This is a genomic window from Elizabethkingia bruuniana, assembly GCF_002024805.1.
In the GTDB taxonomy this organism is placed as follows: Bacteria; Bacteroidota; Bacteroidia; order Flavobacteriales; family Weeksellaceae; genus Elizabethkingia; species Elizabethkingia bruuniana.
The window spans coordinates 2,941,245-2,998,915 of the sequence record NZ_CP014337.1 but is presented as its reverse complement, the minus strand read 5'-3'; the positions used below and the strand labels follow the sequence as shown (position 1 = coordinate 2,998,915).

Annotated in this window: 54 protein-coding genes and 3 tRNA genes (1 of these 57 only partly in view); 34 read left to right on the top strand and 23 right to left on the bottom strand. The window is 35.9% G+C overall.

Annotation, left to right across the window (positions count from 1 at the left end; genetic code table 11):
* Together AYC65_RS13895 and AYC65_RS13890 are read left to right on the top strand one after the other, a co-directional pair.
* A protein-coding gene (locus AYC65_RS13895; RefSeq protein WP_034868643.1) for a SusC/RagA family TonB-linked outer membrane protein crosses the window boundary here: on the top strand, positions 1 to 735 show its 3' end. The gene continues 2,253 nt to the left of window position 1, outside the view; 735 of the gene's 2,988 nt are visible here — the last part of the coding sequence; its start codon lies beyond the left edge, outside the window; it ends in the stop codon at positions 733 to 735.
* Between the two features lie 10 nt (positions 736 to 745).
* Positions 746 to 2,467: a RagB/SusD family nutrient uptake outer membrane protein gene (locus AYC65_RS13890; protein ID WP_034868645.1), complete on the top strand. Its 1,722-nt coding sequence runs from the start codon at positions 746 to 748 to the stop codon at positions 2,465 to 2,467.
* A 47-nt stretch (positions 2,468 to 2,514) separates the two neighbouring features.
* Here the strand turns inward: AYC65_RS13890 and AYC65_RS13885 are convergent, their stop codons facing one another.
* Together AYC65_RS13885 and AYC65_RS13880 are read right to left on the bottom strand one after the other, a co-directional pair.
* Complete coding sequence (locus tag AYC65_RS13885; protein ID WP_034868648.1) at positions 2,515 to 4,032, bottom strand: sulfatase family protein; 1,518 nt, start codon at positions 4,030 to 4,032, stop codon at positions 2,515 to 2,517.
* Positions 4,033 to 4,052: 20 nt separating this feature from the next.
* A complete protein-coding gene (locus AYC65_RS13880) occupies positions 4,053 to 5,204 on the bottom strand; it encodes a formylglycine-generating enzyme family protein (RefSeq protein ID WP_034868651.1) in 1,152 nt (383 codons plus the stop codon).
* Between the two features lie 119 nt (positions 5,205 to 5,323).
* On the opposite strand from AYC65_RS13880, the gene AYC65_RS13875 reads away from it, so the two are divergent.
* The 12 genes from AYC65_RS13875 (at position 5,324) to AYC65_RS13820 (ending at position 19,607) form a co-directional block, all read left to right on the top strand.
* Positions 5,324 to 6,304 carry a hypothetical protein gene (locus AYC65_RS13875; protein WP_034868654.1) on the top strand — a complete coding sequence of 327 codons (981 nt, stop codon included), beginning with the start codon at positions 5,324 to 5,326 and terminating at the stop codon, positions 6,302 to 6,304.
* Between the two features lie 49 nt (positions 6,305 to 6,353).
* On the top strand, positions 6,354 to 6,692 hold the full coding sequence (locus tag AYC65_RS13870) for a hypothetical protein (RefSeq protein WP_024568565.1): 339 nt from the start codon (positions 6,354 to 6,356) through the stop codon (positions 6,690 to 6,692).
* Between the two features lie 225 nt (positions 6,693 to 6,917).
* Positions 6,918 to 9,302: a TonB-dependent receptor gene (locus AYC65_RS13865; RefSeq protein ID WP_034868656.1), complete on the top strand. Its 2,385-nt coding sequence runs from the start codon at positions 6,918 to 6,920 to the stop codon at positions 9,300 to 9,302.
* A gap of 89 nt (positions 9,303 to 9,391) precedes the next feature.
* A complete protein-coding gene (locus AYC65_RS13860; RefSeq protein ID WP_034868659.1) occupies positions 9,392 to 9,955 on the top strand; it encodes a hypothetical protein in 564 nt (187 codons plus the stop codon).
* Positions 9,956 to 10,004: 49 nt separating this feature from the next.
* The gene (locus AYC65_RS13855) at positions 10,005 to 11,192 is read left to right on the top strand and encodes an ETX/MTX2 family pore-forming toxin (RefSeq protein ID WP_034868662.1); all 1,188 of its coding nucleotides are present in this window, start codon (positions 10,005 to 10,007) and stop codon (positions 11,190 to 11,192) included.
* Positions 11,193 to 11,305: 113 nt separating this feature from the next.
* The gene (rimO, locus tag AYC65_RS13850; RefSeq protein WP_034868665.1) at positions 11,306 to 12,610 is read left to right on the top strand and encodes a 30S ribosomal protein S12 methylthiotransferase RimO; all 1,305 of its coding nucleotides are present in this window, start codon (positions 11,306 to 11,308) and stop codon (positions 12,608 to 12,610) included.
* A 211-nt stretch (positions 12,611 to 12,821) separates the two neighbouring features.
* Positions 12,822 to 13,187, top strand: a complete 366-nt coding sequence (locus AYC65_RS13845) for a septal ring lytic transglycosylase RlpA family protein (protein WP_052114650.1) — start codon at positions 12,822 to 12,824, stop codon at positions 13,185 to 13,187.
* Positions 13,188 to 13,279: 92 nt separating this feature from the next.
* A complete protein-coding gene (locus tag AYC65_RS13840; RefSeq protein ID WP_034868668.1) occupies positions 13,280 to 14,530 on the top strand; it encodes a dicarboxylate/amino acid:cation symporter in 1,251 nt (416 codons plus the stop codon).
* A 16-nt stretch (positions 14,531 to 14,546) separates the two neighbouring features.
* Complete coding sequence (pafA, locus tag AYC65_RS13835; protein WP_034868689.1) at positions 14,547 to 16,187, top strand: alkaline phosphatase PafA; 1,641 nt, start codon at positions 14,547 to 14,549, stop codon at positions 16,185 to 16,187.
* 82 nt (positions 16,188 to 16,269) lie between these two features.
* Positions 16,270 to 16,722, top strand: a complete 453-nt coding sequence (locus AYC65_RS13830; RefSeq protein WP_234300347.1) for a hypothetical protein — start codon at positions 16,270 to 16,272, stop codon at positions 16,720 to 16,722.
* Between the two features lie 55 nt (positions 16,723 to 16,777).
* On the top strand, positions 16,778 to 18,862 hold the full coding sequence (locus tag AYC65_RS13825) for a WG repeat-containing protein (protein WP_034868690.1): 2,085 nt from the start codon (positions 16,778 to 16,780) through the stop codon (positions 18,860 to 18,862).
* 13 nt (positions 18,863 to 18,875) lie between these two features.
* Positions 18,876 to 19,607, top strand: a complete 732-nt coding sequence (locus AYC65_RS13820) for a hypothetical protein (RefSeq protein WP_034868691.1) — start codon at positions 18,876 to 18,878, stop codon at positions 19,605 to 19,607.
* 47 nt (positions 19,608 to 19,654) lie between these two features.
* Here AYC65_RS13820 and AYC65_RS13815 read toward each other — a convergent pair whose 3' ends face one another.
* Positions 19,655 to 20,203: a DUF4136 domain-containing protein gene (locus AYC65_RS13815; RefSeq protein WP_021348875.1), complete on the bottom strand. Its 549-nt coding sequence runs from the start codon at positions 20,201 to 20,203 to the stop codon at positions 19,655 to 19,657.
* Positions 20,204 to 20,214: 11 nt separating this feature from the next.
* Entirely contained in the window at positions 20,215 to 20,388 is a 174-nt protein-coding gene (locus AYC65_RS20790) for a DUF5522 domain-containing protein (RefSeq protein ID WP_021348876.1), read from the bottom strand.
* A 35-nt stretch (positions 20,389 to 20,423) separates the two neighbouring features.
* On the opposite strand from AYC65_RS20790, the gene AYC65_RS13810 reads away from it, so the two are divergent.
* The 4 genes from AYC65_RS13810 to hemL are packed head-to-tail and all read left to right on the top strand — an operon-like array spanning position 20,424 to position 23,974.
* The gene (locus AYC65_RS13810; RefSeq protein WP_034868692.1) at positions 20,424 to 20,750 is read left to right on the top strand and encodes a hypothetical protein; all 327 of its coding nucleotides are present in this window, start codon (positions 20,424 to 20,426) and stop codon (positions 20,748 to 20,750) included.
* 1 nt (position 20,751) lies between these two features.
* Positions 20,752 to 21,663, top strand: a complete 912-nt coding sequence (locus tag AYC65_RS13805; protein ID WP_034868693.1) for a 1-aminocyclopropane-1-carboxylate deaminase/D-cysteine desulfhydrase — start codon at positions 20,752 to 20,754, stop codon at positions 21,661 to 21,663.
* Positions 21,660 to 22,700, top strand: a complete 1,041-nt coding sequence (locus tag AYC65_RS13800; protein ID WP_034868694.1) for a glucosaminidase domain-containing protein — start codon at positions 21,660 to 21,662, stop codon at positions 22,698 to 22,700. The genes AYC65_RS13805 and AYC65_RS13800 overlap by 4 nt, the downstream gene beginning before the upstream one ends.
* Complete coding sequence (hemL, locus tag AYC65_RS13795; RefSeq protein ID WP_034868695.1) at positions 22,700 to 23,974, top strand: glutamate-1-semialdehyde 2,1-aminomutase; 1,275 nt, start codon at positions 22,700 to 22,702, stop codon at positions 23,972 to 23,974. Before AYC65_RS13800 ends, hemL begins: the two co-directional genes overlap by 1 nt.
* Positions 23,975 to 24,031: 57 nt before the next feature.
* Here the strand turns inward: hemL and AYC65_RS13790 are convergent, their stop codons facing one another.
* Positions 24,032 to 24,712, bottom strand: a complete 681-nt coding sequence (locus AYC65_RS13790; protein WP_034868935.1) for an aspartate/glutamate racemase family protein — start codon at positions 24,710 to 24,712, stop codon at positions 24,032 to 24,034.
* 89 nt (positions 24,713 to 24,801) lie between these two features.
* On the opposite strand from AYC65_RS13790, the gene recG reads away from it, so the two are divergent.
* Positions 24,802 to 26,892 (top strand): ATP-dependent DNA helicase RecG, encoded by a 2,091-nt coding sequence (recG, locus tag AYC65_RS13785; protein WP_034868696.1) that lies wholly within the window; start codon positions 24,802 to 24,804, stop codon positions 26,890 to 26,892.
* Between the two features lie 21 nt (positions 26,893 to 26,913).
* Here the strand turns inward: recG and AYC65_RS13780 are convergent, their stop codons facing one another.
* The 3 genes from AYC65_RS13780 to dapA all read right to left on the bottom strand — a co-directional run bounded on the left by AYC65_RS13780 (position 26,914) and on the right by dapA (position 29,706).
* Positions 26,914 to 28,056, bottom strand: coding sequence for an NAD(P)H:quinone oxidoreductase (locus tag AYC65_RS13780; RefSeq protein WP_034868697.1), 1,143 nt, complete (start codon positions 28,054 to 28,056; stop codon positions 26,914 to 26,916).
* Positions 28,057 to 28,216: 160 nt separating this feature from the next.
* Positions 28,217 to 28,711 (bottom strand): GNAT family N-acetyltransferase, encoded by a 495-nt coding sequence (locus AYC65_RS13775; protein WP_034868698.1) that lies wholly within the window; start codon positions 28,709 to 28,711, stop codon positions 28,217 to 28,219.
* Positions 28,712 to 28,833: 122 nt separating this feature from the next.
* Positions 28,834 to 29,706: a 4-hydroxy-tetrahydrodipicolinate synthase gene (gene dapA / locus AYC65_RS13770; RefSeq protein ID WP_034868699.1), complete on the bottom strand. Its 873-nt coding sequence runs from the start codon at positions 29,704 to 29,706 to the stop codon at positions 28,834 to 28,836.
* A 125-nt stretch (positions 29,707 to 29,831) separates the two neighbouring features.
* Here dapA and recO point away from each other — a divergent pair, with 125 nt between their 5' ends.
* On the top strand, positions 29,832 to 30,506 hold the full coding sequence (gene recO, locus AYC65_RS13765; protein ID WP_034868700.1) for a DNA repair protein RecO: 675 nt from the start codon (positions 29,832 to 29,834) through the stop codon (positions 30,504 to 30,506).
* 47 nt (positions 30,507 to 30,553) lie between these two features.
* On the opposite strand, the gene AYC65_RS13760 is transcribed toward recO, so the two are convergent.
* Positions 30,554 to 31,321: a hypothetical protein gene (locus AYC65_RS13760; protein ID WP_034868702.1), complete on the bottom strand. Its 768-nt coding sequence runs from the start codon at positions 31,319 to 31,321 to the stop codon at positions 30,554 to 30,556.
* 64 nt (positions 31,322 to 31,385) lie between these two features.
* On the opposite strand from AYC65_RS13760, the gene AYC65_RS13755 reads away from it, so the two are divergent.
* Entirely contained in the window at positions 31,386 to 31,832 is a 447-nt protein-coding gene (locus AYC65_RS13755; RefSeq protein WP_034868704.1) for an RNA-binding S4 domain-containing protein, read from the top strand.
* On the opposite strand, the gene AYC65_RS13750 is transcribed toward AYC65_RS13755, so the two are convergent.
* On the bottom strand, positions 31,804 to 32,325 hold the full coding sequence (locus AYC65_RS13750; RefSeq protein ID WP_034868706.1) for a shikimate kinase: 522 nt from the start codon (positions 32,323 to 32,325) through the stop codon (positions 31,804 to 31,806). The two genes, AYC65_RS13755 and AYC65_RS13750, sit on opposite strands and share 29 nt — an antisense overlap.
* Before the next feature lie 105 nt (positions 32,326 to 32,430).
* On the opposite strand from AYC65_RS13750, the gene AYC65_RS13745 reads away from it, so the two are divergent.
* The 4 genes from AYC65_RS13745 to AYC65_RS13730 all read left to right on the top strand — a co-directional run bounded on the left by AYC65_RS13745 (position 32,431) and on the right by AYC65_RS13730 (position 33,270).
* Positions 32,431 to 32,503, top strand: a tRNA-Lys gene (locus AYC65_RS13745).
* Between the two features lie 36 nt (positions 32,504 to 32,539).
* A tRNA-Leu gene (locus AYC65_RS13740) sits at positions 32,540 to 32,623 on the top strand.
* 49 nt (positions 32,624 to 32,672) lie between these two features.
* Positions 32,673 to 32,745 (top strand) — tRNA-Lys (locus tag AYC65_RS13735).
* A gap of 135 nt (positions 32,746 to 32,880) precedes the next feature.
* Positions 32,881 to 33,270, top strand: coding sequence for a hypothetical protein (locus AYC65_RS13730; RefSeq protein WP_034868707.1), 390 nt, complete (start codon positions 32,881 to 32,883; stop codon positions 33,268 to 33,270).
* Between the two features lie 61 nt (positions 33,271 to 33,331).
* Here AYC65_RS13730 and AYC65_RS13725 read toward each other — a convergent pair whose 3' ends face one another.
* Together AYC65_RS13725 and dusB are read right to left on the bottom strand one after the other, a co-directional pair.
* Entirely contained in the window at positions 33,332 to 34,096 is a 765-nt protein-coding gene (locus tag AYC65_RS13725) for an exodeoxyribonuclease III (RefSeq protein WP_034868937.1), read from the bottom strand.
* Between the two features lie 103 nt (positions 34,097 to 34,199).
* Positions 34,200 to 35,189: a tRNA dihydrouridine synthase DusB gene (gene dusB, locus AYC65_RS13720; RefSeq protein WP_034868709.1), complete on the bottom strand. Its 990-nt coding sequence runs from the start codon at positions 35,187 to 35,189 to the stop codon at positions 34,200 to 34,202.
* Positions 35,190 to 35,316: 127 nt separating this feature from the next.
* Here dusB and AYC65_RS13715 point away from each other — a divergent pair, with 127 nt between their 5' ends.
* Both AYC65_RS13715 and AYC65_RS13710 read left to right on the top strand, forming a co-directional pair.
* Positions 35,317 to 36,111 (top strand): thymidylate synthase, encoded by a 795-nt coding sequence (locus tag AYC65_RS13715; protein WP_034868710.1) that lies wholly within the window; start codon positions 35,317 to 35,319, stop codon positions 36,109 to 36,111.
* A gap of 102 nt (positions 36,112 to 36,213) precedes the next feature.
* On the top strand, positions 36,214 to 38,727 hold the full coding sequence (locus tag AYC65_RS13710; protein WP_034868712.1) for a M1 family aminopeptidase: 2,514 nt from the start codon (positions 36,214 to 36,216) through the stop codon (positions 38,725 to 38,727).
* A gap of 113 nt (positions 38,728 to 38,840) precedes the next feature.
* Here the strand turns inward: AYC65_RS13710 and AYC65_RS13705 are convergent, their stop codons facing one another.
* On the bottom strand, positions 38,841 to 39,722 hold the full coding sequence (locus tag AYC65_RS13705; RefSeq protein WP_034868714.1) for a chitinase: 882 nt from the start codon (positions 39,720 to 39,722) through the stop codon (positions 38,841 to 38,843).
* A gap of 1 nt (position 39,723) precedes the next feature.
* Positions 39,724 to 40,389: a DUF2461 domain-containing protein gene (locus tag AYC65_RS13700; RefSeq protein WP_034868716.1), complete on the bottom strand. Its 666-nt coding sequence runs from the start codon at positions 40,387 to 40,389 to the stop codon at positions 39,724 to 39,726.
* A 182-nt stretch (positions 40,390 to 40,571) separates the two neighbouring features.
* Here AYC65_RS13700 and AYC65_RS13695 point away from each other — a divergent pair, with 182 nt between their 5' ends.
* From AYC65_RS13695 to AYC65_RS13685, 3 genes are all read left to right on the top strand, one after another.
* The gene (locus AYC65_RS13695; protein WP_034868717.1) at positions 40,572 to 41,675 is read left to right on the top strand and encodes an Mrp/NBP35 family ATP-binding protein; all 1,104 of its coding nucleotides are present in this window, start codon (positions 40,572 to 40,574) and stop codon (positions 41,673 to 41,675) included.
* A gap of 8 nt (positions 41,676 to 41,683) precedes the next feature.
* Entirely contained in the window at positions 41,684 to 41,929 is a 246-nt protein-coding gene (locus AYC65_RS13690) for a NifU family protein (protein WP_009087823.1), read from the top strand.
* A 115-nt stretch (positions 41,930 to 42,044) separates the two neighbouring features.
* Entirely contained in the window at positions 42,045 to 44,279 is a 2,235-nt protein-coding gene (locus AYC65_RS13685) for a TonB-dependent siderophore receptor (protein ID WP_034868719.1), read from the top strand.
* Positions 44,280 to 44,327: 48 nt separating this feature from the next.
* On the opposite strand, the gene AYC65_RS13680 is transcribed toward AYC65_RS13685, so the two are convergent.
* Together AYC65_RS13680 and ppk1 are read right to left on the bottom strand one after the other, a co-directional pair.
* Positions 44,328 to 45,215, bottom strand: a complete 888-nt coding sequence (locus tag AYC65_RS13680; RefSeq protein ID WP_034868721.1) for a Ppx/GppA phosphatase family protein — start codon at positions 45,213 to 45,215, stop codon at positions 44,328 to 44,330.
* Entirely contained in the window at positions 45,196 to 47,274 is a 2,079-nt protein-coding gene (gene ppk1 / locus AYC65_RS13675; RefSeq protein WP_034868723.1) for a polyphosphate kinase 1, read from the bottom strand. Before ppk1 ends, AYC65_RS13680 begins: the two co-directional genes overlap by 20 nt.
* A 203-nt stretch (positions 47,275 to 47,477) precedes the next feature.
* Between ppk1 and dnaK the strand changes: the two genes are divergently transcribed.
* A complete protein-coding gene (gene dnaK / locus AYC65_RS13670; protein ID WP_034868725.1) occupies positions 47,478 to 49,364 on the top strand; it encodes a molecular chaperone DnaK in 1,887 nt (628 codons plus the stop codon).
* A gap of 276 nt (positions 49,365 to 49,640) precedes the next feature.
* Here dnaK and AYC65_RS13665 read toward each other — a convergent pair whose 3' ends face one another.
* Complete coding sequence (locus AYC65_RS13665) at positions 49,641 to 50,804, bottom strand: serine hydrolase domain-containing protein (RefSeq protein ID WP_131828189.1); 1,164 nt, start codon at positions 50,802 to 50,804, stop codon at positions 49,641 to 49,643.
* A gap of 475 nt (positions 50,805 to 51,279) precedes the next feature.
* Between AYC65_RS13665 and AYC65_RS13660 the strand changes: the two genes are divergently transcribed.
* Positions 51,280 to 51,846, top strand: coding sequence for a dihydrofolate reductase family protein (locus AYC65_RS13660; RefSeq protein WP_034868727.1), 567 nt, complete (start codon positions 51,280 to 51,282; stop codon positions 51,844 to 51,846).
* A 54-nt stretch (positions 51,847 to 51,900) separates the two neighbouring features.
* Here AYC65_RS13660 and AYC65_RS13655 read toward each other — a convergent pair whose 3' ends face one another.
* The 3 genes from AYC65_RS13655 to AYC65_RS13650 form a co-directional block, all read right to left on the bottom strand.
* On the bottom strand, positions 51,901 to 52,299 hold the full coding sequence (locus tag AYC65_RS13655) for a DUF7674 family protein (protein ID WP_034868729.1): 399 nt from the start codon (positions 52,297 to 52,299) through the stop codon (positions 51,901 to 51,903).
* A gap of 51 nt (positions 52,300 to 52,350) precedes the next feature.
* Positions 52,351 to 52,482 (bottom strand): hypothetical protein, encoded by a 132-nt coding sequence (locus AYC65_RS21195; protein ID WP_255024718.1) that lies wholly within the window; start codon positions 52,480 to 52,482, stop codon positions 52,351 to 52,353.
* Positions 52,483 to 52,548: 66 nt separating this feature from the next.
* Positions 52,549 to 52,896, bottom strand: coding sequence for a DUF7674 family protein (locus AYC65_RS13650; protein WP_034868940.1), 348 nt, complete (start codon positions 52,894 to 52,896; stop codon positions 52,549 to 52,551).
* Positions 52,897 to 53,145: 249 nt separating this feature from the next.
* On the opposite strand from AYC65_RS13650, the gene AYC65_RS13645 reads away from it, so the two are divergent.
* Together AYC65_RS13645 and AYC65_RS13640 are read left to right on the top strand one after the other, a co-directional pair.
* Positions 53,146 to 54,183 carry a nucleoid-associated protein gene (locus AYC65_RS13645; protein ID WP_034868730.1) on the top strand — a complete coding sequence of 346 codons (1,038 nt, stop codon included), beginning with the start codon at positions 53,146 to 53,148 and terminating at the stop codon, positions 54,181 to 54,183.
* Positions 54,184 to 54,392: 209 nt separating this feature from the next.
* A complete protein-coding gene (locus AYC65_RS13640) occupies positions 54,393 to 55,319 on the top strand; it encodes a malate dehydrogenase (protein ID WP_034868732.1) in 927 nt (308 codons plus the stop codon).
* 90 nt (positions 55,320 to 55,409) lie between these two features.
* Here the strand turns inward: AYC65_RS13640 and AYC65_RS13635 are convergent, their stop codons facing one another.
* From AYC65_RS13635 to AYC65_RS13625, 3 genes are read right to left on the bottom strand one after another with little or no spacing between them, the layout of a single operon-like run.
* Positions 55,410 to 56,459: an outer membrane beta-barrel protein gene (locus AYC65_RS13635; RefSeq protein WP_034868734.1), complete on the bottom strand. Its 1,050-nt coding sequence runs from the start codon at positions 56,457 to 56,459 to the stop codon at positions 55,410 to 55,412.
* Between the two features lie 27 nt (positions 56,460 to 56,486).
* Positions 56,487 to 57,095: a hypothetical protein gene (locus AYC65_RS13630; RefSeq protein ID WP_034868736.1), complete on the bottom strand. Its 609-nt coding sequence runs from the start codon at positions 57,093 to 57,095 to the stop codon at positions 56,487 to 56,489.
* Positions 57,082 to 57,639 carry an RNA polymerase sigma factor gene (locus AYC65_RS13625; protein ID WP_034868941.1) on the bottom strand — a complete coding sequence of 186 codons (558 nt, stop codon included), beginning with the start codon at positions 57,637 to 57,639 and terminating at the stop codon, positions 57,082 to 57,084. Before AYC65_RS13625 ends, AYC65_RS13630 begins: the two co-directional genes overlap by 14 nt.
* Positions 57,640 to 57,671: the final 32 nt, after the last annotated feature.

Sequence of the window (57,671 nt, the reverse complement as noted above, 5' to 3'; positions counted from 1 at the left end):
ATTAATGCAGGTGTAAATTCTTTGGTAGAAGGATATGCACTGAATTCTGTTTGGGGATATAAAACAGATGGATACTTTCAAAACCAAGGAGATGTAGATAAGGCTCCTAGTTATAAGAAGCTATTGAACAAAGCTGGTGTACCAGGAATTGGAGATGTTCGTTATGTGGATATTGATGGAAATGGTGAGATTAGTCCAGGAAAAGGAACTGTATCTGATCATGGAGATTTAGTATACTTAGGAGATACTAACCCAAGATATCAGTTTGGGTTTAATGTTGCCCTGAATTATAAGAATGTAGACTTTAGTTTCTTTATCCAGGGAATCGCTAAACGTAGATTTAAGCCAGGTAATGAGTTAATGCAGCCTGCGATTCAACCTTGGAATTTACCAATGACATTCCAAATGGACTACTGGACACCTGATAATCCTAATGCCGCTTTCCCTAGACCTTATTTATCCGGAGATCATAATTATGTGAATTCTGATAAATGGTTTATCAATGGTGCTTATGCAAGACTAAAAAATGTTCAATTAGGTTATTCTTTATCTAAAGAGGCTTTAAAGAATATGCCAATCTCTCGTATGCGAATTTATATTTCCGGTGAAGATTTATTAACATTTTCCAAACTGGGAGTCTTTAAAGGAACTATAGATCCAGAACAACCACAAGGAGTTGTTGGAGGTTACCCTTTTGCTCAAACAGTTTCTCTAGGTGTAAATATTGACTTTTAATTAGAAAAAAATGAAAAAAAATATTATATATATAAGTTTATTGACATTACCATTATTGACTTCGGTGGTTTCATGTAATACAGATAGATTTCCTGAAACATCAGTTTCAGATGGTAATTTTTGGAATTCAGCATCTGATGTACGACTTGCCGCAAATTATTTTTATACAACTTTACCAGGGCTTGCGGAGACTAATGATAACTGGTCTGCGGATGCATATCCTAATAATAATGCTAATAACATAAGTGATGGGTCAAGAGTTGCTCCCACGAGCAGTAGTGATTATAGCTATTATGGTATTTTTCAGGCAAATAATTTAATAGAAAAAGCTCCTAAAGTAATTGCCAAAGGTGCTGATGCTACAGTGGTTAATCAATATGTTGGAGAAGCTCGTTTTTTCAGAGCATGGTATTATTTTGAAATGTTTAAAAGATTTGGAGGAGTTCCTCTTATTACTAAGACCATGCAGATTGATGATCCCGATGTATTTAAACCCCGTGCAACAAGAGATGAAGTTTTAGATCTCATTTATAGCGACCTGGACTATGCAATAAGCGTTCTTAGAACACCAGATCAGCTAAATACGGCGGGCGAATATGGTAGGATTTCGAATACCGCTGCTTTAGCATTCAAGGCAAGAATTGCATTATTTGAAGGTACAAGAAGTAAATATCATGGCTATGGAACACCCGCAAAACACTTGAATATAGCGAAGGAATGTGCTGAAAAGGTTATGAACTCCGGACAGCATGCCTTGTTTAGTACTCCAACGGTTGGTACTAATGGACAGCAGCTAAATGACGCATATTATAATCTTTTTCAGGAAAAAGGAGATGGAAGAGCTAATAAAGAAAATATTATAGTACGTATTTATGGAGTAGATGCAAATAATAATGTAGTTTCTCATCTTACACAACGTATTTATGAAGGGAGTTATATTGTTCCAACGAATAATTTTGTAAGTAGATATTTGATGGCAGACGGACTGCCAATTACTAAATCTCCTTTATATAAAACACCAGATGCAACTATGACACATGCAGATTTCTTTAAGAAAAGAGATCCTAGGATGTCATTTACTCTTTTCAAAAGAGGTGATGAATTTATTGCGACATCTGATTATACAACTCCAAACCCAACATATCAAAGAAGTGGTTATGGCATTAGAAAATATGCTAATAAAAATGATTGGACATATCAACGATCATTCATAGACCGTCCAATATTGCGTTATGCAGAAGTACTGTTGACTTATGCAGAAGCATTATATGAGATTAATGGTACTATTTCAGATTCCGATTTAGATAAGACAGTGAACCTGCTTCGCGCAAGGTTGCCACAAATTAATATCGGTACAGATGCTGCTCCTAACTATGTTTCTATGGCGAAATTAAATAATGCTTTTGTAACGGCTAATGGATTAGATATGAGAGAAGAAATCAGAAGAGAGAGAAGGATAGAATTAGCTTATGAAGGGTTTAGTTATTGGGACTTAATCAGATGGAAAACAGCAGAAACAGAATTACCTCAAACATTATATGGTAGTTATTTGTTTACTGAATATATTACGACAGGAGGGTGGGATACATCTACTATAGTAGATTCGAGCAAGTATATTATACTGCAGCCTGCTACTTCAAGAAAATTTGATCCTAAGAAAGATTATTTGTGGCCTTTGCCAACGGTTGAAATTGCTAAGAATCCTAAAATTGAACAAAACCCAGGTTGGTAACTATAACAAAACCGCTTCAAAAGAAGCGGTTTTTATTTTTGATGTATTTATTGAGTTATAGGTTTCTTCATAACTTCATCTAAAAGAGCAGCAAGTTCTTTTACCTTTTCGGGGTGCTTTGCTGCAATATTTATTTTTTCTTCCTCATCTGTTCGGAGATCATAAAGCTGAGGCTGGGGATTGTTACCTAATTCGGTTTCCGTTTCTTTTAGATACGAACTTCTGTTATTAGGTTTAATATACTTCCAGGAGTCTTTAATAATGGCAATTCCATATGCATCTTCTATCAGATATGGTCTGTTTTCTTTGCTTTTTCCTAATAACTGATTTAGCATATTGAAACTATCAAAAGCCTGTCCTTGTTTTAAGTTTTGTTTATTCAGAGATGCAAAAGATGCAAACAAATCAATTTGACTGATTAGTGTATTGGTTTCTCCTTTTTTTATTTTTTTAGGATAATTTACAATAAAAGGAATTCGGGTTCCACCTTCGAATATGCTATACTTACCACCTCTAAGGTTTCCTGCCGGACGATGGTTGCCTAAGAGTTGCTTTGCCTGATCATTATATCCATCATCTATTACAGGGCCGTTGTCACTACTGAAAACAATAAGTGTATTATCTCTGATGCCTAAACTATCTAATGTTTTAATGACCTGGCCTACGCAATAATCCAATTCCAGAATAACATCACCACGTGGTCCCATTCCGCTTTTTCCTGCAAACTTTTTATTTGGGGTTCTGGGCACATGGATATTCGGAGTAGCATAGTACAGAAAGAAGGGTTCATCTTTGTGCTCGGTAATAAATTTACTGGCCTTGTCTGCGAAATGCTCATTCATACTGTAGTCATCCCATATTGCAGATTTTCCTCCGGACATGTAACCAATACGTCCGATTCCGTTTATAACGGAATTGTTGTGCCCGTTAGAAGAAGTCATCTCCAATAATTCCGGATGTTCTTTATATGTCGGTATGTTAGCATTTGGAATTGGGCCTTTGTAATTAACCGTAATAGGATCGGCAGGATCCAGATTCTCTACCTGATGTCCATCTATATACACACATGGTACACGATCCTGAGTAGCAGCCATAATATAAGAATAATTAAAGCCCAGTTCTAAAGGTCCCGGTTTTAATGTTCCGTTCCAGTTCGGTCCTTCTTTGCCGCCTATCCCAAGATGCCATTTGCCAATAACTCCTGTAGCATATCCGGAATCTCTGAAAAGATCGGCTAATGTATAAGTATCCTCGTTAATAATAAGGGAAGCATCACCATTGGCCACTCCAGTATCATTCCTGCGCCAGGAATATGTTCCTGTAAGAAGTGAATAGCGCGATGGTGTGCAGGTAGCATTTGTTGCATAAGCATTGGTAAACTTTAACCCATTACTTGCAAGAGCATCAATATTGGGAGTGTTAATAGATTTTGCTCCGTATGAACGGAGATCTCCATAACCCAGGTCGTCCGTATAAATAATAAGGACATTTGGTTTTTTGCTTTTCTGGGCATTAATATTGGCTATTGCCAATAAACCCAAAAGCACAGTTAAGATTTTATTCATGGTTAATTAGTTTTAGTTTTTTATTTGGTTTCAAGATCTTTTACCAATCTGAAACCTGTGTGTACCATGCCTGTGTCTTCTGAATAAGGCATTCTTGCAGAAACCCGATAGCTGGCGCAGTACGAATCATTACAAAGGAAGCTCCCGCCACGTACCACTCTTTTGTTAGCAAAAGGTTCGGAGGGGTAATAAGGTTTCGATGGTCCTGCAGGGTTTTTGGTTATTTGATTTCCTTGCAAAGACTGATAGTAATTTTCACTAAACCAATCTGAGCATATTTCCCAAACATTCCCGGCCATATCGTAAAGACCATAAGCATTTGGAGCATATGATCCAACCGGTGCAGTATAGTAATAACCATCTTTTTCGGTGTTCTTTATAGGGAATGTTCCTGTCCAGTAATTGGCTTTTTGAGAACTACTGCTTATATGTTCATCTCCCCACGGATAAATTTTGTTATCTAAACCACCACGTGCAGCCCATTCCCATTCAGCCTCAGTAGGGAGGCGCTTTCCGATCCATTTTGCATAGGCAACAGCATCATAGTAAGAAACATGTACAACCGGATGATTCTCTTTACCTTTTATATTGCTTCCCGGACCAAGTGGATGCTGCCAGTCAGCTCCTTTTACCCAACGCCACCATTGCGAGTAATCTTCTAATCCGTTTACCGTCTCAGGAGAAGCAAAAACCATAGATCCAGGCATTAAATCCTCATCTGAAGGTTTAGGAGTATCAGGTGGTAGTTCTTTTTTCAATGCTTCCCAGTCGACAGGTTTTTCGGCTGTAGTCATGTAGCCTGTGGCAATTATAAATTTTTCGAATTCAGCATTGGTTACTTCATGTGTATCCATATAAAAGGACTTTACCGAAACTTTATGCTGAGGTGCCTCCCAGTTACGAGACCATTCATCACCATTAGAACCCATTATAAAAATACCGGCAGGAATTAAAGCCATTTTGTTCGTTACGTCTGCAGAACTTTTCTCTTTTAATGAAATTGTTGTAGCAGGTGAGTTTGCTTTTTTTTGTGAAGTAATTTGCCGGGCTTTGCTACCGGAAACTTCGCAGCAGGAAAGCTTTGTAGTCTTTGTTTGTCCGTTTGCAATACCGGGATATGTAACTCCTGTCAAGCTTATGCAGATACAGATTAGCCGTTGAATAGAGGTCATGGTTTTTTTTCAAAAATAGCAAATATTCTATTAAATCTTGTTTTCCTACTTATCCACATTTTCCGGTTGTACATACTAAACTACAGTTAAAAGTGTTATTTTAGTAAAGAAATTTAAGTATGAAGAAAGGAATGCTCATCTTTTGGGGACTGTATCTTTTATTTTTTTGTATACCATTTCCCATTATTATCTACATGGCAACTGATGAATCATCAGATACTTATATGCCGGAAAGTTCACTGTTTTGGTCATGGTTCTGGTTAGGATTATCAGTTCTTATTTGGGGATATATTCTCTGGTTTTTTATTAATCAATCTTTAATACAGCCTGTAAAAGATAAGAAAGTGATACAGGATATTGCTAAAAACGGCATTGAAAGAAAAGCTAATATTACAAGTCAGGTTATACTGAAAAATGAAACATTAAAAAACCAGCAATTATTGCAGCTAAATCTTCGATTTAATAATCTCAATAATTATCCTATTGAAGACAGTCACTTTTTTGTGGATATTAAGCCGGAAGAAAACAGATTTGCAAAAGGTAAAGAAATAGATATTCTGCTGAACAGAAATGTAGAGCATACACCTTATTTTATTCTGAAAGGACAACAAACAAAATATAACAACAGCGGTATGCTGTATAGGCTGTTGGGATTTGTCTTATTGTTGGCTTATGTTGTGGGATTGTATATTTATTTTTACGATCGGGATTCGAAAGGGCATGAATGGCAATTTCTTACTTTCATGCATCCGATTATTTTTACCGGTTTTATGATTTTACTTTTCGTTGCTGTCTATCAGTTTTTGCTCAAGCCTCTGATGTTTGGGAAAAAATGGGAACAAAAATTATTGTATGCCGGCAAAATGGTTTCTGCAGAAATAAGAAATGTAAGACAAACCGGACTTCTGGTGAACGATCAGCCGGAAGTAAGATTCGATGTTTCTTATGCAAATGAGAAAGGGGTTGTTTATCAGGCTTTTTATAAAAAGGTTGTACAACTGATTGATATACCGGCACTGCGTAGGGAAGGCTATATTGATATTATGTATAGTGATGAAAAACCTGAAAAAATTGTAATTCCAAATATATTTAATCATTAGATTGTTCCACAGATTGATATAACTCACATAAAGTTATTATATTTGTGCAATGCAAAAAGATTCCGGGCAATATAAAAAGCTTGTAGCAGGGATTATCGTTGGCATATACGCCTTCGTAGTTTTCTTTGCGGGATTTTTGCATACCCACAAAGCAGATGTTACGTTTGGTACAGGAACTAAAGTGAAAATGGAAAAATCTTTCCAGCCAAATGTTAATGACTGTCTTTCCTGTCATCTTATGGGAAGCCATCAGATTTATGAATCTTTTGACTTTTCATTAGAGTTATTCAGCTCTCAGATTTTTGCGGAACAAATTTATTTCTATCAGCAAAAATTCTTCTTAGAAGCAAAAACCTATTTTTCTTTACGGGGACCTCCGTTTGTTTAGCGTATACAGCGGTTTGTATTCTTACAGTCGCATAAAGTAGAAACGTTGAATTGTGTATTGGTAAGATGTATTCATGTCGTAGCGTATGAATATGTAGTTTGCTCATTATTTCTTGAGTATAACAATATGGCCGTATACTATAATCTAATAAGCTATCAGCAATGCTGGCGAATTTGATGTACATCATTACAACAGACACGTTCTAAAACAAATTAAGGTAAAATTATGTCAAAATATATGACGACATTCCTGCTGCTATGTGGTATGGTAATGTCTTATGCGCAAAGCAGCTTTACCGTACAGGGGACGGTAAAAGATTCAGATAATCACTCTCCAATAGCCCAGGCGCAGATTAATATTGGAGGTGTTAAAGCAATATCTGATGCTAAAGGCGTTTTTTCTCTGAAAATAAATAGCGGAGAATATGCAGTGGTGGTTACACATCCAAAGTTTGATGCATTCAAAGAAAATCTGAAAGTAGATAAGCATCTCAAACTTGAAATTAATCTGGAGCATAGAGCTGAAGATATAGAAACTGTAGTGCTGAATGTAAAACATCGTACTCCAGGTGCTATGATTGTTAGCTCTCTGGATAAAAATATGATTTCCAGAAATGTGGCCAGTAATCTGGGGAATCTGTTAACAAATATATCCGGAGTTGAAGGATTAAAAACTGGTAATAATATTGTAAAACCTATTATCCATGGTATGTACGGGAGCCGTGTTGCAATCCTTAATAACGGGGTAAAGATGGCTGAACAGGAATGGGGTGTAGAGCATGCTCCTAATGTGGATATTAATAATTACCAGCATATAGATGTGGTAAAAGGAGCTTCGGCGCTAAAGTTTGGTGGTGATGCTATTGGTGGGGTTGTATTGCTTGAACCAGCAATTTATCCTAAAAAAGATACACTGGAAGGTAGTGTAACGCTAAATGGACAGTCTAATGGCCGAGGCGGTGGAGTTAATGTAAACCTTCTGAAGCTATGGAAAAATGGCTGGGCAATTAATACTAATGGAGCTTATAATAAATTAGGAGATCTTAAGGCACCTGACTACGGATTAATGAATACCGGATTAGAATCGAGTTCTTTTAATTTTGGAATCCAGAAGAAAAATGCACATAGAGGATTTTCTATAGATTACTATCTAACTAATCAAAATCTTGGTATTTTCAGAGGTTCACATATTGGAAGTTTAAAAGATTTTTATGAAGCTGTAAATGCTCCTCGTCCAATTTATGAAAGAAATTTCAGCTATGATATAGATAATCCTAAACAGGTTGTAGAACATCATTTGGTGAAATTTAATGCTTATAATGATTTTAAAAATTTTGGAAAACTGTCTTTAACCTATAGTTTCCAGTACAATCACCGACAGGAATATGATGTCCGCGTTGGGGATCTTAATAAGCTACCAGCTTTGGATATGGCTTTGATTACAAATCAGGTTAATATTAATCATTTGCTGAATAAAGATAACTGGAGTCTGGAATCCGGAATTGACGGAACCTATCAGAACAATTATTCAGATCCGGCTACTAAAGCCAGAAGACTGATTCCTAATTATGATAAATATGCAGGCGGTGTTTATTCCATATTTAAATATAAATTCAATTCAAAATGGAATGCTGAAGCATCTGCCAGATACGATTTTAACAGATATGATGTACAAAAATGGTATGATACTTCGGATTGGAATAATCGTTATGCGGCTCTATACCCGGAATTTAAAGTAAAAGAAAAAGCGAACCGTACACTTACAAATCCGGTTCTGAATTATCATAATTTTTCTTTCAGTGCCGGGGTAGAATATAAACCCTCTTCAGCACTTAATTTGAAATTTAATTATTCCAGAGTAAGCAGAACGCCAAATATTGCAGAACTATTCTCCGATGGATTACACCATTCAGCATCGGTGATAGAAGTTGGTGATATGAGTTTGAAAAATGAAACTGGTAATCAGTTTAATTTGTTAATCGAAAGCAAAATTAATGCTCTGCAAGGATTACAAATCTCATTGAATCCATATTTCTTCTATACCAAAAACTATATCAACGAAGTTCCTACAGGAATACAGAATACAATTCGTGGTGTTTTCCCGGTATGGAGTTATCAACAGATTGATGCCAAAATGTTTGGTGCAGACTTAGATATTAACTGGAAGCTTACTTCTAATTTAACATACAAAGGCCGTGCAGCTTATTTATACGGACAGGATATGACGAATAATGTCCCGTTAATCCTGATGGCACCAACTAATGTTTACAATGCTATAGAGTTTAATAAGCCGGAGTGGAATAATTTCTACTTCAATGTGAATAACAGACAGGTATTCCGTCAGAGCAGATTTCCATATAATCCAATAGACATCACTTTGTATGATGATAAAGGGGAAGCTTATATAGCAACATTGGATCTTTCAACTCCTCCAAAAGCATACAATCTTTGGGGGCTGCAGGCAGGAGTCGATATTTATAAAAACTTTTCTGTAGGACTTACTGTGAATAATCTTTTAAATACTAACTATAAAGATTATCTCAACAGACTGCGTTTCTTTAGTTATGAAGCTGGGCGCAATTTTATCTTAAATCTTAAATACAATTTTTAATCATCAGTTAAAGATTAAATATACATGGAGGTTATGTTAATTGTAACCATTTATATTTCTTTCAATAACAAAAATAAATTTATAACAAAATGAAAAATATATTCAAAATATTTAATATCAGTGTTTTATTAATAGTTTTAAGCTTAGTGTCTTTATCATGTAACAGAGGTTCTGTGGAAGAAGACGATCTAGATCAAGAGACGATTTCTAATGTTGTTTTAAATGTAACTGACATGGCGGATAAAACAACCGCTGTTTACAGTTACCAACAAAATAGTACTGCTTTTCCTAAAATTAAATTACAGGATGGTCATAGCTATGATGTGTCAGTTTCATTCTTAAATGGAAATGAAGATGCAACTGAAGCAATTAAGAAGGCTATAAATGAACATTTTATAGTTTTTAATTTCACTAAGTCGGATATTGAGTTAACAAGAACAGATGATGCTTCTTCAACACGTAAGGATGGTGCAAAAGTAGGACTAAAGACACGTTGGAAAGTTAATAGAGCAGAAGCAGGGGATGGGACTCAAGTTATCGTTACTCTATATCATGAACCGGTAACAGTATCGGAAGCTAAAAATGGTGTTGAGTGGGGTACTCATACAGGTGGTGAAACAGATGCTGAAGGAAAATACAGTATAACAAAATAACCTTTTACAATATAACATAATCACAATAAATATTATAAATTAAATTAAAATGAAAAAAATAATTAGCTTACTATTTTCATCCATTATATTAATCCTTTTATCTTCTTGTTCAAGAGAAGATGAAATTAAAAATGAAAAAAATGCTCTACAGGCTTCTGCAAGTATACTAAAGAATGCCGGGAATTTTATAGAAGACAGAAGTAGCTCTTTTTTAGAACTAAAAGATTATCCTGTTAATATTATATCTAAAGAAAATGTTAATGGCAATTTTTATCTTACGACACAAGGAACGAATCGTAATGCAACTTTTGAAAAACAAAATAACTCAGATAATCAAAAATTCTATTTGGAGTTTCCGTCTGAATCAAATGGAGGGATTTCAATATATACTTTTATCAATGGACAAAAGTACGTTTTAACTACCGGTATCAATCCTGCTACGAATTCTTTGATTCCTAAGATAAGAGACAACTCTTTTAGAGGAACTTTCTGGCAGTTTTTAGGAGGAAGTACTGTTCATCCTGATGCTTATATCTTACAAAATACAGGGATAAGATATAGAGACAATGGTATTACAACCTATGGAGTTATAGGGAATTCTGATGCAAGTAAGATTTTTGTAGATAAATATCTTAGTCAGGGAAAACAGGAATTTGAAATAAGACCTATTGATGATTTTGAAATTATTAGCTTAGAATATGATAATCCGGATACAGGGACAATGATTCAGCAGCCAGACTTCATTACAACATGGTTTTATTCGAATAATACCTCTGTACAACAAAGTATGACAACTGGGTTTTCTAAAAGAGCATCATTTTCTTCTAACTGGTCCAAAACGACAGGAGGATCATTAAATGTTAATGGAACAATTAAAGTTGGGATTCCTATCATTGCTGAAAAAAAAATCACAACTACAGTGAATACTAATTATTCTGCAACTTATGGAAAAAGTGAAAGTATGGAGGATACACAAACTTATAATTTTCCAATTGTCATTGCTCCAAGAACTAGTGTTACTGCAACTGCTACAGTTGGTAGATATTTAATTAACCTAAATTATACTGCTAAACTACGAGGTAAAAATACTGGTAAATTAATTACTTTAAAAGGAACATGGAATGGAGTGTCGTGTACAGATATTAAAGTTACGTTGGAGCAGCGTAATTTAGATACAAACTCGATCGTTGCTAAAAAAGTGTTGAGTGAAGTTCCTAAAACACTATACAAACTGTAAATATTTTTTTGTGTAATTTAACAAGCTATGGGGGGTGAAGCATTTAGGTTTCACGCCCCATACTTTTTACTTCATATTTCAAATTCGTATCTTTGCAAATTGAAAATTGACAAATGCGGACAAAATCTTCTAACAAAAAGAAAATTAATATTGTAACACTCGGGTGTTCCAAGAATGTATATGACTCCGAAGTATTGATGGGGCAGCTTAAAGCCAATGGCAAAGAGGTGGTTCATGAAGACAAGGGAGATATTGTTGTAATTAATACCTGTGGATTTATTGATAATGCTAAAGAAGAGAGTATTAATACAATTCTGGAATATGTAGATCTTAAAAATCAGGGTGCTGTAGAAAAAGTTTTCGTTACAGGCTGTCTTTCCGAAAGATATAAACCGGATTTGATAAGAGAAATTCCGGATGTGGATCAGTATTTCGGAACCCGCGATCTGCCAATTTTGCTAAAACATTTAGGCGCAGATTACCGTCACGAATTGGTAGGAGAGCGTCTTACTACAACACCAAGACATTATGCTTATCTTAAAATTTCTGAAGGCTGCGACAGACCGTGTACTTTCTGTGCAATACCTTTAATGAGAGGTAATCACATTTCTACTCCGATAGAAAATCTGGTAAAAGAAGCTGAGAATTTGGCTAAGAATGGTGTAAAAGAATTAATTCTTATTGCTCAGGATCTTACATTCTACGGATTAGATATTTATAAAAAACGTGCATTAGGTGATCTTTTGAAAGAGCTTGTAAAAGTGGAAGGAATTGAGTGGATTCGTCTGCACTATGCTTTCCCTACAGGTTTCCCGGAAGATGTACTGGAAATTATAAAAGAAGAACCTAAAATCTGTAACTATATAGATATTCCGCTTCAGCATATTAATAATGATGTTCTAAAGCGTATGAAACGTGGAACTACTTTCGAGAAGACCAATGCTTTATTGGATAAGTTCCGTGAGAAAGTTCCGGGAATGGCTATCAGAACAACTCTTATCGTAGGTTTCCCGGGTGAAACTGAAGAGCATTTTGAAGAATTGAAAAACTGGGTAAGAGATCAGCGTTTTGACAGATTAGGCTGTTTTACCTATTCTCACGAAGAAAATACAGGTGCATTTATTTATGAAGATGATGTTCCTGCAGAAGTTAAAGAACGTCGTGTAGAAGAAATTATGGAAGTTCAGCAGCAAATTTCATATGAGATAAATCAGGAAAAAGTTGGTAAGACCTTCAAATGTCTGTTCGATAGAAAAGAAGGAAGCTACTTTATCGGAAGAACAGAATTCGATTCTCCGGATGTTGATAACACTGTTTTAGTACCTGCTGAAAATACGTATATCAGTGTAGGAGAGTTTGTTAATGTGAAAATTACTTCTGCCGACGATTTCGATTTATACGGAGAAGTTGTAGACTAATATATTATTCTACACTTAAATAATAGAATCAAGGGATAACCCTTTACCATAGCCGGAAGATTAGTCTTCCGGCTTTTTGTTTGCTGTAAATTGGATATTTATTTTTGTTAAAATACTGATTATTAGTTTGTTTATATGTGAAAAAAGAGTGTGAAAACGTGTCAAAATAAAAATGCTTATTTTTGGCTCCTGTATGAAATTGATAAAACGAATGAGTAGAGTTATATTTCTGTTAACCCTACTGCCGGCAATTGCTTGTGGTACGGTTAGTAATATGAAGTCAGGCGAAGAAAAGTCAACAACAGTTTCTTATTACAGCGACACGTTTAACGGGCGCAAGACTTCCAGTGGTGAAGTTTTCGATAATGGTAAACTAACCGCTGCACACGCAAATCTTCCTTTCGGTACCAAAGTATTGCTTACCAATGTTGCCACAGGAGATACAGTAACCGTAAAAGTAAATGACAGAGGATATCTTCATAAAGGAAGAGCCTTCGATATTACGAAGTCAGCTTTTAAGAAATTAGGAGATGTACGAAAGGGTGTACTGAAAGTCACTTATAGGGTATTAGAATAAAGAAAAGCCTCATATACAGAGGTTTTTTATTTAATACATACTAAATCAGAACTACAAGAAAATTAAATTATATTTGCAGGAGAGACAATTTTATGAAAGGACAAAATAAACTTTTTATTTCTATTATCGCCGCCCTTATCTTGGGTGTAATTATAGGAGCCATTGTTCACTTTAACTATCCAAAGGAAACTATCGATACTTTTTCCAAAAACATTAAACTTTTAGGCAGCTTATTTATTCGTCTGGTACAGATGATTATTGCGCCATTAGTATTCTCTACATTGGTAGTAGGTATCGCTAAAATGGGGGACATGAAAATGGTTGGACGTGTTGGTGCTAAAGCAATGACATGGTTCATTACGGCATCTTTAACATCATTATTAATAGGTCTGGTACTGGTTAACATTATGAAACCAGGAGAAGGGACTGATATTGTAATGAATGTAAGTGATGCAGGAGACTTATTAAAAACACAAAGCGACTTTACGTTGGAACACTTTGTCAACCATATGGTGCCAAAGAGTATTTTCGAAGCTTTTTCCACAAACGAGATTCTTCAGATTGTAGTTTTCTCTGTAATTTTTGGGATTGCATTAGGTGCCTATGGTGAAAAAGGACAAATGGTAACAGACTTCCTGGACAAAATAGCTCACGTTGTATTAATCATGGTAAACTATGTTATGTGGTTTGCGCCTTTAGGAGTATTGGGAGCCGTTGCAGCAGCTGTTGCAAAATACGGTTTCGAAATATTTACCCTATATGCCCATTATTTACTGGCATTCGTTCTGGGTATTGCAACGCTATGGGCCGTACTACTTGGGGTTGGTTATCTGGTATTAGGAAAGAGACTAAAAGACTTATTAAGACATATAAAAACACCTTTATTAATTGCATTTACAACAACTAGTTCTGAAGCAGTTTTCCCAAAACTTGTAGAAGAATTAGAAAAATTCGGAGCACAGAATAAGATTATTTCATTTACACTTCCTTTGGGTTATTCTTTTAATCTGGATGGTAGTATGATGTATATGACTTTTGCATCTTTATTTATTGCTCAGGTATATGATATTCATATGCCTATTGAAAAGCAGTTACTAATGTTATTGGTACTAATGCTTACCAGTAAAGGTGTTGCGGGTGTACCAAGAGCATCGCTGATTGTAGTAGTGGCTACATGTTCTATGTTTGGTATTCCGCCAGAAGGTATTGCCTTAATTCTGCCAATCGACCACTTTTGTGATATGGCTCGTAGTATGACCAATGTATTAGGAAATGCTTTGGCTACAACAGCTGTAGATAAATGGGAAGGGCATATTGCAGTAGAGCAGGAAAGTATACAATAATAAATTAAAAATAATCATGTTAACACCGAAGAAGTGGTTGCTGGGAGTTCTTGTAGTATCAGGAATGCTGGGAGCCCAAAAAACTAATGCTGTACCAAGACCTAAACTTGTTGTAGGACTGGTAGTTGATCAGATGAGATGGGATTATCTTTACCGTTATTATAGCAAGTATGGTGAAGGAGGTTTTAAGAGAATGCTGAATACCGGTTATTCGTTAAATAATGTTCATATAGACTATGTACCTACAGTAACAGCAATCGGGCATACCTCAATCTTTACAGGTTCAGTTCCTTCCATTCACGGGATTGCAGGAAACGACTGGTATGATAAAGAATTAGGGAAAAGTGTTTACTGTACATCCGATGAAACGGTACAACCGGTAGGAACTACTTCTAATGCTATGGGACAGCATTCACCAAGAAATCTTTGGTCTACAACTGTAACGGATCAGCTGGGATTAGCAACAAACTTTACTTCTAAGGTTGTAGGTGTTTCTTTGAAAGACAGAGCATCGATTCTGCCTGCAGGGCACAACCCGACAGGAGCTTTCTGGTTCGATGATACAACAGGTAAGTTTATTACCAGTACATACTATACTAAAGAATTACCTAAATGGGTAAACGACTTTAATAATAAAAATGTTCCGGCTCAGTTAATTGCTAACGGTTGGAATACACTATTGCCAATTAATCAGTATACTGAAAGTTCAGAAGATAATGTAGAGTGGGAAGGTCTATTAGGAAGTAAGAAAACACCTACATTCCCTTATACAGATCTTGCTAAAGATTATGAAGCTAAAAAAGGATTAATCCGTACTACACCATTTGGAAATACTTTAACTCTTCAGATGGCAGATGCTGCAATTGATGGTAACCAAATGGGAGCTGATGATATTACCGATTTCCTTACAGTAAATCTGGCTTCAACGGATTATGTAGGACACAACTTCGGTCCAAACTCTATAGAAGTTGAGGATACTTATTTGAGATTAGACAGAGATTTAGCTGACTTCTTCAATAACCTTGATAAAAAGGTTGGAAAAGGAAACTACCTTGTATTCCTTTCTGCGGATCATGGTGCAGCACATTCTGTAGGCTTTATGCAGGCACATAAAATGCCGACAGGCTTCTTTGTGGAAGACATGAAAAAAGAAATGAACGTTAAGCTGAAACAAAAATTCGGTGCTGATAATATAATTGCAGCCGCGATGAACTATCAGGTTTATTTCGACAGAAAAGTTTTAGCAGATAGCAAATTGAAGCTGGACGATGTAAGAGATTATGTAATGGAAGAGCTTAAAAATGAACCTTCTGTTCTGTATGTTCTTAGTACAGAAGAAATAACAGAAGCTTCAATCCCGGAACCGATAAAGTCCAGAGTAATCAATGGTTATAACTGGAAAAGAAGCGGAGATATTCAGATCATTTCTAAAGACGGATATCTTTCAGCATATTCCAAAAAAGGAACAACGCACAGTGTGTGGAACTCTTATGATTCACATATTCCTTTACTCTTTATGGGATGGGGCATCAAGCAGGGAGAATCCAATCAGCCATACCATATGACGGATATTGCACCAACTGTTTCGTCTTTACTTAAAATTCAGTTCCCTAGTGGTGCTGTTGGTAAACCAATTACCGAAGTTATAGGAAGATAAACGATCAAAAATATTACCTAAAATCCTGATGAGATATTTCTTGTCAGGATTTTTTTATATTTAAATAACCAAATAACAAATAATGATGAAATATTGGTATGTTACTACAATACTATTATTGGTTTCTTGGGCACCGCAAAGAGAAATAAGTAATAATGAAGAGAAAGAGCAGCTGGGGTGCTCCTGCTCAGAATATGATAATCGCTCATTAATCGGAACTAATATACGTTTCGGAAAAAATGTAGTTTCATTTCAATGTGCTACTGTTATCCGGGCTTATGTGGCAGATGAAAACGGAAAAAATGAACATGAAGAATCTCACATTAGCTGTATTGCTAAAAAAAGCAAAACCTATAAATTGGCGGACAGTATAACTTATTTTGGGAAGAACGATTGGGTAAAAGTACCCAAAGCAGTATTTCTGAACAGGAAACAAACGATTATTAATAAACCATATGGCAGTTTTTATCAGTTTGAATTGAATGAAAAACATCAAATAATTTCTGTAAATGAGTTTTATATCAATAAACGTTGATATATTTGGTTCTTAATTATTTCCACTTATTATCTAAAACTACACAAAACATCATATGAAAATAAAAAGTTTATTAGCTTTTCTTATCATCAGTATTATACTGGGATCGTGCTCCAGTAAAGGAATTGAAGATATCGAAACGAAAGCTGATTATATCCAATCACGCTCCGGGATGTCTCAGAGCCAGTTGAAAGAGCAGTTAGATAGAGACGCAAAGTTTATAAAAAGCGTGATAGATACAGCTAACAGTGTCGAGTTTTCCGGTAGTTTCTCCATGAGTGCTAAAGTCTCCGGATCAGGAACTGGCACTGTCAGAGATACTGCAAGAGCTTTTGGTTTGAGTTCCCCCGATTCTATCCGAAAAGATTTTAATGATATTAAAGAAATCAATGCTATTCAGTCTTTCAGATTACCCGCTTCAGGGTTTTCTTTTAACCCTATGAAGGCAATGCAGAAAATAGATGCTTATGATATCAAATACAAGGTCAACAAAATCTTTGAAGGAAATAAAGAGATTACACCTGAAAGCCTGAAATTAAAACAACCAGATAGTATAGCGGTAACGGCCAGCTATTCTTTTCCTATAGCTTATGATACTTTGGTTATTAGCAAATCTAACCTCAAAGAGACTACCTATAAAGGGACAAAAATTGAAATTGATAAGTTTGATGGACAGTCAGCTGAAATTAGTATTCCAATCGAAATAGGCGCTAAGATTATTGGACAGCAAGGTGTAACATCAGATGGTGTTTTGGTTGCAACCAGTAATTATTCGAGTTTCCCTTCCACAGGAATAAGCAGTCAGGTGCTGGGAGAAATGCAAAAAATGCTGAATACCCTAAAAAGAGCAGGAGGAGAAGCTGGTAAAGAAGCTATGGTTAAAGACTTACAGGAGCTTTCCGAAAAAGCCTTTACTTATAAGAACAAACTTCAGCAGCTTACAAAAGATATTGATGAATTTGCTAAAGCAGACGACAAGAAGCTTTCTTTCGGAAAAATAATGCGTATCATAGAAGAATTTACAAAAAAATATCAGGATCTGATCGCTCCAAAAACTTCGAAAATAGAATTAGGGTTTCCAGCTGAAGTGGACAAAATCTATTTTTATGTAGCTACGAAAGAAGAGATACTAAGTAAAGATTTAATAGCTTCTGCTTTGATAAAGCCTGAAGGAAATGAAGTATTCTTTGATGAAAAATCAGACCGATACGGAATCATAGATAAAAATTCCAATATTATCATTCCGGCAACATACGAACAGTTAGAGCGGAAAGATAATCTGTATTTTACGAATCGTGTAGATACAATAGAAACCTCTTATTTCCTGGATCTGAAAAATAAGAAACTGGAAAAATTGCCAGATGATAAAAGTTATAAAAGAACACTGAATAATGATTTTTCTTTATTTAACAATAAAGAGGATTATACAGGAGTTCTGAAAAATAATAAGGATGAGATTATTCCTTTTAAATATGATGATATTACAATGGCCGGAAATGTTTTTATAGCGAAAGCTACAAAAAGAGGGCGACCATACTACGATTTCTATTCTATAAAAGGAAAGAAACTGGAAACGCCATTTACCAAGGAAGTATCCACAACAGAAGGAAGTCCTAATATCGTAATTAAAGGGAAAGACAATAAGTATGGTGTAATAGATGAGAACGGAAAGCTGACAGTAGAAATGAAACCTAATGAATTGCGGAGTATAGGGCAAAATATGATTGCCTACAGAGAGCTTCCTACCAAAGAGATGGAGTATATGGATCTTGAAAAATTAGGGATTATGACAGGTGACGGAAAAATAATTTCACAACCACAGTACTCCTATGTTGGTAACTTTTCTAGCGGGCTGGCTCCGGTAGCAATTTATGACTCAGGTAATTCTCCTTATTTTTATATCAATACCAAAGGGCAGCCTGTTTTTAATTATAAATTCGATGAGGCTTATCCTTTTTATAAAGGTTATGCACTTATTTTATCCAGCGGCGAATATTATTTAATCGATACCAAAGGAAATAAAGTCTTAACCTTCCCGGGAGGAGCAGATTACAAAGCAGATATTATAAGTCATCCTACTGCACATTATAATATTAATGGTCAATACTACGATTACAAAGGCAACCCGGTTAAATTATAAAACATACTGAAAAATGAAAAAGATATTTATTATAACAACGGTTTTATTTCTGCTTAGTTCATGTAGTAAAGCACCAGAGTATGGGAAGAATGTTTTGGATCTCAATAATTTTGACTTTAAACTAAACCTTGATAAATTTTTCAAAGATGAAAACGTATTTCGAGGTAAAACCGATTACTCAATTTCATCGGAAGAACAAAGTATTAAAAACAGCACTGTACAACAAAACTATATTCAATATAGTACAGTATCCATGAGTAAAAAGCGCCCGCTAGCTTCATTTGCAGATGTAAAGTTTGAATCTTTAGGCCTATGTTCAGACGAAAATGATGAAAAGGTATTGTTAGTAAGTGCCCAAACCGATTATGCAACGTCAGCTGATATTATTAAAATTATTGACCAGTTGAACAAGGATTTTGGAGAAGCAGAGATTAAAGATATTGGTGGAAATGGTGATGAACTGATCCTGAGATGGGCAAAAGGAGACAAGGTAAGTATTTTCTCCGTGCGCATTCCGTTTACTCTGGAAAGTGCTTCTAATGAAAATAGTGCTCATGATTATTACAGTCAGAGCGATGAAGATAAAAAGAAAGAAAAGTTCAATAATTCTTTATATCAGCAGCTAAAAGATAAAATAAAAGAAGAAAAAGAGATAAAATGTACACTTTTCTTTTCCAAGGTGGATTTTGATAAAGCTTTAGATCAGGCTTCAAGTTACTCAGGAGATTTAACTTCATACAGATAAAAAACGCCCCGGTTTTCCGGGGCGTTTTTATACTCAAAAATTATGAATTATCTTTTGTTCTGCATTTGCTGCGGAGGATAATTTTTCAATACCTCAGCTACCATATTAGGGATTTGTTTAGCTTTGGTTTTAGGACTGTCTACATTCAATCCACTACCGATTCCCTGCCATACTAATTTGTTGGTACGGGAGTCTACAAAATCCATTACCAATGTACCTCTGTTGTAGTAGTCTGTGTAGGTTCTGTTGTATCCCCAACCCATTCCCCAGTAAGGACCTCCCCAGCCCATTCCCCAGCCGTAGCCCCAAGGTGAAGTGGTTTGGATATCCTGGATTTCTTTATGTGTAGCTTTTAGATTAATTACAAGGTCTGCAGGAGAAGCTTCTGTCATTCCTTTAGCATTCATCTGTTGTCTGATGGAGCCAATAACACGCTCCCTGTCAATATCATTCAGTTTAAGATCGTTCTGACGGATTTCATAAGTCCGGTATTGGTTGAAACTGGCACTCTGATCATAATCAGATCTTACATTGAAAGGACTACATGATCCTAAAGTAAGTATTGCTGCCAGAGCTATGATTACGTAATTTTTCATAATAGAGTCAATTATTTTTTCTTTTTGTTGAACGTATCTGTTTTTTTATCATACCCATACGGGCAGTGTTTACAACCATTCTTACAGCAATAACCACGCCTTAAATGGAATTTTTCAGTAAAAACTTTATAACCTTGTTCGTTATAATAAAAGTCTTCATTTTCTTTGATTGTATTCTCCTGCATAAGTTAAAATCTTAAATGATTTTTATCTTTGTCAAATGATTCTGGTATGTAAATCTTTACTCAAAAATACAAAAATTACAGCGATAACGTTGTTCCCTTTTATTCTGTTGAAAAAAAAAGAATTAAAAGCAGATTTTATATTGCTCAATCATGAGAAAATTCATCTGCGACAACAGTTGGAATTGCTGATATTGCCTTTTTATATCTTGTATATGATCGAATACGGAATCAAGTATTTAAAACTGAAAAATGCACACAAAGCTTATCTCGCAATCTCCTTCGAGAGGGAGGCTTATGCAAAAGAAGATGATTTTGATTATCTGAAAAAAAGAAAATTCTGGAATTTTATAAAATATTGGTAGCATGCTGACACTTCCAAAAACTGAAATACCTATTCAGAAAATTAAATCCGGAGATGTGGAAATTTTTCTGAAAAGAGAAGATCTTATTCATCCTGATATTTCCGGAAATAAGTACTGGAAACTATTTTATAATGTCAATCATTATTTAAATCAAAAAGTTGAAAAGCCCTTTATCATTACATTCGGAGGTGCTTTCTCAAATCATATTGCTACAGTTGCAGCTTTTGGCAAGATTTTTAGTATTCCTACTATGGGTATTATCCGGGGGGAAGAGCTGGAAGCCAGATTTTTAGAAAATATTACACTGAGAAAAGCACATGAAAATGGGATGAGCTTCAGATTTGTAAGCCGAACGGACTATCGGGATAAAGGTGCAATAACAGAAAAACTCCGGAAAGAGTTTCCGGAAGCACTAATTGTACCGGAAGGAGGAAGCAATCCGCAAGCTGTTGAGGGTGTGAAGTTTATGCTGACAGAACATACAAAAGATTTTGATTACCTTTGCACGGCTGTTGGGACAGGCGGAAGTATTGCAGGGATTTCTAAGTATGCAGAAGGAAACCAGAAAGTTATCGGATTTACGGTTGTCAGAGATGTTAGCCTCGAGCAAAGAATCAGAGAGCTGAGTACTAAGAATAACTTTAGTCTGATTGAAGCAGATTACGGAGGCTATGGTAAAATATCCGACGAAATTGTACGTTTCATAAACGATTTTTGGAAGCAATACAATATCCCTCTGGATCCTGTATATACAGGTAAGATGATGATGAGACTCTTTCAGTTAGTGGAAGAAGGATTTTTTCCTGCCGGCAGCAGAATATTGGCCTTCCATACAGGAGGTTTGCAGGGAATTGAAGGAGCCAACCAGTTATTAAGAAATAAAAACAGAAATACGATAGAGATTAGGTTATGAAGAAACTTTTAAGTATATGTCTTGTTGTTTCGGCATTTGCAGTAAAAGCCCAAACGTGGAATACAGAAGAGCAATATATCCAGAGATTTGCTCCTTATGCTGTAGAAGAAATGGAATTGTATAAAGTACCTGCAAGTATTACTCTTGCTCAGGGGCTTATTGAAACAGCTGGAGGGCAAAGCCGCCTGGCTCAGGAAGGGAAAAACCATTTTGGTATCAAATGTAAAGAAACCTGGACAGGTAAAACAATGTCCCATACAGATGATGCTCCAAACGAATGCTTTAGAGTTTATGAATCTCCAAGAGATTCTTACAGAGACCACTCTCTGTTTTTAACGACCAGAAAACATTACAGTCCACTTTTCCTTTTAGATGTTAAAGATTATAAAGCATGGGCTTACGGACTTAAAAGATCCGGATATGCAACCAACCCTAGCTACGCTCCGGCGCTAATCAGAAAAATTGAACAATACAGACTTTATGAGTTCGATAATATCTCGAGTGATAAAGTTTATGCAACTTTACTAAACAGATATCCTGACCTTAAAAACGATGCTGTATTTATGGCTCAGGTATCTCAGAATAAGAAAAATAAAGATATTCCTGTTCAGACAGTCGTTTATCAGGAACCTAAAAAGAAAGCTGAAGAAACAAGACTTGTTACACCTCAGGCTATCTTAGATAATATTTTGGTGAAAAATCACCCTAACGGAGATCTTAAGTTCATTGTAATTCCTGAGAAAATAGATCTTTCTTATATTTCCCAGAAATATGGAGTTTCTGTATCCAGACTAATGAAGTACAACGAATTGGACGGAACTCAGCTACAGAAAAACCAGATCGTATTTTTAGAATCTAAAAACTCTTCCGGAAATCAGAAAACTTACAATGCAAAAACAGGAGAAACGATGTATGATATCTCCCAGAAATTTGCAATAAAACTGGCAAAACTTTATAAAAAGAACAGAATGTCTTTTGGAGAGCAGCCAGTAGCCGGTCAGTTAGTATATTTAGATTCTAAAAAACCAAGAAATTAATGTTATACCAAAGAAGTAGTGCTCTTTTCGATGAAGCACAACGTTATATCCCGGGAGGAGTTAACTCTCCCGTTAGAGCTTTCAGATCAGTAGGAGGAGTTCCGGTATTTATGAAGTCAGCAAAAGGAGCTTATCTTACCGATGCAGATGACAGACAATATGTAGATTATATCAACTCATGGGGACCTGCAATTGTAGGGCACACTCATCCGGTGGTATTAGAAGCAATTCAGAAACAGGCAGAAAGTGGTTTTTCTTTTGGAGCGCCAACTGAGTTGGAAACCGAAATTGCAAAACTTATTACAAGTGTTGTTCCTAATATAGATAAAATCAGAATGGTATCTTCCGGTACAGAAGCATGTATGAGTGCTATTCGTTTAGCACGTGGCTATACCGGAAAAGATAAATTTATAAAATTTGAAGGATGCTACCATGGTCACTCAGATTCATTCCTGATTAAAGCAGGAAGTGGAGCTGCAACCTTTGGAGATCCAAACAGTCCCGGAGTTACAAAAGGAACAGCTCAGGATACTTTACTGGCAAGATATAATGATATCGAGCAGGTAAAAGAATTATTTAGCCAGAACGAAGGCCAGATTGCTGCAGTTATTGTAGAACCTGTTGCCGGAAATATGGGTTGTGTACTTCCTGAAAATGATTTCCTGCAAAAGCTAAGACAGGTTTGTGATGAGCATAAGGCCCTGCTTATTTTTGATGAAGTAATGACAGGATTCCGCCTAAGTATGGGGGGAGCACAAGAGGCTTTAGGTGTAAATGCTGATATCGTAACTTTTGGTAAAGTTATCGGAGGCGGCATGCCGGTAGGCGCATTTGCAGCCCGTAATGAAATTATGGATAATCTTTCTCCTTTAGGAAGTGTATATCAGGCAGGAACTTTAAGTGGTAATCCGCTGGCAATGCGTGCAGGTTTAACAACATTGCAATTGATTAAAGAAGATAAAGACTTCTTTAACAGGATTAACAAAACAACAGAAACTCTGGATCAGGAGATTACTAAAATTCTTACTGAAAAAGGAATAGCACATCATATTAACCGTTTTGGCAGTATGATGTCAGTATTCTTCAATACCAATAAAGTTTCTGATTTTGATGAAGCTGCACAGGCAGATCATACGACATTCAACAAGTTTTTCCACCATCTATTGGCAGAAGGTATTTACCTGCCGCCAAGTGGATACGAAACATGGTTTATCTCCGATGCAATTAAAGAAACAGAAGTAGATAAGACTCTTGAGGCAATCAGAAAGTTTTAAGATTAATACTTTATAGATAATAAAAACGAGCCTCAGAGGGCTCGTTTTATTTTTTTGTTAGAATATACTCATGGCTTTTTCACATTGGATTTGCAAGGTGTCTATAAGATTCACCGGGCTATCCATTTGCTTATACAAAAGTGGGATTTCTGTACAGCCTAATATAAAGGCATCCAGATGGCTGTATTTTTCATTAAGTTTTTCAAAATAAGCTATAGATTCTGGTGTTACTGGTTTTCCGGAAGAAAGCTGAATTTGTATTTTCTGGATTTCTGTTCTCTCTTCTTCGTCCGGAATTACAACATTGATACCAGCCTGAATAAGAGGCTCCTTAAAGAAGTCGCTTTCCATTGTATACTTGGTACCGAGCAGTAAAACATTTTTATAGTTATTATTCAGAATATATTCTTTGGTAAGTTCTATAATATGGAATACCGGAACATTGATTTCTAATTCATGTTTTATAAGATCAAAAGCTTTATGCAAAGTATTGTTAGCAATCATTACACAAGATGGATTGCTGTCCAATAATACCTGAAGTTCTTTTTTTAATAATTGTGGAATCACATCCCAACCGTCATTATAATTGCTTTTGATTTCGTTATAGTCTATGCTGTAAAGCAAAATCGGACACGAATGAAAAGCGCCAAACTTTTGGTTGTAAAGCTTATTGAGGGTTTCATAGTATAATATTGTAGAAGGATAACTTGTGCCTCCTAATATTCCTATTTTTTTCATTACTGAAGGGTATTTTAATTTTATGGTTAAGGTATAAAAACTTTTATAATCCGTTACTTTTCCCGAAATTCGGGCAGCAAATATAAGACTTGGAATTATCAACTCCTATAGAATACCTAAAAGGCATCGGGCCTGAGCGAGCAAAGCTCATTAAAAACGTTTTGGATCTCCATAAGGTAGAGGACTTTCTGACCTTTTATCCCATTCGTTATATCGATAAAAGTAAACTTTACAAAGTTGGTGAATTAAGGGAAATAAACAATGAAATTCCGCTGAAAGGCAGGATTACCGATATTCAGGAAGTGGCATATGCCAAAGGAAGGCGTATGGTAGCGAAATTTCGGGATGAAACCGGAACAATGGAATTAGTGTGGTTCAAATATTCTAAATGGCTGAAAGAACAGATTCCACTTAATACTGAAGTTATAATTTTCGGAAGAGTACAGATTTTTAACAATGTATTCTCTATGCCGCATCCTGAAATAGAGAAAAATGAAAATAAAGAAAATTCTCCAACACTTTTACCTGTTTATTCCAGTAGTGAAAAATTAACGAAACGTGGGATAAATAATCGATTTTTTCAACAGATTTTATTAGACATTGTCCTGAATATTCCTACGTTTATTGATGAGAATCTTCCTTCTGGTTTAATGAAAAGTCTCAAGTTGATTTCCAGAATAGATGCCTATCAGAATATTCATTTTCCTAAAAATAGCCAGTGGCAGAAAGCTGCTGACAGAAGGTTGAAATTTGAGGAAGCATTCTTTTTTCAGTTAGGTTATGGCTTGAAAAAGAAACATAATAAAACTTCATCTTTAGGGAATCCTTTTCCATTAGTGGGGGATTATTTTACCGGATTTTATGAAAATAATCTTCCGTTCGAACTTACAAATGCGCAGAAAAGAGTACTGAAAGAAATAAGGAACGATATGAAGCTTCCTGTTCAGATGAACAGATTATTGCAGGGAGACGTAGGATCGGGAAAAACGATGGTGGCTTTATTATCTATGCTTATCGCATTGGATAATGGTTTTCAGAGCTGTTTGATGGCTCCGACTGAGATTTTGGCTCAACAGCATTTCAATGGTATCTCTGATCTTCTATACGGAACAGGTATCGAGGTCAAATTATTAACGGGATCTACCAAGGCATCGGAGAGAAAAGTTATCCACGAAATGCTGGAAAACGGAACCTTGCCTATTATTGTAGGGACACATGCTTTATTGGAGGATAAGGTGAAATTCAAAAAACTTGGACTGGCTATTATCGACGAACAACACCGTTTTGGAGTAGCGCAACGAGCGAAGCTATGGGCTAAAAATGCAATACCACCACATATTCTGGTGATGACAGCAACTCCTATTCCGAGAACCCTGGCGATGAGTTTCTATTCGGATCTGGATGTTTCGGTGATCGATGAAATGCCGGTTGGAAGGAAGCCTATTGTTACAGCACATCGCAAAGAAAAAGACCGCTTGTTTGTTTTCAATTTTGCGAAGGAAGAAATTGCTAAGGGTCGCCAAATCTATTTTGTATACCCGCTAATTGAAGAAAGTGAAACACTTGATTATAAAAACCTGAACGAAGGGTTCGATACTGTAAAAGAATTTTTCCCTGTACCCGATTACGATGTAGTAATGCTTCATGGAAAAATGAAGCCCGATGAAAAAGATGCGGCCATGCAGTATTTTGCCAGTGGAAAAGCACAGATAATGGTGGCTACTACTGTAATAGAAGTAGGAGTGAACGTTCCCAATGCATCGGTAATGATTATAGAGAGTGCTGAAAGATTTGGCTTGTCTCAGCTGCATCAGTTACGAGGTCGTGTTGGTCGTGGGGCAGAGCAGAGTTATTGTATTTTGATGACTTCCGACAAAATGACGCAGGAAAGCCGGAAGAGGATTAAAACGATGGTAGAAACTAATGACGGATTCAAAATTTCGGAGGTCGATATGGAACTTCGCGGTCCGGGAGATATTCTGGGAACACAGCAAAGTGGAGTCATAGACTTTAAAAAACTGGATCTGATGCAGGATTCCAATATTATTAAAGCAGCAAAAGAATGTGTGGAAAAGTTATTAGAAACAGATCCGCTATTGGCTTTTCAGGAGCATCAGGGAATGAAAAGTTATTATGTCCGCCAGTATAAGGGAAAAAATAAATGGGCTAAAATAAGTTAATATTCTAGCCCTGTATTAATATTATTCAACTTCAAAAACAGCCTGTATTTCTACGGAAGAGTTGACTGGCAAGGAAGATGCCCCAAGGGTGCCTCTTGCATGTTTACCTTTCTCCCCGAATATCTCAACAGTAAGATCAGAAGCAATATTCATAAGATCAGCATGTTTGGTATAATCATTTGGAGTATTAAAAATACCGGTTAGTTGTACACATTGTTTTACTTTATTCAGGTCTCCACCTACTGCTTCTCTCAGAACGGCTAATACATTTAGCATGGTCACTTTTGTTGCTTCTTTTACCTGTTGTTCATTTACCTCTGTTCCAAGTTTTCCGGGGTTAACAATCTTGCCGTCTTTTAATGCAACCTGATTAATAAATACCAGATTACCTGATCGTACGAAAGGCTTATAGTTTCCGGCAGGTTTTGGAACCTGTGGTAAAACAATCTGTTTTTGCTGTAATACTTTATTAACATCTGCTCTTTCCTGTGTTGGGATTATCTCTTTTTGTTTAAATGTACCTTTAAGTGCTAAAGATACTTTTGCGATTGTTTTTCCTTGTAATTCTGCCAGGTAACGTTCACCTTGGCTGGGTCTTTCTGTGTTTTTTACTGAATTAAGACTTGTAGTTCCTAATACGGTATTTCCCTGTGGGATGTTTTTGTCAATATTTTCATTTCCTCTTATCCCTGTAGGTATCAGGATCATTCCGTGTACAGCCAGGCTGTTCCAGAAAGATTGTATAGCCAGCTCCTTACCAGCTCCACTGCCTGCGGACATAAATACTGTAGCAGGGATTCCTTCCAAAGAATGGTTTGTCCATAGGTTGACAGTTTTTGATAAAAATTCACTCATCCCGGTGCTAATATTGCCAAAGTAAACAGGAGAACCAAATGCAATCCCGTCGTAAGATTTTAATTCATCTACTGAAGCAACAGGGATGTTTTTTAATTTAGAATTTGAAGATGCTTTTACCTGCTTGATTACAGCTTCTGCATTTTTCTCGCTTTCAATTCCCTTAGCAACTTCCTTTGCCAGTTCATAAGTACCACCATTATCAGAATAGAATAACACCAGTACTTTGGCTTTATACTCTTGTGCAAACGAAATATTTACAGTGAGTATAGTTAAGATTCCAGCTAAAATAATATGAAGTTTTTTCATTTTTTGTCCATTAAAATTACGTTGCAAAAGTACTAACGTTACTTTTATTAAGTTTGACAAAAAATATATTTAAAACGACAATAAAGTAGCTTTATTGTATGTCTATAAATAAGAATCAATTAGTTATTGTAAGTGAAATCCTGAAAGAGTGTGGTATGAATTAAACAAAAAACTCCATTAGGTAGTCATCCATTACATAACCATTTCCGATGTCGAATACACCCTCTTCATAAACCTTAAATCCCTGAGACTCATAAAAATCTTTGGCATTATTGTATTTGTTTACATTCAGAATGATACGTTCATTGTTATTCTCAGATACATGATTTTTAAGATAGTTCAGTGCAGATTTTCCCAAACCTTTACCTTTGGATTCCGGAACCATGTATATGCGGTGAAGTTTAGTCGTTTTGGGCTCGTAATTGAATTCATAGCCCATAAATCCGCCATAGTTTCCCTCATCATCTTTTATCAGAAAGTATTGCCAGTCGGGGCTATCCATGTGAGAAGAAATTTCTTTTTCGGAATACATCTCAGCCATCATATAACTGATTTGTGCAGGGCTAAGAATTTTAGAATAAGCCATTTCCCATGATCTTTTAGCTAAATCCTGAATTAACGGAATATCCTTTGGTGTAGCTTTTATTACTTTCATTTTACTGCTTTTATGTTTATGGTTTGTTTTTCCTGTGAAGGACAGGAACAGGAAGATAAAGATAAAAAAAAGAAAGCACCCGCCGGATGCTTTCTGATAAATGTTTTTATTAGATCAAAAGACTAAATTTTAGTCATTTCTGCTTTTAATTTCTGTTCTAAACTTTCAGATGCTGCTACCAATGGTAATCTCAGGTAGTTTTTAACAATACCTAACTCAGCAAGTACATATTTAACTCCTGTAGGATTTCCTTCAGCAAAAATCAGACGTGTAATTTCCACAAGTTTGTTATGGATTTTATAAGCTTCTTTAGCATTGCCTTCGATACCCAATTGGATCATTTGTGCAAATTCTTTTGGATAAGCCTGACCAATTACAGAGATCACACCATCTGCTCCTGCCAAAGTTACAGGTAATGCAAACTCATCGTCTCCGGAAACAAGGCTAAAGTTCTCAGGCTTTTGACGAAGGATATCAAAATACTGGTTGATATTTGGCGCAGCTTCTTTAATCATGACAAGATTAGGAAACTCATTCGCTAAACGAAGAGTAGTAGATGCTTCAATGTTTTGTCCGGTTCTTCCCGGTACATTGTAAATAATAATATTTTTTCCTGTAGAAGCTAATGCTTTATAGTGCTGATAAAGTCCTTCCTGATTAGGCTTGTTATAATATGGAGAAACTGAAAGAATAGCATCAAAAGCTGAAGTATCAGCTTCGTTAATTTGTTTTACAACCTCAGCAGTATTATTTCCTCCGATTCCTAAAACCAATGGTAAACGACCATTGTTAACCTTTATAACGTGTTTGACTACCTTATCCTTCTCTTCATCATTAAGTGTAGCAGCTTCAGCTGTTGTTCCTAAAACTACTAAATAACTGGTTCCGTTTTCGATATTGAACTCTACTAATTTCGTTAGTGAATCAAAATCTACGGACAAATCTTCATTGAAGGGTGTAATTAGTGCAACACCTACTCCGGATAATTTATTCATAGTACGTTAAAAATTAAGTATTCAAATGTAGGGATTTTTTCTGTGTTTTCAGGTTATGCGTGTATAAAAATCTATTATTAACTCCTATATTTGCAATCGGTTACTTGGCTATAAAGTAAAGAATAATGGTACAGGAGAAAGGTTTTCTTATTTCATATCTTAAATACGGAGAAAATGATGCTGTCCTTCATATTTACACGCATAATGAAGGATACAAAAGCTATTTTCTGAAAGGAATTTATTCCAAAAGAAATAAAAAGAAAGCATTGTTACAGTTCTTGTTCGAAATACAGTTTACAACAAGTCCTAAAACATCCGGGCTACCATTAATTTCGGATTTACAGGCTTATGCTCATCTTCCTGAATGGAATATCAAAACGAATGCTCTTCAGTTTTTTATTGCCGATGTTCTGAGTAATATCCTCCGGAACGAAGCTCAAAATGAGAGCATCTATTCCAAGATTTCTGATTTTATGGATCAGTTGAAGGAAGTGAATATATCAGCACATGTTCATTTTTTAGTTATTCTTACAGAAGACCTCGGAATAAAACCTCTCCTGAATGATGCTGCCTATCTAAATCCTGAAAAGGGAATTTACGAAACATTTTCTTCACACCATTGCTTTGATGACAGTACTTCCGGCTTGTGGAAAAGTATTTTAGATGAAGGCTACTCTGTAAAGCTTACGAATACAGAACGAAGAAGACTTTTGGAAAGTATTCTGGTATACTATAGCATTCATATACCGGAATTTAAAAATCCTGCATCGCTGGAAGTTCTTCAGCAAATATGGGCATAAAAAAACCTGCTGTATAAGCAGGTTATATTTTTATTTCTGATATTATTTTATTCTTCAGAAGGTGTTCTTTCTCTCGATCCGTATAACTGGAAATTGAAAAAGAAACTATAATCATTCAGAGATGCTCCTACATAGTTGTAATGAGGATCTTTTGCAAATGCTGCTCTCGAAGGAACAATAATTAATCCCTGAAGGTTATAATCATCTGTAACTTGTTTAGTAAATGATTTGAATAATTTAATAGCTTCCTGAAAGCCTTCAATTTCGAAATAGCTGTTCGTTACTTTTACTGTATTATTAGTAGTGGCAGCGTCCAATCTCTTTTGCTCAGAATCTATTAACGCCTTTTTAGCATAAAACCATAACGGATCATCTTTTGGAACACCGCCCTGATCTACAGTATTGAAGAAGGGAAGAGATCCTGTAAATTGAATCTTATCATCTGTACCTTTAATTGCACGGGTTGCGAAAGCAACTTGCATAATCTGTAATACATTTTTATCTTTTACATCAGTACCGTTTGTGGGTTGTGCATTTGGACGAATTACATAAATGACACCAGATGGTAATGTTTTTGCCAGTGTGGATAACTTTATATTTTTGTCATCCGGCTTATTGGTATCATCAAATGTTTTAATCTTTCCTCTGTCATCGAAGTAATGAGTATCTAAGTAATCTTTTATCGCAGTATCATCATAGGAATTTTGCGTAGCCTGATCTACATTCGGGATAAGATTTTGATTGTAGTAATTGTCATTTCTACATGAATTTAGTACAGTAGAAGCTACCAACAAACCTAATAATAATTTTTTCATTGTATCTTTATAAAATTATTGACTATTCTTAAACGTATATAACTACGCAAAAGTATAAAAAAATATGAGAATTGATAAATTTTTATGGAGTGTAAGATTCTATAAGACCAGAAGTATTGCAACAGAGGAAATTAAAAAGAACAGAGTTAGTATTGGCGGGCAGGTTGTAAAATCTTCTAAAGAGGTAACAGAGGGAGATGTAATCACGGTCCGTAAAAACCAGATTGACTATAAAATAAAAGTAATACAGATCCCTAAAAGCAGAATCGGGGCAAAACTAGTAACTCTGCACATCAAAGATATGACGGATTCCGAACAATATGCACTTCTGGAATCCCGTAGATTGGCTCAGGATTATTACCGTCAGAAAGGGGAGGGGAGACCTACCAAAAAAGACCGTCGGGAAATGGACGGCTTTCTTGATGTAGATGACGACGATGAAGAAGAAGCAGAACCGTCAGATAAAGATTGGGACAACTTCTTTAATGATGAAGCTGAAGGTGATGAATAATCTCGTTTGAGATTTCTTCGTCAGTTTTATTATCAGTGTCTATAATAAATTCGGCTTCGTTATAGTAAGTATTCCTTTCAAATAAATGCTTTGCGATAAACTCCGGAAGATCTTCTTCACTTATTCTGGCAATAAGAGGACGTTTATCTTTTTGTTTCGATAGCCTTTCTGCTAGAGTACCCACTTTAGCTCTCAAATAAAAACTTTTAGAATGTCTGGTGATGGTATCCATGTTATTATAATAAACAGGGGTACCTCCGCCAAGACTTAATATGATATTTTCTTCCGAAGAAAGGAGTTGTTCCAGTATATGTTTCTCTGCTTTTCTAAAACCCAGTTCTCCCATTTCTTTGAAAATTGTGGGAATGTCCTTTCCAAGGTGCAAAGAAATTTCTTTATCGAGGTCAAATAATTTAAAATTTATTTTCTGGGCGAGGGTTCTGGATATGTGAGACTTACCACTGCCCATGTAGCCTAATAGCGAAATGATCATGATTTTTTTTTAAACAAATGTCCAAAAAAATTTTGAGATATAAAAAAAAGTAGTATCTTTGCACCACTTTAGAAACAGAGATAAACACTGATTAATAAAGTGACCGACCTGGTAGCTCAGCTGGTAGAGCAATACACTTTTAATGTATGGGTCCTGGGTTCGAATCCCAGCCAGGTCACTACTCAAAAAAATGTCTCACTAGAGAAATTTTTTTGCCTGTGTGGTGAAATTGGTAGACACGCCATCTTGAGGGGGTGGTATCCAATAGGATGTGCTGGTTCGAATCCAGTCGCAGGCACACAGAGAAAAATAATTTTGAATAATAAGTCTTTAGACTTTACATTCAAGACCTGGTAGCTCAGCTGGTAGAGCAATACACTTTTAATGTATGGGTCCTGGGTTCGAATCCCAGCCAGGTCACAATTTAATTTGAATTTTTTTCATATTAATATTTTGTGATTTGGTGTTTTAAAAGCCTTTCAGTAACCTGAAGGGCTTTTAATTTTTTTATGAAGTTCTCCTTTTTATCCCTATATTTACGTTAAAGTACTCCCTATGAAAAATGTATTGAAGATTGTATTTGGTATGCTGCTCTTTGTCGCTTTTGCTGCATGCAGAGGAAATGAAGATAGTTTGCCACCAAGTAATAAAATACAGGGAGAATGGATACTGCAGAATACGGTGGCCGGCAGAACAGTTACCTATAACTTCAGAGCAAGTGATGTAGTTGTCACTGAATCGGGTACTGCAACAAGTTCAAACACCTATTCTTATTCTGTAGTATATGAAAACTATAAAGATCCTAAAAGCCAGGATCAGAAACAAGATGTCGTTTATATTGGAGGAAATAAATTTGTATTGACCTTTGAAGGGTCTGGCCGGATGATACTCACTAATCCTAATTCAACGCCGGCAGTAAAGCTGGAGTTTGAAAGACGAAGATAACCTGGTTATACCAATAGAAAATAAAAAAAGACAAATTACACAGTAATTTGTCTTTTTGCTTTTATAGATCCAATTCTACCATTACAGGGCAATGATCGGAATGCATAGCCTCTGGTAGTATAATAGCTCTTTGGATTTTATCTTTCAGTGTATTGCTTACCATGTTATAATCTAATCGCCAGCCTTTGTTATTGGCTCTTGCATTAGCACGATAGCTCCACCAGCTGTATTGTCGTGTTTCTGGATTTTTATATCGGAAAGCATCGGTAAATTCTCCTTCGTCTAAGAATTTGGACAGATACTCTCTTTCCATAGGTAAAAAGCCAGATACACTAGCTAAACGAATCGGATCGTGAATATCGATAGCTTCGTGACAGATATTGAAATCTCCACAAACAATAAGGTTAGGGATAGTCTTACGAAGCTCCTTCAGGTATTTTAAGAAGTCATAACAAAACTGCATTTTCAGATCCAGTCGCGAAATGTTAGTTGCGGAGGGCACGTAAACAGAAATGACCGAGAAATTATCGAAATCCAGTCTTATTACCCGGCCTTCAAAATCTATATAATCTATTCCTGTTCCGTATTCTATATGATTGGGTTTATGCTTTGTCGCGATACCTACGCCGCTGTAACCTTTTTTCTGTGCGGAATACCAGTAACTTTCGTACTGAAGATCACTGAATGCTCCTATATTGATTTGTTCCGGTTGTGCCTTGCTTTCCTGGAAGCAAATAATATCAGGATTTGCAAAGGACAACCATGTAGTAAAGTCCTTTGCAAAAGCTGCACGGATCCCGTTAACGTTATAGCTGATAATTTTCATAAATTTAATTGGAGATTTGAGATCAGAAACAAATGTATCACTCATTTACCCTTCACAGATAAATGAATTGCTATGTTTCTGAATTAATATTTTGTGCTTCATATCAGATTTCAACATTTTCAAACTGATTCTTAGCCTCGTTAATAAGTTCATTAAGTTCAGTCAGTGTCAATGCCTGAAGGAATCTGGATTTTAATTCTTTAAAATGTGGGATTCCTTTGAAGTAGTTATTATAATGCTGGCGCATCTCTACTAAGCCGGGTCTTTCCCCTTTCCACTCTACAGACCATTCTGCATGTTGTTGTACTGCAAGAAGTCTGTCTTTTACGGTTGGTTTAGGCAGGTTTTCACCTGTTTGAAAGAAATGCTTAATCTCATTAAATATCCAAGGATACCCGATAGCACCACGGCCTATCATAATACCATCGCAATCGTATTTCTGCTTATATTCTAAAGCTTTTTCCGGTGAATCGATATCTCCGTTCCCGAAAATTGGAATCTCAATATTCGGATTGTTTTTTATACGGGAAATATGGTTCCAGTCAGCTTCACCTTTATACATCTGTGCACGTGTTCTTGCGTGGATGGTCAGTGCTTTAATACCGGTTTCCTGCAGTCTTTCCGCTACCTCATCAATGTTAATAGATTCTGTATCCCAGCCCAGTCTTGTTTTCACTGTTACGGGTAGGTGAGTAGAATTTACAACAGCCTTGGTAAGACGTACCATCAGATCAATATCTTTCAATACTCCTGCACCTGCACCTTTACACACGACTTTTTTTACCGGGCAACCAAAGTTAATGTCTACAAGATCCGGTTCTACAGTTTCTACAATTCTGGCAGACATTGCCATTGCCTCTTCATCACCTCCGAATATCTGGATACCTACAGGCCTTTCATAATCGAAAATATCTAATTTTTTTCGACTCTTTATTGCATCTCTGATCAATCCTTCGGAGGAAATAAATTCAGAATACATAAGATCCGCACCATGCATTTTGCAAAGTCTGCGGAAAGGAGGATCCGAAACATCTTCCATCGGAGCTAAAAGCAGCGGGAAGTCAGGAAGTTCTATGTTACCAATTTTTACCATAAGTGGTGCAAAATTACGATTTTTAGATGAAATCAATAAATGAAACAGGTATAGTCGAAGACATAAATTTTTGAGATGTAGGGAGTAATTTCTATATTTGTTGGCAGTAATTTTTACGCTACCCGACATGCAAAACTACCTTCATTTACTTCAGGATATTTTAGATAACGGATCAGATAAAACAGACAGAACAGGCACAGGCACCAGAAGTTTATTCGGGTATCAGCTGCGTTATGACCTGTCTAAAGGTTTTCCATTAGTAACTACTAAAAAGGTTCACCTTAAATCCATTATCTATGAATTGCTTTGGTTTCTGAAGGGAGATACAAACATTAAGTACCTTAAGGACAATGGTGTTTCCATATGGGATGAATGGGCAGATGAGAACGGTGATCTTGGGCCAGTATATGGTGCTCAGTGGAGAAGCTGGAGAGGAGCAGATAATAAAGTTGTAGACCAGATATCCGAAGTAATTGATCAGATTAAAAAGAATCCTGATTCCCGCAGACTTATTGTTTCTGCATGGAATGTTGCAGAAATTCCGAATATGGCATTGGCACCTTGTCATGCAATGTTTCAGTTTTATGTCGCGGATGGAAAGCTGTCTTTGCAGCTGTACCAGAGAAGTGCCGATGTTTTCCTGGGAGTTCCTTTTAATATTGCGAGTTATGCCTTGCTATTAATGATGGTAGCACAGGTTACGGGGCTTCAGGTTGGCGATTATGTACATAGCTTCGGAGATGTACACATCTATAACAATCACTTTGAACAGGTAAACAGACAGCTGGCGCGTGATCCGAAACCTTTACCGGTAATGAAGGTAAATCCTGATGTAAAAGATATCTTTGATTTTAAATTTGAGGATTTCGAATTACTGAATTATGATCCGCACCCAGGTATTAAAGCACCTGTTGCTATTTAAAATAAATAAAAAAAGTGAGACTTGTTCTCACTTTTTTTGTAACTTTTCCCTTTGTTTAAAGACAAATCCGCTAAAGTATACCCTTTGTAAATTCAATGTAAAATGAAAAAGATCTTTATCGCAGCCCTGTTTTTAGGAACGCTTTTAAATGCAAATATGGCATTTGGCCAGACAGAAACATCCGGAAGAGATGGTGTTTATAGAGCTGCCCATACAAAAATGACAGAGCTGAAACATACTAAACTAAAAGTAAATTTCGACTATCAGAAAGAGCAAATGAATGGTGAAGAATGGCTTACTGCCTCACCTTATTTTTATGCAACAGACTCTTTGGTTCTGAATGCTAAAGCTATGCTTATTCACGAAGTGGCTTTGGATAAAGGTGGTAGTAAGACTCCTCTGAAATTTGATTATAAAAATGATATCCTGAAAATTAATCTGGATAAAACCTATAACAAAAATCAGGACTATACAGTATATATCAAATATACAGCCCGTCCTGGTGAGGTAAAGCAAAAAGGAAGTTCAGCAATTAGTGATGCTAAAGGTTTGTACTTTATCAACGCTCAGGGAAAAGAAGCGGATAAACCAACGCAAATATGGACACAAGGGGAAACAGAATCTTCTTCTGCGTGGTTCCCGACAATAGATAAGACCAACCAGAAAACAACTCAGGAAATCTATATGACAGTTCCGGATAAGTATGTTACATTATCCAACGGAATCCTGAAAGAATCCAAGAAAGAAGGAAACAACCTACGTACCGATCATTGGGTGATGGAAAAAAGGCATTCACCTTATTTATTTTTTATGGGTGTCGGAGATTATGCGGTTGTAAAAGATAAGTGGAGAAATATTCCGGTAGACTATTATATCGAGAAAGAATATGAACCATATGCTAAGCAAATCTATGGTAATACTCCGGAGATGATAGAGTTCTATTCTAAATATCTTAATTATGATTATCCATGGGCTAAATATGCTCAAATATCCGGGCGCGACTATGTAAGTGGTGCTATGGAAAATACAACGGCTACTTTACACGGAGATGCTGTACAGCAAAAACCGGGTCAACTAGCTGATGAAAACAGCTGGGAATCTACAATTGCACACGAATTATTCCACCATTGGTTTGGGGATTTGGTAACCGCTGAAAGCTGGAGCAATCTTACTGTAAACGAATCTTTTGCTAACTATTCTGAATACCTGTGGTTCGAACATAAGTATGGTAAAGATTTGGCGGACTATCATCTGATGAAGGATGTGGGTAATTACCTGCATAATCCAAATGATTATTCTAAAAATTTAGTACGCTTTAATTATGCTGATAAAGAAGATGTTTTCGATCTGGTAACTTATCAGAAAGGTGGTGGAATTCTTCATATGCTTCGTAATTATCTTGGTGAAGATGCTTTCAGACAAGGTCTGACAGATTATCTGAAAACAAATGAGTACGGAAATGGTGAAGCTCACCAATTGCGTCTTTCATTGGAAAAAGTGAGTGGAAAAGACCTTAACTGGTTCTTTAATCAGTGGTATTTCTCAAACGGTCATCCAAAATTATCTTATAACTACAATTATGAGCCTGTTAAGAAGCAGGTAACTGTTACAATCAATCAGTCACAGTCACCTTTATTCCAATTCCCACTGGCTATAGATGTGTATGATAATGGTAAACCAGTACGTCAGAATGTATGGGTAGATGCCAAAGCAAATAACTCATTTACATTCCCTTCATCCAAAAGTCCTGATTTAGTAAATATAAACGCGGATGGTATTTTGTTATCTGCAATTACAGAAACTAAAACACCAGAACAATATTTGTTACAGTACCAGGGCTCTAAAGAATTCTATAGCCGCTACAAAGCTGTTCAGGAAGCTGCTAAAAGTGCAGATAAGAACGACGCTGCTCTGAAAACATTATTGGCTGCACTAAAAGATCCTTTCTTCAGAGTAAGAATGAAAGCCTTAAACGGATTAGACTTGTCTAAACCTAATCAGGCAAAATTGGCACTGGCTGAAGTAGAGAAATTGGCTGCGAATGATCCTAAGACATTGGTACAAGGAGAAGCAATTGCTGCATTAGCTAAAACAAAGGATAAAAAATATCTGTCCTTATATGAAAAAGGAATTACTGTAGTTTCTAACGCCGTTAGCGGAAATTCATTAGCAGCATTGGCAACTGTAGCGCCTGAGAAAATAGTTGCTTATGCAGATAAAATTGATCTGAATAATGCGAGTGAAGGTTTAATCTCTACATTGCTGCCTATTATTGTTAAAAATAAAATAACAAAACAAATGCCTGCAATAGCAGAGACAGCAGCATTTTATCCTTTCATAAAGATGCAGGACCCTGAGGAGGGTAAAGCTGCAGAAGATGCTTATAACTGGATTATGGGATCGGATAATACAGAAGCGACAAAACGCCTTACAAAAGTTTTAGGTTTAGCGAAAAGCCAGGTAGGAGAAAATCCACAAGCAAAGATGATGATTGTGAATATGCTGAAAGCCGGACTTAATACAAAAATGGGAGTATTGAAAGCAGATCCGAAAAATGCAGAACTGCATAAACAAATCGAAATGATTAATAATACTATAGAAGCTTACAGTAAATAATTGCTGAATGCTTATCATAAAAAAGCTGCATCAGATTTTGATGCAGCTTTTTTTATTTCTTATATCCGGGTATTAACCTCGAAAAATTTCTTATTCTTTTTTGTGTATTTTAGCTATGTTCCAAAAGGTTTTTGATTGCTACAGGTGATATTTTCGCCAGGTTTTACATCAAAATATTTACAGAAATATTGGTAATATTCATACCTGTATTGAGTTTTGGGTAATGTTTTTCCCTGCCCGCATTCGATACCACCGTTAATGATGTTAACAGTTGTTCCGAATCCGGAAACTCTTCCACTTTCTATATCTTTTTCTGTAGGTTTCCATTTGCCGGTCATTACATCGTGACAAGATGGCTTCGGAGCCTGGGCTGTCATCCAAAACCAGATTGCAGAAGCAAAAGACAGCACATTGTCCTGAGCTACAAGTCCCGGATTTTTTAAGAGTACATTTTTATCGCCAAACCATGCTTCACTAAATTGTCCGTAATTATAATTCCAGCTAAGCTGTTTAGGGCCACGACCATAATAAGCTTGCCCGTCAGTTGGTGGATAAGCTGTTTTGGAAGTATCAGAATAATTGTTCCCGTTTCCTTTATTATTTTCCTCTATAAAATAAAGTCCCCATGCAAAATATCCGCCCGGAGCATTGTTCCATCCTCCACTGGTTTCCTGTGCGATGTTAGCCAGAAAAGCGGCAAGTTCTCTTTTTTGATCTTCAACAGAACCTTCATTTAGGAAAGTGGGGAAATGTGTTGCGGCTTTTATAAAAGCCTGATAGGAATAGAAATCCTGATGCTTGCTATCCTTTCCCTGAATATTATTTCTGTTGGGAAATAATTTATTCCATGTTTTGGCATCTATAAGTCGTGCAATACGCTGAGAAGAGTTGTTATCCACAATGTGTTGTAAGCTTTTACTTTGAGTTTTTTGGGCACAAGACTGTCCGGATAATAAAAAAACTAAAGATATGCTCGTAATAAATGAGAGTTTCATATTAATTGTATTCTGTACTTTCCTTTACAAACTGGTTGAAAGGCAAAGCGATTTTGAATAGCTTACCAATTTCCTGTACAAATTTTGGTGAAGTAATTTCGGTATCCTCAAAAGAGTGAATCAAGATCATTTCTTTGTGTTTAAGATATTCAGCCATAGGATCATCCTTCTCAAATCCCTGTGGAATTTTTTTCAATTTCTCACCCTCTATTTTAAAATTTTTCTTGAATGTTGGGTTTTCTATAATACTCAGAAATTCTTCTTTGTTATAACTGATTTCTTTTCGGAATTTTTTCAAAACATCAGAATTTGGCTGATAGAGCCCGGCAGCAATAAAAGATTTACCAGGCTCAAAATGCATATAGTATCCCGCTTCACCAATTCCTTTGCTCTGGCCCATAAAAAATGAAGCCCCGAAATTTGTTTTGTAAGGTGTTTTATCTTTTGAAAACCGGGTATCTCTGTAGATACGGAAAACACATTTTTTTGAATCCAGTCTTTCCATTTCCGGCTCTGTTTTTGCCAGCTCAGAGATTACCTGTTCAACAAGGCTTATGAAATATTCGTGTGCTTGCTGATACTGTGGTTTGTTTTCTGTAAACCATTCGCGGTTATTATTCTGAGAAAGCTGCTTCAGGAAGTTTAATATGTAAGCTGTGTTTTCCATATTTGAGTGATTGTTTATATCAAAATTAGCTAAAAGTTAGTTGTAAATAGTCTTTAATCAGTACTAATTTTGTGTTAAATCCGATAGATAAAGATTATAAATATTAGCTATAGATGAAATGATCTCTATCATCTGAAATTCTGTAAATAAATGCGTAAATTTGTATTTTATTTAGAATAATTATGATTAAAAAAGAAGCTGTACAGGATTTCTTAAAGGAAGTTGAGGTAGACGATCTTGTGAAGAATATCCAGATCATGGGTGACAGTGTTTTTATAGATATGGTAGCTCATTCTCCGGCAATGCACGAAAAGAAAAAACTGGAGGTTGCAATGAAGCAGGCTTTTACAAGTCATTTCGGAGAAAATATAACTTTAAAACTAAAAATTGATTCTCCGGAACAAAGTGAAGTACAACAGAATCAGATAAAAGGGAAACAAATTCCCGGAATAAAAAATATTATTGCTATTGCTTCCGGTAAAGGAGGGGTAGGTAAGTCTACTGTAGCTGCGAATATGGCAGTAACTTTAGCAAAAATGGGATTTTCAGTAGGATTATTAGATGCTGATATCTATGGACCTTCTGTACCAACCATGTTTGATACTGTAGGTGCAAAACCAGTTTCTGTTGAAGAAAACGGAAGAAACCTGATGAAGCCAATTGAGAGCTATGGTGTAAAACTTTTATCAATAGGATATTTCTCAGGAGCTAATCAGGCTGTAGTTTGGAGAGGTCCAATGGCTGCAAAAGCACTTAATCAGATGTTGCGCGATGCTGCATGGGGAGAACTAGATTTCTTGTTATTAGACCTTCCTCCGGGAACGGGAGATATCCACCTTTCAATTATTCAGGAAGTGCCGGTAACAGGAGCTGTAATCGTAAGTACACCTCAGCATGTTGCACTTGCAGATGTTAGAAAGGGAATCGGAATGTTCCAAATGGACAGCATTAATATTCCGGTGCTTGGATTAATAGAAAATATGGCGTATTTTACACCCGAAGAATTACCAGAGAATAAATACTATATTTTCGGAAAAGAAGGTGCTAAAAACTTAGCTGAAGATCTTGGAATTCCTGTATTAGGAGAGATTCCGTTGATCCAGAGTATCCGTGAAGCAGGTGATGTAGGCCGTCCGGTAGCATTACAGGAAAATACCGGAATAGCTGATATTTATACCAAAACGGCTCAGAATATGATTGAGAGCCTTGTAGAAAGAAATGAAAATCTTCCACCAACGGAAGCAGTAAAAATAACAACAATGGCGGGTTGCTCGCCCAAAAAATAAGTTGAAATATGAGTGAGACTAAACACATCGAGACGGTAACAAAAGTAATGGAAGCCTTAGAAGAAATTCGCCCGTTTTTAAATAAAGATGGTGGTGATATTGAATTGATTGATGTAAAGGAGAATACTGTAATAGTACGTCTGCTAGGTAATTGCTCATCATGTCATATCAATACTTCAACACTGAAACTGGGTGTAGAGAATACAATTAAACAGCACGTTCCTGAAATTGTTGAAGTTATTAATATAGATTAATATATTATCAGAATATTTTTTTTTAAAACCTCCCAAACGGGAGGTTTTTTTCATGAGTCTTATCATGTTGCTAATTAGAATAATTAAAAATAACTTTGCAGCAAATTAACACTATATGAATAAATACATTACTACTTCATTTTTCGTTCTTGGCGGATTGATGGTTAATGCGCAGACTAAAAAGACGGATACGCTGTCTTCTAATAAGCATAAAGAGATTGAGCAGGTGGAACTTTTCGGTGAAAGAAAGAAGCAGCCTGAAGGTCTGGAAGTAATTACAAGATTGCCTCTAAAGACCAGAGATCAGATTCAGAGTATTTCAGTGATTTCATATAAAGCAATTGAAACTTTAGGAGGTTTATCTCTAATTGATGTTGCGAAAAACGTTCCGGGAGTTACTTTATTCTCAAGCTATGGAGGCGGAAGTGAAAGTATGTCTATTCGTGGATACAGAGGTGTACCAGTGCTAAAGAACGGAGTTTTATTAGACTCTGACTTCCGTACTGCAGGTATGATGACTGATATGCAGGGTGTAGAAAGTATTCAGGTGATTAAAGGTTCTGCAGCTGTAACACAAGGTATCGGAGACGGACTTGGGGCAGCAGGTGGTGTTATTAATGTAGTGACAAAAAGACCTCAGTTTGTTAACAGAACTAACGTTGGTTTCCGTTATGGCAGCTGGGATTTCTACCGTCCTACTGTAGATTTCCAGAGAGTTTTAGACAGCGAAGGTAAAGTTGCAATAAGATTTAACGGAGCTTATCAGAAAAATAACTCTTTCAGATCTCATGTTCAAGGTGAAAGAATATATGTAAATCCATCCATTACTTTCCGTCCGGATAAGATGACCAACATTACAGTTGAGATGGATTATATGAATGACAGAAGAACCCCGGACAGAGGTACTGTTAACTTGGCATCAGGTGATAAAGAAGCATTGTATACAATGCCAAAAGGCAAATTCTTAGGTTTTGCTGAAGACCGTGCAAAAACTGAGACTTATAACTTTATGACAAGTGTTGACAGAAAGATCAATGATAAATTCAAGGTAAGAGCTGCGTTTATTAATTCTGTAAGCAATACTGATACTCAGGCAATGTCTATTGCACCAAACGGAGCAAATAATTGGACTGAAAGAAAACGATCTTATGGTAAGAATATGGGAGAAGATGTGAATAAAGTATTTCAGTTTGACTTCATCGGACAAGATGTACAAACTGGCTTTATTAAGCATACCTTCCAGGTAGGTTTTGACTGGAAAGAAACAACAGTTACAACTACTTCTTTCGATGTGTACAAAAATGCCAGTGACTTAAATCAAAAGAAACCTGTAAATACAAATAATCCTATTGATGTTATCAATGTTTTAGGAGATATTTCAAATACTCTTCCTTACAATTTAATTTTTAACAAAACAGCAACTGGTGTAGTGAAAACTCCTACAATGGGGTTAATGGCTCAGGATGTAATGTCATTCGGTAAATATGTGAAGGCTCACTTAGGAGTAAGATACAGCAGATTAAATGGTTCTACAAAGAATGATGTTGCTACATGGAATCCATCTTTTGGATTAATTATTTCTCCATTGGAAAATGTTAATGTATTCGGATCGTATACAACAACAACTTCATTAAGATCTGCGAATAACATGTTGCAGTCTGGAGGTTTTGTAGGTCCGTCTAAAACAGCACAATGGGAGGGAGGTATTAAATCAGACTGGTTTAATGAGAAGTTAAGGTTCAATGTTACTTTATTTGATATCAAAACAGATAACTTAGCTTATCAGATTCTTGATTCAAATTATAACCCTGTAAGAGATCCTAATAATAATCCATTATACGGACTTGCTGGTAATTTGAGAAGAAAAGGGATCGAAGTAGAATTAATCGGTAGAATTTTACCAAACTTACAGATTATGTCTGGTTGGGCATATTTAGATGCGCAATACAAAGATAGTCCTGCTTACGTAAACGGTTCTGCTCCGATGAACTCTCCAAAACATACAGCAAATGCATGGTTAAACTACAAGTTTAATCAAGGAATCTTGGATGGACTTGATGTTGGTGCTGGTATCTATTATGTAGGAAAAAGACCAGTTGATGAATGGACTCAAAAGACCTTTACGGCTGGACATGCTAATAGTGTACAACCAGGTGTAAGACCATTCGATATGCCGGAGTATACTACTGTAGATGCTCAGGTAGGTTATGCATTGAAAAATGGAGTAGGTGTAAGAGTATTCTTTAATAATATCTTCGATTCTGTTGGATACAGCTCTTATTTCAGAGGTGGTTACATCGATCAGATTCAGCCAAGAAACTTTGGAGTACAATTAAATTATAAGTTTTAATAACCCCAACAATATTGATATTTTACAAAAAAGAAGCGCTGATATTTATCAGCGCTTCTTTTTTATTTTATTGTAAAGTGAGTGGATTAAACCGTCTGCAACCGAAATCTTCGGTACATAGATCTGTTTAATTTCACCCCACAGCATAATTTTGTTGAATATTTCTAATGCCGGAACCATTACATCGGCACGGTCTTCACGGACGTTGTATTTAATCATCCTTTCCTGTACACTAAGCGGTGCAGCTTCTTTATAATAAGTCTTCAGTAGGTTTGCAGACATCGGTTTGCCGTCCTTGGTTTTGCTCATCGAAAATATTTTGTTGATATTTCCTCCGGAGCCAATAGCTACAATAGGTTTTTTACCGAAAATTTCATTTTTTATCTCGGATCTCATTTCTTCCCAACTCTCCTCTTTTACAAGATTGTTCAGGATACGGATAGTTCCGATATTAAAAGATTTTTTATACTTAAGCTTTTTGTTTTCATAATAGGTAAGCTCGGTACTGCCACCACCAACATCGATATACAGATAGCCAAAATTATGATCCATATTTTCAGCAACATGGTTTTCATAGATCAGTGTAGCTTCCTCGTCTCCGGAAATTATTTCGATATTAATATTGGCTTCTTTCTTTACCGTATCTATAATATGCTTGCCATTTTTAGCATCGCGCATAGCACTTGTAGCACAAGCTCTGTAGTGTTCTACATTATAAATTTCCATCAGGTCATGAAAAACCTTCATAGAACGGATGACCATTTTTTCTCTTTCAGGGCCTATTTCACCTATTTTAAAAACGTCCATACCAAGCCTTAACGGAACCCTTAGTAGGTTTAGCTTGGTAAATTCTGTCTGGCCATTTTCATTTTCTACTACTTCATTAATCAGAAGTCTTGCTGCATTACTTCCGATATCAATTGCTGCTAGCCTCATTTTCTGCTTTATGTTTTAAATAGTTATAAATTTCTATTTGGGAGCGGAAAGGTTTTCTATCGTTTTCATAATATTGGTTTTTCAAATTTTTACCAATATCACGGGCTTTTACATTATCGTGCAACTGTATGCTCAGAATTTCTTTAAGTTCTTTTTTCAGATCTTTATTGTTAATTCTTACTGCGGCTTCAATCCTGTAATCCAGGTTACGCGTCATCCAGTCGGCAGAAGAAATGTACATAAGTTCTTTTCCGCCGTGGTAAAAATACATAATTCTGGAATGTTCCAGGTATTCATCGACGATACTTATAGCATGAATTTTCTTTTTGAAGGTTTTTTGATTCACGGCACAGTATATTCCACGGACAATTAATTTAATTATAACACCCGCTTCTGCAGCTTCATATAGCTTTTTAATCAGCTCTTTATCGCTCAGTGAATTTACTTTAACAATGATTTCAGCTTTTCTGCCAGCAATCGCTTCTTCTATCTCTTTGTCAATATAAAAAACTATTTTATTCCGCATATGCTGCGGACATACCATTAGTGTTTTACATTTCTCTAATGCAAGAACAGGATCTTGTTTTGGCTTCTTCAGTAAGCTGAAAACTCTGTTGATATCAGCCATTATAGTACTATTGCTGGTCATCAGCATATTGTCACCATATACTCTGGCAGTTTTCTCATTAAAGTTTCCGGTGCTTATAAAGCCATATTGTGTCATTTTGTTATGAACACGTTTTTTTATAATGCACAATTTGGCATGAACTTTCTTATTGGGGATTCCTACCAGTACTTTTACACCCTCTTCTTCCAGTCTTTCTTTCCAGAAGATATTAGCTTCCTCGTCAAAACGGGCACGTAATTCCAGCATCACGGTTACTTCTTTTCCGTTTCTTACCGCATTAATCAATGCATTGGCGATTTTGGAATTGGAAGCCAGGCGGTAAGCTGTGATATGAATGGTGGTAACATCAGGGTCCATAGCAGCTTCCCGTAAAAGATCGATAACCGATACAAACGAGTGATAAGGGAAGTTAAGTAAAACATCTTTCTTTAAAATAACATCTGTAACTCTGCTTTTATTATCAAAATCAGGATGGATGAAAGATGTTCTTTCTATGGGTTTTACATAATTTTTGAAGACATCCGGAAAATCCATAAAGTGTTTAAAGTTGTGGATCTTCTCTCCTGGTATCATACTGTCTTTCTTAGTTAAACTTAATTTTTTAGTTAAAAAGTCCAGTAATTGCGGATCTATATTTTTATCGAAAACAAAACGTGTAGGTTTTCCTTTTCTCCTGTTTTTTAAGCCTTTTTCTATTTTTTCTACAAAGCTGGTTCTTACGTCATTGTCCAAATCAAATTCTGCATCTTTGGTTACTTTGAAGCAATGAGCACTGAATTCGTCATAACCAAAATAGGAGAAGATATAGGGTAGGTTTTCTATAATAACATCTTCCAGCAGGATAACATTTGTTTCGCCGTTGGTGGAAGGTAGAATAGTGAATCTTCCAATGGCACGCGAAGGAACCTCAATAATGGCAAAATGCTTTTGCTTTTTGTCATTCTTATTCCACATGGCAATACCTATGTATAAACTTTTGTCACGTAAGAAAGGCATAGGTTTCTTCTCGTCTAGCAGGATCGGAATAACATTCGATTCAACATCCTCATCAAAGTAGTTTCGGACAAAAGCCCTTTGTTGGAAGTTAAGATCAGAATTGGTGCGGATAAAGACATTTTGTTCTGCCATTTCCTTCTGGATCTTTTCCCAGATAATATTAAAATCGTCCTGTTGCTGTATAACCAGTTTATTAATCTTGTCCAAAATCTTCTGAGGCTCCTCGAAAAAAGATTCCGCAGTGATTTTAGATTTCATTTCCATAGCCCGTTTTAGCCCGGCAACACGAACCCGGAAAAATTCGTCCAGATTGTTAGAGAAAATTCCCAGAAATTTTATTCTTAAAGGTAAAGGAACCTGTGGGTCTGCGGCTTCCTGTAATACTCTGGCATTAAAGGATAACCATGATATGTCTCTGGCATTAAACTGTGGCATATGTAATATTTGTGCTTCAAAAGTAGTTAAAGATAAGCCTTTTTGATGTCACTTTAATGAAAATTAATATAAAATTTTCTGTGTGTTTAGCGCTGTTTGAAGAAGTATTGTGTCAATTTGTCACAAAAATTCCATTGGTACAGATATTGAGAAATAGCAGTCAAATATCAATATTAAATTTCAAGAAATAAAAAATACTAATTATGAGCAAAATAATCGGAATTGACTTAGGAACAACCAACTCTTGTGTTGCCGTAATGGAGGGGAAAGACCCTGTTGTTATTCCTAATGCAGAAGGTAAAAGAACGACTCCTTCGATTGTAGCTTTCACTGAAGATGGTGAAAGAAAAGTAGGTGATCCTGCAAAAAGACAAGCTGTAACCAACCCGGTAAATACAGTTTATTCTATCAAAAGATTCATCGGAACTCACTTTAAAGATGATGGTTCTGAAATATCAAGAGTTCCTTACAAAGTAGTAAGCGGACCAAACGATACTGTAAAAGTAAAAATTGACGACAGAGAATATACGCCACAGGAGATTTCAGCAATGATCCTTCAGAAAATGAAGAAAACAGCTGAGGATTACCTTGGTCAGGAAGTAACAAGAGCTGTAATTACTGTTCCTGCTTACTTTAACGATGCACAAAGACAGGCTACTAAAGAAGCTGGAGAAATTGCAGGTCTTAAAGTGGAAAGAATTATCAACGAGCCTACAGCTGCTGCTTTGGCTTATGGATTAGATAAAAGCCACAAAGATCAGAAGATTGCTGTATATGACCTTGGTGGTGGTACTTTCGATATCTCTATCCTTGACTTGGGTGATGGTGTATTCGAGGTATTATCTACAAACGGTGATACTCACCTTGGTGGTGATGACTTCGATGATGTAATCATCAACTGGATGGCAGATGAATTCAAAGCTGAAGAAGGTGTAGATCTTAAAGCTGATGCTATCGCTCTTCAACGTTTAAAAGAAGCTGCTGAAAAAGCTAAAATTGAGTTATCTTCTTCTTCTCAGACAGAGATTAACTTACCATATATTACTGCAACGGCTACAGGTCCTAAGCACTTAGTTAAAACTTTAACTAGAGCTAAGTTCGAGCAATTGTCTGCTGACCTTGTAAGACGTTCTATGGAGCCTTGTAAAAAAGCTCTTCAGGATGCAGGACTTTCAACTTCTGAAATCGATGAAGTAATCCTAGTAGGTGGTTCTACACGTATTCCTATTATTCAGGAAGAAGTAGAGAAATTCTTTGGTAAAAAACCTTCTAAAGGTGTTAACCCAGATGAAGTAGTAGCTGTTGGTGCTGCAATTCAGGGTGGTGTATTAACAGGTGACGTAAAAGATGTATTACTTCTTGACGTAACGCCACTTTCTTTAGGTATCGAAACTATGGGTTCTGTATTCACTAAATTAATTGAAGCGAATACAACTATCCCAACTAAAAAATCTGAAGTATTCTCTACTGCATCTGACAATCAGCCGGCAGTAACTATCAGGGTAGGACAAGGGGAAAGACCAATGTTCAACGATAACAAAGAAATTGGTAGATTCGAATTAACAGATATCCCATCTGCACCAAGAGGAGTTCCTCAGATCGAAGTAACTTTCGATATTGATGCTAATGGTATCCTAAGCGTATCTGCTAAAGATAAAGGAACTGGTAAAGAGCAGTCTATCAAAATCCAGGCTTCTTCAGGTCTTTCTGATGACGAAATCGAAAGAATGAAAAAAGAAGCTCAGGAAAATGCTTCTGCTGATGCTAAGAAAAAAGAAGAAGTTGAAGTATTCAACAAAGCTGATGGATTAATCTTCCAGACTGAAAAGCAATTGAAAGAGTTTGGTGATAAGCTTTCTGCTGACAAAAAATCTGCAATTGAAGCTGCAGCTGCTGAACTTAAAACTGCTTTTGATGCTAAAGATACTGAAGCTGTTAAAGCTAAAACTGAAGCTTTAGACGCAGCATGGATGGCAGCATCTGAAGAAATGTATGCGCAACAACAAGCTAACCCGCAGGCTGGTGCTCAGCAAAATGCAGGTGGTGGTGCAGAAGATGTACAGGACGCTGACTTCGAAGAAGTAAAATAATTATTGAGTAGTCAATAACAAACAATAAAAAAACCGCTGTAAATGTAATGTTTACAGCGGTTTTTGTTTTTATAATTTTTTAGCATGTATTTGGACCTGATTCAAAAATATCCATAGAATATATTGCATCTTTCCATGCTTTATCATGAGATTTTTAATAAGACATCCAAATGATTTTGATAAATGTTCACTAATCTAATTGGTATGCCTAGACATTCTTTTATGATTAAAATATTTTTTACGTTATATAAAATAGCAATTATTACTAGCAGATGATTATTTGGGAATTTTATTCTCTGCTTTCACTGTTTTCAACCAGCTCTGATAGATCGGAAACCAAACCCTGTCACCATTGGATCCGTTACAAAGTATAATAATACCATTCTTTGTGGGAAGATCTAAAAACATGGCAGCGCTCCACCCTACATTTTCGCCTGTATGACCGATTGTACGAAAACCTTCAAAATTCAAAAAGCGATAGCCCAGGCCGCTTTCGCCTTCATTGGAAAAAGGAAGGACAGGAGTTTCCATCAGCCTGAGGGTTTCAGGTTTTAAAACTTTATTCAATTGTTTAGAATTTCGTGTTATGGAAAGTTCTGCAAAATGAGCTAGATCCTCAATAGTGGTCTGCAGTCCTGCGGCTGCCTTTTCAGTAAAAATTCTGTTTTTTATAGGATTGCCCAATTCGTCGTATGCTGTAGCCGAGGTTGCCATCATTTCTGCTGTCCATTCGTAGCTAGTATGTTTCATACCAAGTGGTAAGAAAATATTTTGTTTCATATAGCTGGCAAAACCCTGTTTGGTTTTCTCTTCCAAGAGTAGTTGAGCGACTGTATAACCGCCTCCGGAATAGTCCCATTTGGTTCCGGGCTCACTATTTAGATGTACAGTTTCGCCATTTCGTTTTGTTTTTCCATTCAATGATTCTTCCAGACTCAGGAGTGGCGTTCCCTGATCTGATCCGCCATAACCGTGAACAGAAAGTCCTGCTGTATGACTTAGAAGACGTCTTAGTGTTACTTTAGATTTATCAAATTCTGAGTCTGGAAGATGCCATCTGGTAAGATATTGGTTTACGGGATCATCCAGCTTCACAAGATCCTTCTCCGTCAATTGCATAAAGCCCCACGAAGAAACTAATTTGGAAATAGAACCAACATTGAAAATAGTTTCAGGCGTTACACGTTTTTTAGTTGTCAGATTTGCATAACCTATAGATTGAATCCAGGCGATCTTTCCATCACGTATTACGGCGACTGCAATTCCGGGAACATTATTTTTTACAGTAAGTTCTTTACCCGATATTTCTATTTCCTGGTATAGTGGATCAGTTTTGCCGGGAATAGGGTTATGATTTGTAGTTTTTGTTACCGAACAGGAAAATGTTATTCCCAAACAAACCATTAATAAACTGCTTTTTAGTTGAATATTGTTTATCATAACTTTTAAGGTCTGTTGATGTCTTAGATTAGTATTGAAAATAAAATTAACCAATACTCAAATGTCCGAAATAATAACCACTTACAGAAAATAATTATCAATTACCTATTTCCCGGAAGGTATATTTATCACGCAGGTGTCTTATGCACCTATTGTAATAAACCAGAATATAAAAAATTGTGTAGAGCTATTTATATTTAGGCAACTTTGTAGTGAGTTTCCATGGAAAAATAAGGATATAAAAATATTTAATAGTGCGTGAAAATAAGTTTGTTTGAATGCTTATTTGGGGGCCGATTTAGAGAAAGTGATGAGTCCATTCTTGTACCCTGATTTAAAAGATCTAATTATGCTGATTATTGTTATTTATTTGAATTCCATAATGTTAAATCTATTTAATTTTTATAAAGCTTATATGTTTTCTGCAGAATACTTCTAAATTTATATTAAATATTAATCCAAATAAAAAAGTATCATGCGAAAATTAAAACTGCAAATGCACATTTCTCTTGATGGCTATGCTGCGGGGCTTAATGGTGAAACAGACTGGGTATTTTTATCGGGTAAACAGGATCCTGCTGCATTTCAATTTATTGTAGATCTTGCAGAAACCAGTGATACGCTCTTGCTTGGTCGCAAAATGACCTCGGGATTTATTCAACATTGGGAAAATGTATTCGATAATCAAGCCGACAGTCCTGCATATGCAATGGCTAAACCTATAGTTAATATGAGGAAAATAGTTTTTAGTCGTGGTGAGAACCCTGTTACAGGACGTAATATTGAGTTGGAAAACGGCGATTTGGAAACAGTTGTGAAAACTCTCAAAAATCAGCCGGGAAAAGATATTCTGGTATATGGAGGTTGCAATTTTGTAAGTTCTCTTATCAGCCTAGACCTTATTGATGAGTATTACATGATTATCAATCCTATTGCGCTTGGCAGTGGATTGCCTATTTTTAAAAATCAGAAAACATTGGAATTACAAAGTTCAACAGCTTTCAGTCATGGGAAGGTGATTAATAAGTATATTCCGGTATAATTTATAGCCTTTGCAAAAAAAAATACCCCGAAGTTTCTCCGGGGTATTTTTATATTATTTTTTCTGAATGATAATTTCATCTTTTCGGATTTGTTCCAGATATATTTCCTGAAATCTTACCGGCATGTATTCGTACAGCTTGTCCCAGTGCTGATCTTCCGATATTCTTTTCATACTCTCAAATGATCTCACAAAAAGACTTTCAATAATATATTTTATATAATTATTTCCGTTTCTGTAAAGCCATTCCATAGATTTTATATGGTAGGAAATCATATTGATTTTAGCTTCCTGTAAAAGAAGTTTCAGGTGATTGATAACTGCCTGCATAATACCTGCAAAATTATTTTGAGCAGATAACTGGGTAATTTCGTTCCGAATGGAAGGATAAGATATTTTTAAATATTCTGTAGCTATTTTCTTATTGATCGTTTGCATTTTGTCGTTCATCATAATCTTTAAGTTTTTTAAAGCAATTAAAGTGTCGCGAAAATTATGCCATCATTAAATATAGGCAGCAAAGGCAAAAATGCCTACAATTGCAGCAATATGAACTGCCAAAATTTCAATGTTGTGTCTGGTATTAGAAGACTTCCATTCTTCTATGTCAAATTTTCTTCTCGTCTTTCTTTTCATAATTTCAGATGTTAGTGATAGTAGTTAAACGCCGATGTCAATCATAATATTTGTTAAAGAATAAAATTACATTCCCGGTTTGTAAATCTGCCGGAAGTATATCTTTTGCAAATCCGGAGAAATATTGCAAAAAATTACCCTTCTGTATTCTTTGTTGCAGGAAGCAGTTAAATAATCCAGAGAATAAATAAAAATATTTTCCACCGCATTTTTTAGTGCTGTATCTCCTTTTTTGTAAATATGATCCATCTTCTCCAGGCTCTTGAATAAAAGTCGGTTTTCATTTTTACGGATCATCTCTCTTATTCTGTCTGTGAATATCTGAATAATGCCAGAAGTGTTCTGATCGGAGAGTTCATTTTTTATTTCCGGAATAATGGCTGTGATTTCCTGTGTTGCTTCTAAATGATTCATTTTTTTGAATTTTAAACGGGATATGCCAAATAATGTTCCTTTAGAATCTGTTTTATTGTAATTTACTGAAAATCTGTCAATTGAATTTGTTTTAATCATTTTTTAATAGATAAAATCCCTCTCAATCTGATAGATCTTTTATCAAAATGAGAGTTTAAGTAAATTAACTTTTACTTCTAATTTTTACTAACAATTAGGTTTAATGAAAGTGGAGAATGAATATCTTTGCAACTCTCAAAAAATAAAAATATGAACGAAGATAATATCCGCAGACTGGAACATATTTCTGTACATTATGTACGTAATAAAATGAATGGAGAAGGGATGGTTCTGTCAGAAAGTGAACTGGAACTGGAACCTGACATGACAATTTTGCTGAAAGATTTTTTCCTTACGCCATTTAAGTCGGATGTATATTACCAATTTTATGATGAAGATGCATTAGAGAACAATGCAGTATTTTCAATAGCCAGTAAAATCTTCGAAAAACCTGAGTTTTGCCATGAGGAATCCAAAAATCTGGCAGAACATCTTCATAATAAAACCCTGCATAGTAATATTAAAGATGGTGAGTTTTATGTCACTTATTTCAGAGACTATGTTGTAGAAGGTAAAATTGTAGATGCTATTGGTCTATTTAAAACCGAAAATAAAGAAACTTTCCTGAAAGTACTTCCTGAAGATGAAGGTTTCCAAATTCAGAAAGACCAGGGGATTAACCTGAGAAAACTGGATAAAGGTTGTCTTATTTTCAATACCGAGCAGGAAGATGGCTATATGGTTTCTGTAATCGATACCACCAAAGCCGGAGTAGAAGCCCGTTATTGGGTAGACGATTTTTTACAGCTTCAGCAGCGTAAAGATGAGTATTTCAATACTGAGCATACATTGTCTATGTACAAAAGTTATGTTACAGAACAATTACCACAGGAATATGAGGTGAGCAGAGTAGATCAGGCCGATTATCTGAATAAATCGATCAACTTCTTTAAAGATAAAGAAGAATTTGAGATTGAAGAATTTAAAAAACAGGTTTTGGTACATCCGGAGGTTATTGAAAGCTTCGACGAATATAAAAAACAGTTTGAAGAAGAAAGAGATATAAAACTGGAAGATAGCTTTACAATTGCTACAGGTGCTGTAAAGAAACAACAAAGACACTTTAAAAGTGTGATAAAGCTTGATAAGAATTTCCATATCTATGTTCATGGAGATCGCCAGAAGCTAGAGACGGGGGAGGATGATAAAGGAAAATATTACCGTTTGTATTTCGAAGAAGAACAATAATTGGGAGATACCTATTTTTGTGTTTAGAAAAAGTTATCCACATTGTTTTCTCTGTTGTGGATTATAAAATAATAAAAAAATGGCCGGATATTTTTTCGGTCATTTTTTATGCCCTTTCCCGAATTCTTTTTGTGAGTAAATCAGGTCTTAATTCTTTTTGTTCACCAGATAATTTATTATATTTGGTAGAATCATTAAAATACAAAAATATGAAAGTAACCGTAGTTGGAGCAGGAGCCGTTGGAGCAAGCTGTGCAGAATATATAGCCATGAAAAACTTTGCTGCCGAAGTAGTTTTGGTAGACATCAAAGAGGGATTTGCAGAAGGAAAGGCTATGGACCTAATGCAGACGGCTTCCTTAAATGGTTTTGATACCAAAATTACAGGAACAACAAACGATTATACAAAAACAGCAGGTTCTAAAGTAGCTGTTATAACTTCAGGAATTCCAAGAAAGCCAGGAATGACCCGTGAAGAGCTTATCGGGATTAATGCAGGAATTGTAAAAGAAGTTGCACAAAATATATTAAAACATTCACCAGAAGCTATTATCATTGTAGTAAGTAATCCTATGGATACAATGGCATATCTGGTACATAAAGTAACTGGTTTACCAAAAAACAGAATTATTGGTATGGGCGGTGCGTTGGATAGTGCTCGTTTTAAATACAGGCTGGCAGAAGCTTTGGAATGCCCGATTTCGGATGTAGACGGAATGGTTATCGCTGCACACAGCGATACAGGAATGCTTCCTTTAACACGTATGGCTACAAGAAACGGGGTTCCGGTAACAGCATTTCTGAATGAAGAAAAGATCCAGTATGTTACTGAAGAAACAAAAGTTGGTGGTGCTACCCTGACTAAATTGTTGGGAACTTCTGCATGGTATGCTCCGGGGGCAGCAGTATCGGTAATGGTACAGTCTATCCTGAATGATCAGAAAAAGATGATTCCGTGTTCCGTACTTTTAGAAGGAGAATATGGACAGCAAGATATCTGTTTGGGTGTTCCGTGTATTATTGGTAAAGACGGAATCGAAAGTATTGTCACCTTAGATCTGAATGATGCTGAGAAAGAAAAATTCCAGACTGCCGCTGCAGCAGTGAGAGATGTAAATGGTGATCTGAAACTGTAAAAACAACATATTATACATAATGAAGAAAGCAACCCGGAAGGGTTGCTTTCTTGTTAGTTGAAATAATATAAGTTAATATGAATGTGATATCTATATGTCAAATAGAATGCCAAACTGAATCATTTTATCATCTTTGAAAGTCTGATCCTTGAAGTAGTTGCTAAAATCCTTTTTAATAAAGAAATTGAACTTGTTATAGGAAATATAAAATTGTGCCCCGTATACAAAAGGATTCACATTGAACTCCTCTCGGTGGCGGTATTTTATACCATCACCTTTTACAATATTATTGGTAGACATCTGGATACCGCCATATAGTCCTGCACCTACCTTGAATCCTTTAAAGTAGCTGCGGTACCTTACATCCTCACCGGCATTTTTAAGCGGAGAAAAATTATATTGTAAACCAATCGGAACCATAATGTATCCGGTTCTTAATTTACTTTTCTGAAGATCCCTGTCACTTTGCGCTATAATAATATTATTGTTGGCATCTTTTGCAAAGAATTTATCATTTTCCAGACGTAATGTCCTCCATGAAAACCCTAGCCCCGATACAAGTCCCCATGGGCTGGTCATACTAAACTGTCTGTTGTATTTTATACCAAATTCAAAATTGTTGGAAAAGGCTTTATTTTTATCGAGATCATTATTGGGAAGATTGTTAGTAAGTCCCATTACACCAAAAGAAAGATACAAAGTAAGGCTTCGCTCGGCACGGAATTTATACATAAGTTTCTGATGAAGGTCCTTTACGCTTGTAGCATCAGTATTCAGTAAAGAATATTTTACTTGCTTCTGGATAATTTCATCCACATTAAAACCTAAATCATTGATGCGTTTGTCAATCTTTTCAGAATATGAATCAGCTATTTTAGCTTTCTGTTCTGCAATTTCCTGATTTGATAAACCATTTTTTTCAGCTTCCAGAGTTACCTTTTTTATCTCATTCTCCATTTTTACTTTTTCTTCCTGGATAATGGTATTGATCTGTCGTGCATATTGCTCTATATTCTCCTTTACAATAGGGCTTACCGCAGTATCTTCTTTAGAAGGCAAATTCAGTTTAAAGGTTTTTTGTGCAAAATAAGAATTGGAAAAAAGACACAATACTCCTGCTATAATAATTTTCTTTATCATAATTTTTCTTTTTTATAAAATGTTGGTCTATCTGCGGATTTCAACAGATGCTACGTTTGATCCGTCCTTTGTCTTTTCTATAGCTTCTCTGTTTTCCACAGAGAACAAGAGAATTTTAGGATCTACATACTTTTTCTTCTTTGCTGTCTGTTCCTTAGTCTCTTCAGTTTTTACAAGCTGATTTTGAGGTGCAGGAATAGCTGCATCAATTTTTTCAATAGATGTAATAACAGTTTTAGGCAGAACTTTCTGTTTTGGTGTTTTCTCAATCTTTGCCGGAGGTAGTTGCTGCTGAGCCAGATTTTTTGAAAGACTTTCTTTTCTAAGTACTGAATCTGTTTTTATATTGGTTTCAACTGTGCTTATTTCTTTAGGCTCCGAACTATTTACAGGCTGAGTCTGCTTTGCAATAACAGGGTTGTTATTTTGTTTGTCATTTTTGAAAATGAAAATACCTGCAAGACTGCATAGCAGAATAACAGAAGCAGCAGCCAACCATATAACAGTATAGTTTTTACGCTTTTGGGGAGTTTCCTCCAGGTCTAACCGGATATCAGCCCAAAGATTTCTGGATGGAGTTATTTCTCTTTCTTCCAGCTGATTTTTTATATAGTTGTCCAGTTTATCGGATTTCATTTCTAATTAATTTTTGTTGTATAAATATTTCTTTCAGTTTTGCTTTTGCACGGAAAAGCTGTGTTTTGCTTGTCGATACAGAGATGTTTAGCATTTCTGCGATCTCCTGATGTGGATAACTTTCCAGAACATAGAGATTAAAAACAAGTCTGTAATTTTCAGGTAACTGATCCAATAGTTCCTGTACATTGAAATCTTCATAGATATTAACTTCTTCATGATCATCTGCTGCATCGGCTATCTGGTTTTCATCCAGATAAAAAATCGTTTTTTGTGACTTTAAAAAGCTTAGGCATTCATTTACGACAATACGTCGCGCCCAGGCGTTTATGCTGCCATCATTCCGGAAGCTTTCGATATTTTTAAAAATCTTACAGAAAGCTTTTATCAGACAATCTTCGGCATGGTAGATATCCCTTATATAGGTACGGCTTACACTTAGCAGCTTTGGTGACTGTTGTTCATAAAACCTTCGCTGCGCTACCGGATCGTGCTTTTTTAGCAACGTTACGAGGTCATCTTTATGTTTAGATAATATTCTCACGGAAATGTTTTCTGTTAACAAGACTACAAAAA

What these genes read in the sequence shown, in the direction of transcription:
- ppk1 (WP_034868723.1), bottom strand. Translation starts at nt 47,274, where the DNA reads ATGCCACAGTTTAATGCCAGAGACATATCATGGTTATCCTTTAATGCC.
- AYC65_RS13870 (WP_024568565.1), top strand. Translation starts at nt 6,354, where the DNA reads ATGCAAAAAGATTCCGGGCAATATAAAAAGCTTGTAGCAGGGATTATC.
- AYC65_RS13715 (WP_034868710.1), top strand. Translation starts at nt 35,317, where the DNA reads ATGCAAAACTACCTTCATTTACTTCAGGATATTTTAGATAACGGATCA.
- dapA (WP_034868699.1), bottom strand. Translation starts at nt 29,706, where the DNA reads ATGAATAAATTATCCGGAGTAGGTGTTGCACTAATTACACCCTTCAAT.
- AYC65_RS13855 (WP_034868662.1), top strand. Translation starts at nt 10,005, where the DNA reads ATGAAAAAAATAATTAGCTTACTATTTTCATCCATTATATTAATCCTT.
- hemL (WP_034868695.1), top strand. Translation starts at nt 22,700, where the DNA reads ATGTTATACCAAAGAAGTAGTGCTCTTTTCGATGAAGCACAACGTTAT.
- AYC65_RS20790 (WP_021348876.1), bottom strand. Translation starts at nt 20,388, where the DNA reads ATGCAGGAGAATACAATCAAAGAAAATGAAGACTTTTATTATAACGAA.
- AYC65_RS13890 (WP_034868645.1), top strand. Translation starts at nt 746, where the DNA reads ATGAAAAAAAATATTATATATATAAGTTTATTGACATTACCATTATTG.
- AYC65_RS13685 (WP_034868719.1), top strand. Translation starts at nt 42,045, where the DNA reads ATGAATAAATACATTACTACTTCATTTTTCGTTCTTGGCGGATTGATG.
- pafA (WP_034868689.1), top strand. Translation starts at nt 14,547, where the DNA reads ATGTTAACACCGAAGAAGTGGTTGCTGGGAGTTCTTGTAGTATCAGGA.
- AYC65_RS13650 (WP_034868940.1), bottom strand. Translation starts at nt 52,896, where the DNA reads ATGAATCATTTAGAAGCAACACAGGAAATCACAGCCATTATTCCGGAA.
- AYC65_RS13640 (WP_034868732.1), top strand. Translation starts at nt 54,393, where the DNA reads ATGAAAGTAACCGTAGTTGGAGCAGGAGCCGTTGGAGCAAGCTGTGCA.
- AYC65_RS13810 (WP_034868692.1), top strand. Translation starts at nt 20,424, where the DNA reads ATGATTCTGGTATGTAAATCTTTACTCAAAAATACAAAAATTACAGCG.
- AYC65_RS13705 (WP_034868714.1), bottom strand. Translation starts at nt 39,722, where the DNA reads ATGAAACTCTCATTTATTACGAGCATATCTTTAGTTTTTTTATTATCC.
- AYC65_RS13815 (WP_021348875.1), bottom strand. Translation starts at nt 20,203, where the DNA reads ATGAAAAATTACGTAATCATAGCTCTGGCAGCAATACTTACTTTAGGA.
- recO (WP_034868700.1), top strand. Translation starts at nt 29,832, where the DNA reads ATGGTACAGGAGAAAGGTTTTCTTATTTCATATCTTAAATACGGAGAA.
- AYC65_RS13630 (WP_034868736.1), bottom strand. Translation starts at nt 57,095, where the DNA reads ATGAAATCCGATAAACTGGACAACTATATAAAAAATCAGCTGGAAGAA.
- dnaK (WP_034868725.1), top strand. Translation starts at nt 47,478, where the DNA reads ATGAGCAAAATAATCGGAATTGACTTAGGAACAACCAACTCTTGTGTT.
- AYC65_RS13710 (WP_034868712.1), top strand. Translation starts at nt 36,214, where the DNA reads ATGAAAAAGATCTTTATCGCAGCCCTGTTTTTAGGAACGCTTTTAAAT.
- AYC65_RS13635 (WP_034868734.1), bottom strand. Translation starts at nt 56,459, where the DNA reads ATGATAAAGAAAATTATTATAGCAGGAGTATTGTGTCTTTTTTCCAAT.
- AYC65_RS13885 (WP_034868648.1), bottom strand. Translation starts at nt 4,032, where the DNA reads ATGAATAAAATCTTAACTGTGCTTTTGGGTTTATTGGCAATAGCCAAT.
- AYC65_RS13845 (WP_052114650.1), top strand. Translation starts at nt 12,822, where the DNA reads ATGAGTAGAGTTATATTTCTGTTAACCCTACTGCCGGCAATTGCTTGT.
- AYC65_RS13700 (WP_034868716.1), bottom strand. Translation starts at nt 40,389, where the DNA reads ATGGAAAACACAGCTTACATATTAAACTTCCTGAAGCAGCTTTCTCAG.
- AYC65_RS13645 (WP_034868730.1), top strand. Translation starts at nt 53,146, where the DNA reads ATGAACGAAGATAATATCCGCAGACTGGAACATATTTCTGTACATTAT.
- AYC65_RS13750 (WP_034868706.1), bottom strand. Translation starts at nt 32,325, where the DNA reads ATGATCATTTCGCTATTAGGCTACATGGGCAGTGGTAAGTCTCACATA.
- AYC65_RS13780 (WP_034868697.1), bottom strand. Translation starts at nt 28,056, where the DNA reads ATGAAAAAACTTCATATTATTTTAGCTGGAATCTTAACTATACTCACT.
- AYC65_RS13865 (WP_034868656.1), top strand. Translation starts at nt 6,918, where the DNA reads ATGTCAAAATATATGACGACATTCCTGCTGCTATGTGGTATGGTAATG.
- AYC65_RS13830 (WP_234300347.1), top strand. Translation starts at nt 16,270, where the DNA reads ATGATGAAATATTGGTATGTTACTACAATACTATTATTGGTTTCTTGG.
- AYC65_RS13730 (WP_034868707.1), top strand. Translation starts at nt 32,881, where the DNA reads ATGAAAAATGTATTGAAGATTGTATTTGGTATGCTGCTCTTTGTCGCT.
- AYC65_RS13680 (WP_034868721.1), bottom strand. Translation starts at nt 45,215, where the DNA reads ATGAGGCTAGCAGCAATTGATATCGGAAGTAATGCAGCAAGACTTCTG.
- AYC65_RS13660 (WP_034868727.1), top strand. Translation starts at nt 51,280, where the DNA reads ATGCGAAAATTAAAACTGCAAATGCACATTTCTCTTGATGGCTATGCT.
- AYC65_RS13800 (WP_034868694.1), top strand. Translation starts at nt 21,660, where the DNA reads ATGAAGAAACTTTTAAGTATATGTCTTGTTGTTTCGGCATTTGCAGTA.
- AYC65_RS13775 (WP_034868698.1), bottom strand. Translation starts at nt 28,711, where the DNA reads ATGAAAGTAATAAAAGCTACACCAAAGGATATTCCGTTAATTCAGGAT.
- AYC65_RS13725 (WP_034868937.1), bottom strand. Translation starts at nt 34,096, where the DNA reads ATGAAAATTATCAGCTATAACGTTAACGGGATCCGTGCAGCTTTTGCA.
- AYC65_RS13755 (WP_034868704.1), top strand. Translation starts at nt 31,386, where the DNA reads ATGAGAATTGATAAATTTTTATGGAGTGTAAGATTCTATAAGACCAGA.
- AYC65_RS13860 (WP_034868659.1), top strand. Translation starts at nt 9,392, where the DNA reads ATGAAAAATATATTCAAAATATTTAATATCAGTGTTTTATTAATAGTT.
- AYC65_RS13695 (WP_034868717.1), top strand. Translation starts at nt 40,572, where the DNA reads ATGATTAAAAAAGAAGCTGTACAGGATTTCTTAAAGGAAGTTGAGGTA.
- AYC65_RS13875 (WP_034868654.1), top strand. Translation starts at nt 5,324, where the DNA reads ATGAAGAAAGGAATGCTCATCTTTTGGGGACTGTATCTTTTATTTTTT.
- AYC65_RS13655 (WP_034868729.1), bottom strand. Translation starts at nt 52,299, where the DNA reads ATGATGAACGACAAAATGCAAACGATCAATAAGAAAATAGCTACAGAA.
- dusB (WP_034868709.1), bottom strand. Translation starts at nt 35,189, where the DNA reads ATGGTAAAAATTGGTAACATAGAACTTCCTGACTTCCCGCTGCTTTTA.
- AYC65_RS13790 (WP_034868935.1), bottom strand. Translation starts at nt 24,712, where the DNA reads ATGAAAAAAATAGGAATATTAGGAGGCACAAGTTATCCTTCTACAATA.
- AYC65_RS13760 (WP_034868702.1), bottom strand. Translation starts at nt 31,321, where the DNA reads ATGAAAAAATTATTATTAGGTTTGTTGGTAGCTTCTACTGTACTAAAT.
- AYC65_RS13690 (WP_009087823.1), top strand. Translation starts at nt 41,684, where the DNA reads ATGAGTGAGACTAAACACATCGAGACGGTAACAAAAGTAATGGAAGCC.
- rimO (WP_034868665.1), top strand. Translation starts at nt 11,306, where the DNA reads ATGCGGACAAAATCTTCTAACAAAAAGAAAATTAATATTGTAACACTC.
- AYC65_RS13880 (WP_034868651.1), bottom strand. Translation starts at nt 5,204, where the DNA reads ATGACCTCTATTCAACGGCTAATCTGTATCTGCATAAGCTTGACAGGA.
- AYC65_RS13665 (WP_131828189.1), bottom strand. Translation starts at nt 50,804, where the DNA reads ATGATAAACAATATTCAACTAAAAAGCAGTTTATTAATGGTTTGTTTG.
- AYC65_RS13840 (WP_034868668.1), top strand. Translation starts at nt 13,280, where the DNA reads ATGAAAGGACAAAATAAACTTTTTATTTCTATTATCGCCGCCCTTATC.
- AYC65_RS13805 (WP_034868693.1), top strand. Translation starts at nt 20,752, where the DNA reads ATGCTGACACTTCCAAAAACTGAAATACCTATTCAGAAAATTAAATCC.
- AYC65_RS13825 (WP_034868690.1), top strand. Translation starts at nt 16,778, where the DNA reads ATGAAAATAAAAAGTTTATTAGCTTTTCTTATCATCAGTATTATACTG.
- AYC65_RS21195 (WP_255024718.1), bottom strand. Translation starts at nt 52,482, where the DNA reads ATGAAAAGAAAGACGAGAAGAAAATTTGACATAGAAGAATGGAAGTCT.
- AYC65_RS13820 (WP_034868691.1), top strand. Translation starts at nt 18,876, where the DNA reads ATGAAAAAGATATTTATTATAACAACGGTTTTATTTCTGCTTAGTTCA.